Origin of the sequence: Mycobacterium sp. BK086, from assembly GCA_004362315.1 — a bacterium.
Classification (GTDB): domain Bacteria; phylum Actinomycetota; class Actinomycetes; order Mycobacteriales; family Mycobacteriaceae; genus Mycobacterium.
This window is the reverse complement of record SNWL01000009.1, coordinates 114,258-171,248: the sequence shown is the minus strand read 5'-3', so window position 1 is coordinate 171,248 and position 56,991 is coordinate 114,258. Positions and strand designations below refer to the sequence as shown.

The 56,991-nt window shown below is 65.9% G+C and carries 55 protein-coding genes (2 of these 55 running past the window's edge); 27 read left to right on the top strand and 28 right to left on the bottom strand.

What is annotated here, in order from left to right:
* The 10 genes in view from EV580_RS30080 to EV580_RS30035 are tightly spaced (at most 17 nt apart) and all read right to left on the bottom strand, a layout consistent with a single transcriptional unit that may run on beyond the window.
* Positions 1-915 carry the 5' portion of an MCE family protein gene (locus tag EV580_RS30080; protein WP_133696278.1) on the bottom strand. Its footprint begins 513 nt before the window's first position, so only the first 915 of its 1,428 coding nucleotides appear in the window; it begins with the start codon at positions 913-915; its stop codon lies beyond the left edge, outside the window.
* Positions 915-1,997: an MCE family protein gene (locus tag EV580_RS30075; RefSeq protein ID WP_133696812.1), complete on the bottom strand. Its 1,083-nt coding sequence runs from the start codon at positions 1,995-1,997 to the stop codon at positions 915-917. The genes EV580_RS30080 and EV580_RS30075 overlap by 1 nt, the downstream gene beginning before the upstream one ends.
* Entirely contained in the window at positions 1,997-3,022 is a 1,026-nt protein-coding gene (locus tag EV580_RS30070; RefSeq protein WP_133696276.1) for an MCE family protein, read from the bottom strand. Before EV580_RS30070 ends, EV580_RS30075 begins: the two co-directional genes overlap by 1 nt.
* The gene (locus tag EV580_RS30065) at positions 3,019-4,296 is read right to left on the bottom strand and encodes an MCE family protein (protein ID WP_133696274.1); all 1,278 of its coding nucleotides are present in this window, start codon (positions 4,294-4,296) and stop codon (positions 3,019-3,021) included. Before EV580_RS30065 ends, EV580_RS30070 begins: the two co-directional genes overlap by 4 nt.
* A 9-nt stretch (positions 4,297-4,305) precedes the next feature.
* Positions 4,306-5,151, bottom strand: a complete 846-nt coding sequence (locus tag EV580_RS30060; RefSeq protein ID WP_133696273.1) for an MlaE family ABC transporter permease — start codon at positions 5,149-5,151, stop codon at positions 4,306-4,308.
* A 6-nt stretch (positions 5,152-5,157) separates the two neighbouring features.
* Complete coding sequence (locus EV580_RS30055) at positions 5,158-5,964, bottom strand: MlaE family ABC transporter permease (RefSeq protein WP_005145551.1); 807 nt, start codon at positions 5,962-5,964, stop codon at positions 5,158-5,160.
* Positions 5,954-7,123, bottom strand: coding sequence for a thiolase C-terminal domain-containing protein (locus tag EV580_RS30050; protein ID WP_133696271.1), 1,170 nt, complete (start codon positions 7,121-7,123; stop codon positions 5,954-5,956). The genes EV580_RS30055 and EV580_RS30050 overlap by 11 nt, the downstream gene beginning before the upstream one ends.
* Positions 7,120-8,331 (bottom strand): OB-fold domain-containing protein, encoded by a 1,212-nt coding sequence (locus tag EV580_RS30045; protein ID WP_133696269.1) that lies wholly within the window; start codon positions 8,329-8,331, stop codon positions 7,120-7,122. Before EV580_RS30045 ends, EV580_RS30050 begins: the two co-directional genes overlap by 4 nt.
* A gap of 17 nt (positions 8,332-8,348) precedes the next feature.
* Positions 8,349-9,554, bottom strand: a complete 1,206-nt coding sequence (locus EV580_RS30040; RefSeq protein WP_133696268.1) for a CaiB/BaiF CoA transferase family protein — start codon at positions 9,552-9,554, stop codon at positions 8,349-8,351.
* Entirely contained in the window at positions 9,551-11,053 is a 1,503-nt protein-coding gene (locus EV580_RS30035) for an aldehyde dehydrogenase family protein (RefSeq protein WP_133696266.1), read from the bottom strand. The genes EV580_RS30040 and EV580_RS30035 overlap by 4 nt, the downstream gene beginning before the upstream one ends.
* Positions 11,054-11,371: 318 nt before the next feature.
* Between EV580_RS30035 and EV580_RS30030 the strand changes: the two genes are divergently transcribed.
* From EV580_RS30030 to EV580_RS30015, 4 genes are all read left to right on the top strand, one after another.
* Positions 11,372-12,073 (top strand): SDR family NAD(P)-dependent oxidoreductase, encoded by a 702-nt coding sequence (locus EV580_RS30030; RefSeq protein ID WP_133696264.1) that lies wholly within the window; start codon positions 11,372-11,374, stop codon positions 12,071-12,073.
* A 62-nt stretch (positions 12,074-12,135) separates the two neighbouring features.
* Positions 12,136-12,996 carry a mycofactocin-coupled SDR family oxidoreductase gene (locus tag EV580_RS30025; protein ID WP_133696262.1) on the top strand — a complete coding sequence of 287 codons (861 nt, stop codon included), beginning with the start codon at positions 12,136-12,138 and terminating at the stop codon, positions 12,994-12,996.
* A gap of 27 nt (positions 12,997-13,023) precedes the next feature.
* On the top strand, positions 13,024-13,221 hold the full coding sequence (locus tag EV580_RS30020) for a ferredoxin (protein WP_133696261.1): 198 nt from the start codon (positions 13,024-13,026) through the stop codon (positions 13,219-13,221).
* A 41-nt stretch (positions 13,222-13,262) separates the two neighbouring features.
* A complete protein-coding gene (locus tag EV580_RS30015) occupies positions 13,263-14,630 on the top strand; it encodes a cytochrome P450 (protein WP_133696259.1) in 1,368 nt (455 codons plus the stop codon).
* A 61-nt stretch (positions 14,631-14,691) separates the two neighbouring features.
* On the opposite strand, the gene EV580_RS30010 is transcribed toward EV580_RS30015, so the two are convergent.
* The 3 genes from EV580_RS30010 to EV580_RS30000 form a co-directional block, all read right to left on the bottom strand.
* Positions 14,692-18,924: a hypothetical protein gene (locus EV580_RS30010; protein ID WP_133696257.1), complete on the bottom strand. Its 4,233-nt coding sequence runs from the start codon at positions 18,922-18,924 to the stop codon at positions 14,692-14,694.
* A 952-nt stretch (positions 18,925-19,876) separates the two neighbouring features.
* Complete coding sequence (locus EV580_RS30005; protein WP_133696256.1) at positions 19,877-21,055, bottom strand: acyl-CoA dehydrogenase family protein; 1,179 nt, start codon at positions 21,053-21,055, stop codon at positions 19,877-19,879.
* Positions 21,056-22,048, bottom strand: coding sequence for an acyl-CoA dehydrogenase family protein (locus tag EV580_RS30000; RefSeq protein ID WP_133696254.1), 993 nt, complete (start codon positions 22,046-22,048; stop codon positions 21,056-21,058). It abuts the gene before it with no gap.
* A 231-nt stretch (positions 22,049-22,279) separates the two neighbouring features.
* Between EV580_RS30000 and EV580_RS29995 the strand changes: the two genes are divergently transcribed.
* Genes EV580_RS29995 through EV580_RS29980 form a run of 4 tightly spaced genes read left to right on the top strand, consistent with a single transcriptional unit; the run spans position 22,280 to position 25,841 of the window.
* Positions 22,280-23,371, top strand: coding sequence for an amidohydrolase family protein (locus EV580_RS29995; protein ID WP_133696253.1), 1,092 nt, complete (start codon positions 22,280-22,282; stop codon positions 23,369-23,371).
* Positions 23,372-23,392: 21 nt separating this feature from the next.
* A complete protein-coding gene (locus EV580_RS29990) occupies positions 23,393-24,538 on the top strand; it encodes an amidohydrolase family protein (protein ID WP_133696251.1) in 1,146 nt (381 codons plus the stop codon).
* 5 nt (positions 24,539-24,543) lie between these two features.
* A complete protein-coding gene (locus tag EV580_RS29985; RefSeq protein ID WP_133696249.1) occupies positions 24,544-24,936 on the top strand; it encodes a Rieske (2Fe-2S) protein in 393 nt (130 codons plus the stop codon).
* On the top strand, positions 24,933-25,841 hold the full coding sequence (locus EV580_RS29980; protein ID WP_133696247.1) for an alpha/beta fold hydrolase: 909 nt from the start codon (positions 24,933-24,935) through the stop codon (positions 25,839-25,841). Before EV580_RS29985 ends, EV580_RS29980 begins: the two co-directional genes overlap by 4 nt.
* Before the next feature lie 14 nt (positions 25,842-25,855).
* Here the strand turns inward: EV580_RS29980 and EV580_RS29975 are convergent, their stop codons facing one another.
* Complete coding sequence (locus EV580_RS29975) at positions 25,856-26,338, bottom strand: hypothetical protein (RefSeq protein ID WP_133696246.1); 483 nt, start codon at positions 26,336-26,338, stop codon at positions 25,856-25,858.
* Positions 26,339-26,391: 53 nt separating this feature from the next.
* On the opposite strand from EV580_RS29975, the gene EV580_RS29970 reads away from it, so the two are divergent.
* The 9 genes from EV580_RS29970 (at position 26,392) to EV580_RS29930 (ending at position 34,469) form a co-directional block, all read left to right on the top strand.
* On the top strand, positions 26,392-27,699 hold the full coding sequence (locus EV580_RS29970) for an NADH-ubiquinone oxidoreductase-F iron-sulfur binding region domain-containing protein (protein ID WP_133696244.1): 1,308 nt from the start codon (positions 26,392-26,394) through the stop codon (positions 27,697-27,699).
* Positions 27,700-27,707: 8 nt separating this feature from the next.
* Positions 27,708-27,989, top strand: a complete 282-nt coding sequence (locus EV580_RS29965) for a ferredoxin (protein ID WP_183506523.1) — start codon at positions 27,708-27,710, stop codon at positions 27,987-27,989.
* Positions 27,986-29,632 (top strand): thiolase C-terminal domain-containing protein, encoded by a 1,647-nt coding sequence (locus EV580_RS29960; RefSeq protein ID WP_133696241.1) that lies wholly within the window; start codon positions 27,986-27,988, stop codon positions 29,630-29,632. The genes EV580_RS29965 and EV580_RS29960 overlap by 4 nt, the downstream gene beginning before the upstream one ends.
* Before the next feature lie 17 nt (positions 29,633-29,649).
* Complete coding sequence (locus EV580_RS29955; protein WP_133696810.1) at positions 29,650-30,498, top strand: alpha/beta fold hydrolase; 849 nt, start codon at positions 29,650-29,652, stop codon at positions 30,496-30,498.
* Positions 30,498-31,316, top strand: a complete 819-nt coding sequence (locus EV580_RS29950) for an NAD(P)-dependent oxidoreductase (protein ID WP_133696239.1) — start codon at positions 30,498-30,500, stop codon at positions 31,314-31,316. Before EV580_RS29955 ends, EV580_RS29950 begins: the two co-directional genes overlap by 1 nt.
* Entirely contained in the window at positions 31,313-32,122 is an 810-nt protein-coding gene (locus EV580_RS29945) for an NAD(P)-dependent oxidoreductase (protein WP_133696238.1), read from the top strand. Before EV580_RS29950 ends, EV580_RS29945 begins: the two co-directional genes overlap by 4 nt.
* 102 nt (positions 32,123-32,224) lie before the next feature.
* On the top strand, positions 32,225-33,427 hold the full coding sequence (locus tag EV580_RS29940; protein WP_133696236.1) for a cytochrome P450: 1,203 nt from the start codon (positions 32,225-32,227) through the stop codon (positions 33,425-33,427).
* Positions 33,424-33,618: a ferredoxin gene (locus EV580_RS29935; RefSeq protein WP_133696234.1), complete on the top strand. Its 195-nt coding sequence runs from the start codon at positions 33,424-33,426 to the stop codon at positions 33,616-33,618. The genes EV580_RS29940 and EV580_RS29935 overlap by 4 nt, the downstream gene beginning before the upstream one ends.
* Before the next feature lie 80 nt (positions 33,619-33,698).
* The gene (locus EV580_RS29930; protein WP_133696233.1) at positions 33,699-34,469 is read left to right on the top strand and encodes an emopamil-binding protein; all 771 of its coding nucleotides are present in this window, start codon (positions 33,699-33,701) and stop codon (positions 34,467-34,469) included.
* Here EV580_RS29930 and EV580_RS29925 read toward each other — a convergent pair.
* The 7 genes from EV580_RS29925 to EV580_RS29895 all read right to left on the bottom strand — a co-directional run bounded on the left by EV580_RS29925 (position 34,462) and on the right by EV580_RS29895 (position 41,890).
* Complete coding sequence (locus EV580_RS29925; protein WP_133696231.1) at positions 34,462-34,968, bottom strand: hypothetical protein; 507 nt, start codon at positions 34,966-34,968, stop codon at positions 34,462-34,464. The two genes, EV580_RS29930 and EV580_RS29925, sit on opposite strands and share 8 nt — an antisense overlap.
* Positions 34,965-35,573 carry a TetR/AcrR family transcriptional regulator gene (locus tag EV580_RS29920; protein ID WP_133696229.1) on the bottom strand — a complete coding sequence of 203 codons (609 nt, stop codon included), beginning with the start codon at positions 35,571-35,573 and terminating at the stop codon, positions 34,965-34,967. Before EV580_RS29920 ends, EV580_RS29925 begins: the two co-directional genes overlap by 4 nt.
* Positions 35,574-35,743: 170 nt before the next feature.
* Positions 35,744-36,892 (bottom strand): acyl-CoA dehydrogenase family protein, encoded by a 1,149-nt coding sequence (locus tag EV580_RS29915; protein ID WP_133696228.1) that lies wholly within the window; start codon positions 36,890-36,892, stop codon positions 35,744-35,746.
* Positions 36,893-36,901: 9 nt separating this feature from the next.
* Positions 36,902-38,047 carry a thiolase family protein gene (locus tag EV580_RS29910; RefSeq protein WP_133696226.1) on the bottom strand — a complete coding sequence of 382 codons (1,146 nt, stop codon included), beginning with the start codon at positions 38,045-38,047 and terminating at the stop codon, positions 36,902-36,904.
* A 15-nt stretch (positions 38,048-38,062) separates the two neighbouring features.
* Positions 38,063-39,277 carry a CaiB/BaiF CoA transferase family protein gene (locus EV580_RS29905; RefSeq protein ID WP_133696224.1) on the bottom strand — a complete coding sequence of 405 codons (1,215 nt, stop codon included), beginning with the start codon at positions 39,275-39,277 and terminating at the stop codon, positions 38,063-38,065.
* A gap of 34 nt (positions 39,278-39,311) precedes the next feature.
* Positions 39,312-40,490 (bottom strand): acyl-CoA dehydrogenase family protein, encoded by a 1,179-nt coding sequence (locus EV580_RS29900; RefSeq protein ID WP_166654955.1) that lies wholly within the window; start codon positions 40,488-40,490, stop codon positions 39,312-39,314.
* Positions 40,491-40,594: 104 nt separating this feature from the next.
* Positions 40,595-41,890: an amidohydrolase family protein gene (locus EV580_RS29895; protein WP_133696221.1), complete on the bottom strand. Its 1,296-nt coding sequence runs from the start codon at positions 41,888-41,890 to the stop codon at positions 40,595-40,597.
* 236 nt (positions 41,891-42,126) lie between these two features.
* Between EV580_RS29895 and EV580_RS29890 the strand changes: the two genes are divergently transcribed.
* The 8 genes from EV580_RS29890 to EV580_RS29855 all read left to right on the top strand — a co-directional run bounded on the left by EV580_RS29890 (position 42,127) and on the right by EV580_RS29855 (position 48,706).
* Positions 42,127-42,657: a carboxymuconolactone decarboxylase family protein gene (locus tag EV580_RS29890; protein ID WP_133696219.1), complete on the top strand. Its 531-nt coding sequence runs from the start codon at positions 42,127-42,129 to the stop codon at positions 42,655-42,657.
* Positions 42,658-42,661: 4 nt separating this feature from the next.
* A complete protein-coding gene (locus EV580_RS29885) occupies positions 42,662-44,005 on the top strand; it encodes an aromatic ring-hydroxylating oxygenase subunit alpha (RefSeq protein ID WP_133696217.1) in 1,344 nt (447 codons plus the stop codon).
* Positions 43,998-44,327 carry a hypothetical protein gene (locus tag EV580_RS29880; protein WP_133696215.1) on the top strand — a complete coding sequence of 110 codons (330 nt, stop codon included), beginning with the start codon at positions 43,998-44,000 and terminating at the stop codon, positions 44,325-44,327. The genes EV580_RS29885 and EV580_RS29880 overlap by 8 nt, the downstream gene beginning before the upstream one ends.
* Before the next feature lie 2 nt (positions 44,328-44,329).
* On the top strand, positions 44,330-45,547 hold the full coding sequence (locus tag EV580_RS29875) for a metal-dependent hydrolase family protein (protein ID WP_133696213.1): 1,218 nt from the start codon (positions 44,330-44,332) through the stop codon (positions 45,545-45,547).
* On the top strand, positions 45,528-45,962 hold the full coding sequence (locus EV580_RS29870; protein ID WP_133696212.1) for a nuclear transport factor 2 family protein: 435 nt from the start codon (positions 45,528-45,530) through the stop codon (positions 45,960-45,962). Before EV580_RS29875 ends, EV580_RS29870 begins: the two co-directional genes overlap by 20 nt.
* Positions 45,959-47,083, top strand: a complete 1,125-nt coding sequence (locus EV580_RS29865) for an acyl-CoA dehydrogenase family protein (protein ID WP_133696210.1) — start codon at positions 45,959-45,961, stop codon at positions 47,081-47,083. Before EV580_RS29870 ends, EV580_RS29865 begins: the two co-directional genes overlap by 4 nt.
* A 50-nt stretch (positions 47,084-47,133) precedes the next feature.
* Positions 47,134-47,886, top strand: coding sequence for an acyl-CoA dehydrogenase family protein (locus EV580_RS29860; protein ID WP_221218235.1), 753 nt, complete (start codon positions 47,134-47,136; stop codon positions 47,884-47,886).
* Between the two features lie 163 nt (positions 47,887-48,049).
* Positions 48,050-48,706 carry a TetR/AcrR family transcriptional regulator gene (locus tag EV580_RS29855; RefSeq protein WP_133696207.1) on the top strand — a complete coding sequence of 219 codons (657 nt, stop codon included), beginning with the start codon at positions 48,050-48,052 and terminating at the stop codon, positions 48,704-48,706.
* A 3-nt stretch (positions 48,707-48,709) separates the two neighbouring features.
* Here EV580_RS29855 and meaB read toward each other — a convergent pair whose 3' ends face one another.
* Entirely contained in the window at positions 48,710-49,597 is an 888-nt protein-coding gene (gene meaB, locus EV580_RS29850; protein WP_133696205.1) for a methylmalonyl Co-A mutase-associated GTPase MeaB, read from the bottom strand.
* 100 nt (positions 49,598-49,697) lie between these two features.
* On the opposite strand from meaB, the gene EV580_RS29845 reads away from it, so the two are divergent.
* Positions 49,698-50,462, top strand: coding sequence for an SDR family NAD(P)-dependent oxidoreductase (locus EV580_RS29845; protein WP_133696203.1), 765 nt, complete (start codon positions 49,698-49,700; stop codon positions 50,460-50,462).
* Between the two features lie 67 nt (positions 50,463-50,529).
* Here the strand turns inward: EV580_RS29845 and EV580_RS29840 are convergent, their stop codons facing one another.
* The 4 genes from EV580_RS29840 to EV580_RS29825 are packed head-to-tail and all read right to left on the bottom strand — an operon-like array spanning position 50,530 to position 54,647.
* Positions 50,530-51,294 carry an enoyl-CoA hydratase/isomerase family protein gene (locus EV580_RS29840; RefSeq protein ID WP_133696202.1) on the bottom strand — a complete coding sequence of 255 codons (765 nt, stop codon included), beginning with the start codon at positions 51,292-51,294 and terminating at the stop codon, positions 50,530-50,532.
* Positions 51,295-52,383 carry an acyl-CoA dehydrogenase family protein gene (locus EV580_RS29835; RefSeq protein WP_133696200.1) on the bottom strand — a complete coding sequence of 363 codons (1,089 nt, stop codon included), beginning with the start codon at positions 52,381-52,383 and terminating at the stop codon, positions 51,295-51,297.
* A complete protein-coding gene (locus EV580_RS29830) occupies positions 52,370-53,275 on the bottom strand; it encodes an acyl-CoA dehydrogenase family protein (RefSeq protein WP_133696198.1) in 906 nt (301 codons plus the stop codon). The genes EV580_RS29835 and EV580_RS29830 overlap by 14 nt, the downstream gene beginning before the upstream one ends.
* The gene (locus EV580_RS29825; protein ID WP_133696196.1) at positions 53,253-54,647 is read right to left on the bottom strand and encodes a class I adenylate-forming enzyme family protein; all 1,395 of its coding nucleotides are present in this window, start codon (positions 54,645-54,647) and stop codon (positions 53,253-53,255) included. The genes EV580_RS29830 and EV580_RS29825 overlap by 23 nt, the downstream gene beginning before the upstream one ends.
* A gap of 135 nt (positions 54,648-54,782) precedes the next feature.
* On the opposite strand from EV580_RS29825, the gene EV580_RS29820 reads away from it, so the two are divergent.
* Positions 54,783-55,055 carry a 2Fe-2S iron-sulfur cluster-binding protein gene (locus EV580_RS29820; protein WP_133696194.1) on the top strand — a complete coding sequence of 91 codons (273 nt, stop codon included), beginning with the start codon at positions 54,783-54,785 and terminating at the stop codon, positions 55,053-55,055.
* Here EV580_RS29820 and EV580_RS29815 read toward each other — a convergent pair.
* Together EV580_RS29815 and EV580_RS29810 are read right to left on the bottom strand one after the other, a co-directional pair.
* The gene (locus tag EV580_RS29815; RefSeq protein ID WP_133696193.1) at positions 55,043-56,080 is read right to left on the bottom strand and encodes a CaiB/BaiF CoA transferase family protein; all 1,038 of its coding nucleotides are present in this window, start codon (positions 56,078-56,080) and stop codon (positions 55,043-55,045) included. The two genes, EV580_RS29820 and EV580_RS29815, sit on opposite strands and share 13 nt — an antisense overlap.
* Positions 56,077-56,991, bottom strand: partial view of an LLM class F420-dependent oxidoreductase gene (locus tag EV580_RS29810; protein WP_133696191.1) — the 3' portion only. 42 nt of this gene lie beyond the right edge of the window; 915 of the gene's 957 nt are visible here — the last part of the coding sequence; its start codon lies off the right edge, out of view; the stop codon is at positions 56,077-56,079. The genes EV580_RS29815 and EV580_RS29810 overlap by 4 nt, the downstream gene beginning before the upstream one ends.

Below are 56,991 nucleotides of genomic sequence, written 5' to 3'. Positions count from 1 at the left end.
CGGGCTGTAGATGTTGTAGGCGTTGGTCAACGCATTCGGCGCGATGTGGAGGACGTTCTCGATCTCCATCTTGTTCTCGAGCAGGTTCGAGGTGACATTGGTCAGGCGCTGGATCTGCTCGGAGGTCTGATTGCGGCTGCCCGCGACGAATCGCTGAATGTCGACGATCGCCACCGACAGGTTCTTCAGCGCACCGTCGAGGTCGGACCGGTTGCCGTCGATCACGCTGGTGAGCGTCGCCAACCGATTCTGGAACATCACCACCTGCTCATTGCTGTCGCGCAGGGTCGTCACGAAGGTCTGCAGATTCGTGATGATGTCGACGATGTTGCCGCTGCCACCGGCCAGCACACGGGACACCCCGGCGAGCTCGGTGATGGTCTGGCGCAGCTTGTCACCGTTCCCGTCGAGCGCGTTCGCGGCGCTGTCGATGAAGCGGGACACCGATGTCCCCGAAACCCCGCTCTGCGGTCCGAGATCGGTGGCCAGCTTCATCAGCTGCTCTTTGACCTCGTCCCACTCCACCGGTACGGCAGTGCGGTCCAACGGGATCACCGCATCGTCGTCCATCTTGGGCCCGACGTTGTTGCGGTAGGCGGGGGTCAGCTGCACGTAGCGTGCGGCGACGAGGTTCTGCGCGACGATGATCGCCTTGGCGTCCTTGGGGATCGGGACGTCCCTGTCGACGTCGAGCACCAGTTTGGTCTGGGTGCCCTGCGGTTCGATCGCCTTGATGGTGCCGACCTTGACACCGGACACCCGCACATCGTCACCCGGATAGATACCGGTCGCGGTAGTGAAGATCGCGTTGACCGTCCTCGGGCCGAAGAAGATGTTGCGCACGAGCACCGCCACACCCACCACGAGAACCCCGGCCAGCGCCACCGCCAGCAGCTTCACCCAACGTCGGCTCATCAGCGCGAACCTCCCGGAATACCGTTGTAGGGCAGCGGCAATTCGGCACGCGGCCCGGCCGTGTCCGCCGGCTGGCCGGCATTGACACCGCGGCGGAAGCCGAATGCGTAATCCATGAACGGCTGGAGCAGCTGTGCGGGCTGCAGGTTCGGCACGTAAGCGTTGTAGTACGGGCCGTTGGCCAGCGTCTCACCCTCGGACAGGATGAACTTCTTCACGTTCGGCAGCATCTGCGCGATGTTGTCCTTGTTCTTCTCCAGCACGGCGACAACCGAATTGAGCCGCTCCAGGGTCGGAGCCAGCTGCTTTTCGTTGTCGGACACCAGCCCGGAAAGCTGCTGCGCCACCGCAGAGGTGTTGGCCAGCAGATCGACGATCGCCTCACGCCGGTCGTTGAGCACCCCGATCAACTCGTTCGCGTTGAGGATCAAGGTGTTGAGCTGCTGACTGCGCTGGCCCAACACCGTGGTGACGTCGGCGGCGCTCTTGAACAGACCGGCCAGGTTCTCGTTGCGGCTGTTGAGCGATCGGGACAACCGGCTCAGCCCGTCGAACGTCGGTCCCAGTTTCGGAGCGAGCTGGTCGATGGTGGCCGAGAGCGTGTCCAGCGACTGGTTGAGCGAGGCCGTATCGGTGCCTGCCGTGTTGCTGGTGAGGTCGCTGACGGCCTCGGTGAGCGAGTAGGGCGACGACGTGCGGGTCGTCGGAATCACGTCGCTGGAGCGCAGACTCCCGCTGCCTGCCGATTCCAGGGTGAGCACGCGCTCACCCAGCAGCGAACCCGTGCGGATGTGGGCGGAGGTCTGAGACCCGAGCGGGTACTTGCCCGTGGTGGTGAACGTGACCAGCGCGTCGCCGTTGTCGAGCACCACGTCGGTGATCGAACCGACTTTGATTCCGGAGATCGTCACGTCGTTGCCGACGGTGATCCCGCCGGCCTCACTGAACAGCGCCTGGTGGCGGACTGCGGTGGCCAGCTGCACGAGCCGCTCGGGCTGCAGCCCGACGGCGATCACGAGCAGGATCAGGACGGCGCCGATGAAGCCGGCACGGAACAGGTTTGAATCGCGATATTTCAGCATCAGGGCTCTCCGCACCTACCGGATTCTTGTTTGATCATCGGGAAGACCCCGGTTCGTCCCTGCAGGTCGGTGACGCGGATGGAAAGGCCGCAGATGTAGTACATGATCCAGCTGCCATAAGCCCCCAACCGGGCCATCTTGCGGTAGTTGTCCGGGCCGCGTTGCAGGCCCCGATCGAACACGATCTTGTTGTCGTCCAGCAGCGGGGCCAGTCGATTGAGCTGGTCGATATCGCCCTTCAACGGTGCCCGCGCCTCGCCCAGAAGGCTTGCCAGCGAAGCGGTCCCGTTGTCCAGCTGAGTGATCGCCGTGCCGATCGGGTCACGGTCCTGGGACAAACCGGTGATCAGCTTCTCGAGCTTGTCGATGGCGCCGGAGAACTTGTCGCCGTCCTTGGCGAGCGTATCGACGACGACCTTCAGGTTGTCGATCAGCTGCTCGACGGTCTGACTGTTGTCGGCCAACGCATTCGAGAACGACGTGGTCTTTCCCAGCAGCGAGTCGAGGGTATCGCCCTGGCCCTGCAGGATGTTGATCAGCGATGAAGTGAGGGCGTTGACGTCCTGCGGGTTGAGCCCCTGGATCACCGGCCGCAGGCCGCCGAGAAGAAGATCCAGGTCCAGTGCGCCCTGTGTGCGGTCCTTGGGGATCTGAGAACCAGAGGGCAGCACCCGGTTAGAGCCGGGGCCGTCGACGAGTTCCAGGTACCGGTCACCGGTCAGGTTCAAATACCGAACTGCCGCTTGGGTTCCCGTGGTCAAGACGATGTCGCGGTCGGCGTCGAACTTGACCAGGACGCTCTTGTCCGCCTGCAGGTCAACGCTGTTGACCGTGCCGACCCGGACGCCCGCGACGCGCACGGTGTCGCCGTCCTTCAACCGGGATGCGTCGCCGAAGACCGCCGAGTACCCGTTGGTCGACCCGCTGCGGTAGTTGCTGAACGTCAAGAACAGGAAGGCGGTCAGGACCACCATCACGACCGCGAAGACCCCGAATTTGACGAGTGTGCTTGTGGTGCGCATCATCCGGGCTGTCCGATCTGTGCGGTGTTGCGCGGCGGTCCGTCCAACGGGCCGAACAGCAGCTGCTTGAGGCCGTCGGAGTTGAGCAGGATGCCCTGGTTGCCGTACTGCCACGGGTTGATGCCGGTGTCGGTCACCAGATACTTCGACCGGTTGCCGTAGCCGATGTAGGGCAGGCCCATGCACTGCGGACCACCCTTGGCCGCAACCTTGGGCAGGTTCGACGGGTAGCGGTAGCGCTCGATACCGAGCGTGAAGGCGACGTTGACCAGAACACCCGGATCCAGGAGCGGCGGTTGCAGGCGAACGAAGTTCATGCCTTGCAGCGTGCAGTTGATGGCGGGCGCATATTCGTTGAACAGGGCCGTGGTGGGAGCCAGCAGGTGCAGCACCTTGCTCAGCGCCGGCTGGTTGGTGCCGAGCACATCGTTACCCTGGTCGGCAAGGCCAATCATGTTGACCAGGAACGTATCCAGGTTCTGCTGCTCATCGACGATGCTCTGGCTGACCTTGTTGGAGTTCTGCACGGTCTTCACCAGATCCGGCGCGGCGTCGGCATACGCGGCGGCCACCGGCGCGGAGAGTTCGATGTCCCGGGCAAGGTTCGGCAGGCTGGGTTCGAGCTTGGCCAGCAGACTGTCGAAGTCCTTGACGGTCTGGCCGAATTGCTTACCGCGCCCGGCGAATGCCGACGACAGCGCGCCCAGCGTCTCGTTGAGCTGTGTCGGATCGATCTTGTTCAGGATGGCTGTCAGCTGCTGGAACACCGTGTTGATTTCGACGGTGACGTGCTGGCCCTGCAGAACCTGGCCGGAGTACATGGGTTTCGACGACGGCTCCGCCGGCGGTTCGAAGTTGACGTACTTGGCACCGAAGACCGTCGTCGAGGCGATGTCGGCGACCACGTTCGACGGAATCTTGCGCAGCTGTCCGGGATCCATCGCCAGGTGCAGCACGGCCGCGCCGTCGGGCCGGGTCTCGATCGATTCGACCTTGCCGACCTGGACACCGCGCATCTTCACCCGGGCATCGGGGTTCATCACCAGGCCGGCGCGGTCGGAGACCACGGTCACCGGAACGGTTTTGGTGAAGTCCCCACGGAACAGTCCCACAGCGACCGCGACGATCGCGACGAGGATGACGACAGTTGCCAGGCCCGCCACCGGGCGCGCCCAGCCGCGCGCGCCGAAGCTGTGCCCGACTCGGGGCGCCACCGGCGCTGCGGCGGTTTCGGTTTCAGATCGGTCGGCCGGGCCCGGACCGAAGTTTCTCGTCACGTCTTCTCCCTATCCGGACAGGTTGAAGTTGCCGTTGGATCCGTAGATGGCCAGGGAGACCAGCAGGGTGACCGAGACGACCACGATCAGGGAGGTCCGCACCGCGTTACCGACCGCGACCCCGACCCCCGACGGGCCGCCGGTGGCGAAGTAACCGAAGTAGGTGTGGATCAACAAGATCGTGATCGCCATCAACACCGCCTGCAAGAAACTCCACAGCAGGTCGATCGGATTCAAAAACGTATTGAAGTAATGGTCATACAAGCCGCCGGACTGACCGAACAACACCACCGTCGTGAACTGCGACGCCACGAAACTCAAGATCACCGCGATCGAGTACAGCGGGGTGATGGCGACCATGCCCGCAACAATGCGAGTACTGACGAGGTATTCGACCGGCGGGATACCCATCGACTCCAGGGCGTCGATCTCCTCATTGATCCGCATCGCCCCCAACTGCGCGGTCACCCCGGCACCGAACGTGGCGGCCAACCCGATCCCGGCCACCACCGGGGCACTGATGCGCACATTGATGAACGCGGCCAAAAAGCCGGTCAACGCTTCGATTCCGATATTGCCCAGCGAGCTATACCCCTGCACCGCCAGGGTGCCACCGGCAGCCAGCGTCAAAAACCCGACGATCACCACGGTGCCGCCGATCATCGCCAGCGTGCCCGCACCCATCGAGATCTCGGCGATCAGCCGGATGATCTCCTTGCGGAAATGGATGGTCGCGTGCGGAGTCCCCGCGATCGCCCGCCCATAAAAAATCGTGTGATCACCAATCCGGGAGAACGTCCCCAACGGACGCCGGAGTTGGCGAGTCAGCCTCGGATACAACGCTTGTGATGCCATCGATTCCTACCTCGCGCTCATCCGGATACCGATGGCCGTGACGACCACGTTGACCACGAACAGGGCCATGAACGCATACACCACCGTCTCGTTGACCGCGTTACCCACCGCCTTGGCGCCACCACCGGTGATCGTCAACCCCCGATAGCAGGCCACCAGACCCGCGATCAGACCGAACAACGCCGCCTTGACACAGGAGATGATCACCTCGGGCACCCCGGTCAACAACGTGATGCCGGCAGCGAACGCGCCGGGGTTCACATCCTGAACGAACACCGAGAAGACGTAACCACCCAAAATCCCGATGATCACCACCAAGCTATTGAGCAGCAACGCCACCAGACCCGAGGCCAGCATCCGCGGAGTCACCAACCGCTGCACCGGATTAATGCCCAACACTTCCATCGCGTCGATCTCTTCACGAATCGTGCGCGACCCCAAATCCGCACACATCGCCGTCGCCCCCGCACCGGCCACGATCAACACCGTCACCAACGGACCCACCTGCGTGACCGCACCAAACGCAGCACCAGCACCCGAGAGATCCGCAGCACCCAACTCCCGCAACAGGATGTTCAGAGTGAACGACACCAACACCGTGAACGGAATCGCCACCAACAACGTCGGCGCCAACGACACCCGCGCCACAAACCACGACTGCTCCAAAAACTCCCGCCACTGAAACGGCTTGCGGAACACAAACCGCACCGCGTCAGCCGACATCGCGAACAAGCCACCAATGGCCTGCATCGGGCCTGCGGCACTCTTCAGAGAGATGCCCGTCGACCACCGATCCGGTCCCTTACCTGCCATCGGTACCCGGTCCTTCCAGAATCGTCACCGCGGACACTGCCGTCGGCCCACCAATGTTGTGGGCCAGCCCGATTCGGGCACCGTCCACCTGGTTCCTCGCCTCGCCACGGAGTTGCTCGAAGAGCTCCACGCACTGGGCCACTCCGGTGGCACCGGGCGGGTGTCCCTTGGCCTTCAGGCCACCGCTGGGATTCACGGGCAACGCTCCGCCAACACAAGTCACCTCGGCCTCCATCAATTTGTAGGCCTCCGCAGGTTCGGCGAAGCCGAGATCTTCATAGCTGATCAGCTCGATGCCGGTGAAGAAATCATGAACTTCTGCCACATCGATATCAGCGGGCGTCAAATTTGCCATACTGAACGCTCTTTTGGCCGCGCGTACCGTCGCCGGAAATGTGGTCAAGTCGGCCTTGTGCTGATGCATGACCGAGTCCAGGCCAAGACCCACTCCGCGGATCCACACCGGCCGGTCGGTGAAGCGGTCAACCACATCTTCGGCTGCCAGCAAAAGTGCTGCGGCGCCGTCACTTTGGGGGGCGCAGTCATACACACCGAACGGTGTCACCACCGTCGGCGCCCTGAGCACCTCGTCGAGGGTCACCTCGAAACGTAACCGGGCTTTTGGATTGGACACGCCGTTGCGATGGTTCTTCACCGCGACCATCGCCATGTGCTCACGGGTGGCGGGGGTTTCGTGCAAATAACGCGCAACGTGGAGAGCGAATCCGGCCGGCGAGACCAACCCCAGCGGGTAATCCCACGCCATATCGCGGGCCATCGCCTCCCACTCCCAGAGCATTTGCTTGGAAGCGGTTTCGCGCACCTTGTCCGCACCCATCACCAGCGCGACGTCGGCTGCCCCGGACGCGATGCCATAGAGGGCGTTGCGGACCGTGTCATTGCCGGTGGCACAGGAGTTCTCGATCCGGGTGACGGGCAGATCGGGCAAGCCGAGCGAATCCGCCAGGATGCCCGCCGGGAATCCGTCGGGGGTTCCCATCGCGCCGAACCACGCCGCGTCGATCTCAGACTTCTTGACGCCCTTGTCAACACGGGCGGCGCACTCGGCGAATGCCATCGGAAGCAGGTCCTTCATCCCGAGTGCGAAATGCTCCCCGAACGCCGTCATGCCGGCGCCCACGACCGCGACGCGCCTCATGCGGCACCCCACGACCGGACGGACGGTTCCCGGGGGCTGACGGGCTGATACGGCTCGAATGAGTACCCGTAGTCGGGGACACCGGATCTCATCGCGACCCGGCGCAGGGTGAGCCGTCCCCGATCGCCGATCTGTACCGTGCCCGCTTCGACGCCGGTGACCTTCACCAGCGCCCGGACACCGACATCGTCGAGCTCGACGAGGGCCAGCGAGTAGGGCGTGCGCAGCCCCGGCACCGGGATGTGCACGGTGACCTCGGTGTAGACCGTGCCCACGCGGGGCAGCGGCACCATTTCGTAGTCGGTGGTGAGCCGGCCGTTCTCATCGAGGCGGTAGCGGGGCGGAAAGTCCAATTCGTCACTGCCGCTGTGCCGGCCGGCCTCCCAGCGCACCTTCGCTTCGAAGGCCCGCTCATAGGCGGCCAGCGAGATCGGGATCTCCTGGCCCGCAACGGCCTTGGTCTGCGGACGCGGACGAGCTGCCGGCTCACGCCGGTAGACCGCGGCGTCGCCGCCGACCACGGTCACCCCGGACAGGCTGGCCTGCTCGACGGCCACCAGGGGACCGTTGGTGCGCGACTCGGCAAGTGCGGCCAACGCGAACAGTCCGGCACTGGCACCCGCGGTCGGCAGTGCGGGCGGGTCGCCGCCACACAGCTCGGCGACCCGGTCATGATCGACCCCGGCCAGGGCGACCGGAGTGTCGAGCCAGGCCGCCGCCAATGAGGCGACAAGACCGCGTTCGTGAAGCAGTCGCGGGTCGCCGTAGTCGTGCACCGCCCCGCTGGCGTTGCGGGTGCGGACCGGGAGGCTGCGCGCCACCCGCGCGGCCGTGCGTACCTGCAGCCCGCTCTCGGCGGTCAGGATCGCCGCCGCGCCGGCCGGATCCAGATCGCTGCCGATGACCAGGGTGCGGGGGCGGGCCGAGCTGACCGCGTCCAGCGTGGCGGGTGCTCCCCCGAGCCGCTCGTCGACTTCGAGCTCGGGATCCAGCCCGAGCCCGGCGAGCAGCACCGCGGCGTTGCTGCTCTCCAGCAGCGGCAGGTCCCGGCTGACCAGCACGACCCGTTCGACGGCGCCGCCTTCGGACAGCGCCGCCCGTCCGGCTTCAACAGCGAGTGTGATCGCGTCCTCGTCATCGCCGGCAATGCGATGTGCATCACACCCCCACGAGGGTAGGTATGTGCCAATGGCGATGATGTGCGGCATGTGCTCTCCGGCGCGACCTAGGTGACCGCGCCAGCGGTCTTGAGTTCGATGATGCGGTCCCAGTCCAAGCCGAGCTCTTCGAGGATCTCGTCGGTCTGCTCGGCGAATCCCGGCGCGGGCCCGGTCTGCGGCGCGGCCACGTCGAACTGCACCGGATTGGCGACGAGCTCCAATTCGCCCGCCTGCACGATGTATTCGTTGGCACGGATCTGCGCGTCCTGAGCGGCCTGCAGGGTGTCCTGCACCGGCGCCCACGGCCCGGCCAGCGTCGCGAACCGCTCACTCCACTCGAGCAGCGGCCGCTTGGCCATCGCCTCGCGCAGGATGTCCACGGCGGCCGCGGTGTTCTCCGCGATCGATTCCGCGGTCGCGAAGCGCGGGTCATCGGCGAGCTCGTCGAGGTCCATGTGCTTGCACACGTCGGCCCAGAATTTGGTGGGCTGCATCATCACAAAGGAGATGTAACGGTCGTCGGCGGTGGTGTAGAGGCCGACGAGCGGGTTGATCGGCGAACCGTGCACGCCCGGCGGCGGCTGCACCATCTGCTGCTGCAGGTGCTGGGTCAGCGCCACCGTGTGACCCATCGACCACAGGCCGCTGCCGAGCAGCGAGACGTCGACGACGGACGGTTCGCCGGTGCGCTCACGCTGGAACAGCGCGGCCGCGATCCCGCCGGCGAGGTTGGTGCCGGAGATCGTGTCACCGTAGGCCGGCCCCGGCGGGGCGATCATGCCCTCGATACCGGGCGGCGTGATGGTGGCGGCAGTGCCTGCGCGACACCAGAAGGCGGTCATGTCATAGCCGCCCTTGACCGATTCCTCGCCGCGCGGACCGAGCGCGCTGCCACGCGCGTAGATGATCTTGGGGTTCACCGCACGGATGTCGTCGACGTCGATGCCGAACTTCTGCCGGTGTCCGGGCAGGAAACTGGTCAGGAACACATCGGCTTTTTTCGCCAGCTCCAGCAGTACCTCTTTGCCCTCCGGCACCGACATGTCGAGGCCGATGCTGCGCTTGCCACGGTTGGCGTGCTCGATGTTCGGGTTGGGATCGCCTTCGACCCGAAGCGGGCCGGTCTGCCGCAGACCACGCTGCGGGTCGCCGGTCACCGCATGCTCGACCTTGATGACGTCGGCACCCCACTCGCCGAGCACCGCGCCGCACGACGGCACAAAGCCGTACATCGCGACCTCGAGGACGCGAACCCCTTCCAGCGGCCTCACGAAACGACCGCCGCGAGGGTCTTGCGCTCGAGGAATTCCTCCAGGCCGGCCACACCCATCTCGCGGCCGACACCGGACTGCTTGTAGCCGCCGAACGGGCTGTCCGGCCCGAAGTAGTTGCCGCCGTTGATCCCCATCGTGCCGGTACGGATCCGGCGGGCGATCGCCAGCGCGCGGTCGTGGCCGCCGAACACCCCGCCGGACAGGCCGTAGATGGAATTGTTGGCGATCCGGACCGCATCGTCGTCATCGTCGTAGGCGAGGACGGCCAGCACCGGCCCGAACAGCTCCTCCTGGGCGATCTCGCTGTCGGGGGCAACGTTGGTGACCAGCGTGGGCTCGTAGAAGAAGCCCGGCCCCTCGGCCTTCTTGCCACCGGTGACCACGGTGGCGCCCGCTGCGACCGCGCGCTGGACCATGCCGTCGACCTTGTCGCGCTGGGTGTCGTTGATCAGCGGACCCATATAGGTGGACGGGTCCGACGGGTCGCCGTAGCGGACCATGCCCATGAAGTTCTTCACCAGCTCGACGATCTCGTCGTGGTGCTTGCGCGGCACCAGCAGCCGCGTCGTGATCGCGCAGCCCTGCCCGGCGTGCGAGCAGATCATGAACGCGGCCATCATGGCGCAGTTGTTGAAGTCGGCGTCGTCGAGCACGATCATGGCCGACTTGCCGCCGAGCTCCAGGAAGACCTTCTTGATGGTGTCGCTGGCCGCCGCCATGATCTTGCGCCCGGTGGCGGTCGAGCCGGTGAAGGTTACGACGTCGACGTCGGGGCTGGTGGTCAGCGCGGCGCCGACAGCGGCGTCGGCGGAGCTGATCACGTTGACCACACCGGCCGGGATGTCGGTGTATTTCGCGATCACTTCGCCGAGCGCCAGCGTGGTCAGCGGGGTGTCGGGAGCGGCCTTGAGGATGACGGTGCAGCCGGCGGCCAGCGACGGGCCGAGCTTGGCTAGTGCCAGCTGGTTCGGATAGTTGTAAGCGATGATGGCGGCCACCACGCCGGCGGCTTCCTTCTCCACCCAGCGATGGTGGCGCTGGCCGCGGCTCTCGATCTCGCCGAGGTCCTCGCTCATCTCGTAGGTCTTCAGCAGGTTCGCGTAGTACCCGACGATCCTGATGGGGTCGTCGAGCTGGGCGCTCTCGGTCAGGGCTTTGGTCGCGCCCACTTCGGCAATCGTCAGCGCGCGCAGCTCGTCGCTGTGTTCGACCAGCGCGGCGTGCAGCTGCTCCATGCAACGGATGCGCAGTTCGACGTTGGTCGCCCAGTCGGTGTTGTCGAAGGCGTTGCGGGCGGCGGCGATCGCACGCTCGGCGTCGGCGACGCTCGCGTTGGGTGCGTAGCCGACCACCTCACCGTTTGCCGGATTGATCGACGGATAGGTCTGTGCAGCCCCTACGAGCTGGCCGTCGATCAGCATCTGCCGGTCGGACACCTGGCCCCCCGCCGCTTGCTCGGCGCTCGCGATGGTTGCCGTCGCGTCCTGGGCAGGCATCAGCAACTCCTCCAATGGGTGGATAACTCGGTTCTCATCTCCGGCGAATCATACATTCGGCCCATGAGAACTCAAGCCGCGTTGGAGGAACATCCTGTCATCGGACACGCGTCCGATGTGCGTGACTCCGCAACGCATCTCCGCAGTTAGACAGATTGCGCCGAAGTGTCTTGCGAAATGGATCACACCGAGAGTAGCGTTCTCATATCAGAAAGGGAGATTCTTGAGATCCGAGATCCGCTGGTACGGCGACGCTACGGTGCGCGGACGCCGTAGTGAACTGTGTCGTCCTTTCTTCTACGGCAATGGAGACCGTCTGTGAAGACGGCATTGGTGACCGGTGGCGGCTCGGGAATCGGTGCGGCCGTGGCCGCTCGGCTTCGCTCTGACGGCTACCACGTGGCCACGGTCGACCTGAATCCCTCCGATACTGATTTCTCGTACGTCGCCGACGTCTCCGACCGCGCGCAGGTCGACGCCGCGCTGGCCGACGTCCACGCCGCGCTGGGCCCGGTGACCATCCTGGTCAATGCCGCGGGCCGCGACTCCTTTCGCCGGTTCACCGACATCAGCTTCGAAGACTGGAAGAAGATCGTCGACATCAACCTGCACGGCGTCTTCCACACCATTCAGGCCGTTCTGCCCGACATGATCGAGGCCGGCTGGGGCCGCATCGTGAACATCTCGTCGTCGAGCACGCATTCGGGCGCGCCGTACATGTCGGCCTATGTAGCCGCCAAGTCCGGCGTCAACGGGCTGACGAAAAGCCTTGCCCTGGAATACGGCCCGGCCGGCATCACGGTCAACGCCGTCCCACCCGGCTTCGTCGACACCCCGATGCTGCGTAAGGCGGAAGCCCGCGGCAACCTCGGCTCGGTCGACGAGGCCATCAGCCGGACCCCGGTCGGCCGGATCGGCAGGCCCGAAGACATCGCCGCCGCGTGCGCGTTCTTCATCTCCGAGGAGGCCGGCTACATCACCGGCCAGATCCTCGGCGTCAATGGCGGGCGCAACACCTGAGCATGTAGCGGTTCAAGGCTTTAGAGACAACGACATCTGGGCAGTTAGAGAGAGGAACATCTGTGGGACGAGTCCAAGGCAAGGTTGCCTTCATCACCGGCGCAGCGCGGGGGCAGGGCCGCAGCCACGCGCTGAAGCTGGCCGAAGAGGGCGCCGACATCATCGCCGTCGACATCTGCAAGGACTTCGACACCGTTGGCTATCCGATGGCCACCCTCGAGGACCTCGAGGAGACCAAGAATTACGTCGAGAAGACCGGCCAACGCATCGTGACCGCACAGGCCGACGTGCGAGTGGAGGCAGAACTCCGTGCCGCGCTCGAGGCCGGGCTCGCCGAGTTCGGGAAGCTCGACATCGTGGTTGCACAGGCCGGGATCGCTGCCATGAAGGGTCAGCCCCCGATGCAGGCCTGGACCGACGGCATCAACACCAACTTCGTGGGCACGATCAATGCCATTCAGGTCGCGCTACCGCACCTCAAGGAAGGCGCGTCCATCATCGCGACCGCCTCGTCCGCGGCGCTCATGGACGCACACAACAAGCCCAATCCAGGCGGCGACCCCGGCGGTATGGGCTACATGATCTCCAAGCGATTCATCTCGGAGTACGTGCACTACCTGGCCACTGAACTGGCCGTGCGCGGGATTCGCGCCAACGTCATCCACCCGACCAACTGCAACACCGACATGCTGCAGAGCGAACCCATGTACCGCTCGTTCCGGCCGGATCTGGAAAACCCGACGCGCGCCGACGCCGAACCCGTATTCAGCGTTCAGCAGGCGATGCGGGTCAACTACATCGAGCCCGAGGACATCAGCAATGCCGTGCTGTGGCTGGCGTCCGAGGAGTCACGGTTCGTCACCGGCATGCAGTTGCGCGTCGACGCCGGCGGCTACCTCAAGTGGTACGACTACCACGTCTGACGACTGCATCGTAAGGGAAGGGAAACTGTGAAGGTCCGCGTTGATCAGGAGCGGTGCCAGGGGCACACGCTGTGCGCCATGATCGCTCCAGATATGTTCCAGCTCAGTGATATCGACGGCAGCTCGTCACCTGTCACCGAGGTGGTCCCACCCGACCAGGAAGACCTCGTTCGCGAAGCCGTGCAGTCCTGCCCCGAGCAGGCGATCCTCATCGAAGAGGACTGAGACCAGCCTGCCCACCACGAACTATCAAGGGAGACAACGCCTTGAGCATCGATGACGTCACCGACGACACCGATCGGAAGCAGCCGAACTACCACTTCGATCGCCACACGCCGGAGTATCGGGAGCAATTCGGGAAGATCACCGAGGAGATGCAGTCCCGGTGCCCGATGGCGTGGACCGACGTGTACAACGGCCACTGGGTCGCGGCGGGCAGCAAAGAGGTCTTCGAGCTGGCCCGCTGCCCGGTGGTGTCCAACCACCACGATCTCACCGGCGAGACCCCGTATCAGGGCATCACGATTCCAAAAGCCCAGCGGGCCACCGTCGTTCGTGGCGGCATCTTGGAAATGGACGAGCCGGAGCACAGCGACTACCGCGGGGCTCTGAACCCGTACCTGTCCCCTGCCGCCGTCAAACGGTGGGCACCATTCGTCGACGAGATCGTCCGCGCCTCACTCGACGAGAAGATCGAATCGGGGCACATCGACTTCGTCGACGACCTCGCCAACATCGTGCCCGCGGTGCTCACCCTGGCGATGATGGGTATCGAGCTCAAGAAGTGGCCGGTCTACAGCGAGCCCGCCCACCTGTCGGTGTCGACCCCGGAGCATTCACCCGACGCCCCGCGGGTCGCCGAGATGAACCGGCAAATGGGCCTCGACATGGTCACCACCATGATGGAGGTGCGAGAGAATCCGCGGCCCGGTCTGGTGAATGCGTTGCTGCAGTTGCGCATCGACGGTGAGCCCGCCCCCGATCTGGAGATCTTGGGCAACCTGGGGCTGATCATCGGCGGCGGCTTCGACACCACCACCGCACTGACCGCGCACTCGCTGGAGTGGCTGAGTGAGAATCCGCTTGAGCGCGAACGGCTCAGCCGCGAGCGGGACACGCTATTGGCGCCGGCTACCGAAGAGTTCCTGCGCTACTACACCCCGGCGCCGGGTGATGGGCGTACCTTCTCCGGCGACGTCGAATTCGAGGGACACCAGTTCAAGGAGGGTGAGCGTCTCTGGCTGTCGTGGGCGATGGCCAACCGGGATCCCGCGGTGTTCGAGAAGCCCAATGAGGTCATTCTCGATCGAAAGGGCAACCGGCACTTCAGCTTCGGCATCGGCGTGCATCGCTGCGTCGGGTCGAACGTCGCCAGAACGGTATTCAAGGCGATGGTGACCGCTGTGCTCGACCGGATGCCCGACTACGTGTGCGACCCCGAAGGCACTGTGCACTACGAAAGCATCGGCGTCATCCAAGGCATGAAGCATCTGCCCGCGGATTTCACGCCGGGCAAGCGCCTTGGCCCCGGGCTCGACGAGACGCTGGAGCTGCTGCAGAAGGCGTGCGTCGAGCAGGGCCTGGCGCGGCCCATCACCGAACACAAGGAAGCCGCCGTCATCGACTGGCGCTGAACGCCTTTCCGACAAAACGAACGTGGCCCCTCCATTCGGAGGGGCCACGATTCGTTGTGGGCTAGGCCGCGCCCTTCTTGGCGCTGCCGGCCGAGCCACCGGACTTCTTCGACGAGCTGTCGCTCTTGGCCGAGCTGTCGCTCTTGGAATCCGAGGACCCCTTCGACGACGGCGGCTTCGGAAGCGACGGCAGCGACACCTTGGGCGGCGCGGGCAGCGACACCTTGGGCGGCGCAGGCAGCGACAGCTTCGGCGGCGCGGGCAGCGACAGCTTCGGCGGCGCGGGCAGCGACAGCTTGGGCAGCGACGGAGCCGACACCGTCTTGCTCGGAGCAGCCTTGCTCGTGGTTGCCGGTGCCGGAGCGCTGTCCGGGACCTTCAGCGAGACCGTCGGCGCATTGCCGGCGATGCTCGTCACCGAATCGTTGACGCTCTTCACCGTGGCGGCTCCTGCGGCACCGGCCGCGGCCAGGGCCGCAGCCCCTGCTCCGGCGTTGATGCCACCACCGATGTGGATACCACCGAGGTTGAAGCTGATGTTGATCCCCAGGCTCGCGTTGATCGACTTGACCAGGGAGTTCAGCCCTGCCGCGAAGTTCGCACCTGCGGTCGCCAGAGCATTCACCACGGCTTCCGGTGTCGGGAACGCCGCCAGCGCGGCATTGATCGCCGCGTTCAGTGCCGTGCCGCCGACGACCAACCCATTGCGGAGAGCATCGATCAACTGGTTGCCCGCTGCGACACCGGCTTCCAGGCCGGCCTGCAGCACCGCGGCGCCGTTGTTGAACAACTGCTGTCCGGCCGCGAGCACCGTATCGAGCCCGCCGCCGAGCACACCGGTCAGCGCGTCGACAAACGCGGCAGGGCTCGGGAAGTTGGCCAGCGCGGCGTTGAACGCTGCGGCCAACTGCGCGCCACCGTTCGCCAACGCGTTGATGATCGCCTGTGCCCCATCGAGATTCAGGTTGAGCACCGCTTGCAGCGCAAGACCCAGGTTGACGTCGATGTTGCTGAAGGCGTCCACGAGGGCGTTGATGAAGGCCTGCGGGTTCGGGAACGCCGCCAGGGCCGCCTGGAACGCCGCATACAGGGCGCTGGCCGGGTTGCCCAGCGCATCGAGCAGCGCCTGGAAACCGGTGACTCCCGCCGCAATTCCCGCCTGGATCGTGTCCGCCACCTGGCCCGTGAACGTCGTGAAGGCGTTAGCGAGGATTCCCAGCGCGGGGTTGATCGCGCCCAACGCGTTGTTCAGTGCGGCCACGAACGCCTCCGGGCTCGGGAAGTTCGCCAGCGCGGCATTGAAGGCCGCGGCCAACGCCGCCCCACCCGAGACCAGTGCATCGATGAACGCCTGCGGACCATCGATCGCCGCGTTCAGCACGAGCTGCAGTGCGAGCCCAAGGTTGGCGTCGATGTTGCCGAACGCATCCACCAGGGCGTTGATGAACGCCTGCGGGTTCGGGAACGCCGCCAGGGCCGCCTGGAAGGCAGCGAACAACGCACTCGCCGGGTTACCGAGCGCGTCGAGCAGCGCCTGGAAACCGGTGACTCCCGCCGCAATTCCCGCCTGGATGGTGTCAGCGAGCTGGCCGGTGAACGTGGTGAACGCGTTGGCCAGCACCCCGAGCGTCGGGTTGATCGCCGCGAGCGCACCGTTGAGGGCCGCGACGAACTCCGCCGGCGACGGGAAGTTGGCCAGCGCGGCGTTGAAGGCCGCGGCCAAGGCCGCCCCACCGGAGACCAGTGCGTTGATGAACGCCTGCGGACCATCGATCGTCGCGTTGATGATGGCCTGCAGGGCCAGCCCCAGGTTGACGTCGATATTGCTGAACGCCTGAACCAGAGCGTTGAAGAACGCCTGCGGGTTCGGGAAGGCGGCAATGGCCGCCTGGAGCGCCGCGAACAGGGCACTGGCCGGGTTACCGAGCGCATCGAGCAGCGCCTGGAATCCGGTGAGCCCGGCCGCAATTCCCGCCTGGATGGTGTCGGCGAGCTGGCCAGTGAACGTGGTGAAGGCGTTGGCCAGCACCCCGAGCGTCGGGTTGATCGCCGCCAAGGCTCCGACGAACGCATCCACGAAGGCCTGCGGTGACGGGAAGTTGGCCAGCGCGGCGTTGAAGGCCGCGGCCAGTGCCGCCCCACCCTGGATCAGCGCGTTGAGGAACGCCTGCGGTCCGTCGATCGCCGCGTTCAGCACCGCCTGCAAGGCGAGCCCGAGGTTGACGTCGATGCTGCCGAACGCCTGAACCAGCGCGTTGATGAACGCCTGCGGGTTCGGGAAGGCGTTCAGGGCTGCCTGGAAGGCCGCGAACAGGGCGCTGGCCGGATTGCCCAGCGCATTGAGCAGCGCCTGGAAACCGGTGAGCCCAGCCGCAATTCCGGCCTGCAGCGTGTCAGCCAACTGCCCCGTGAAGGTCGTCAGCGCATTGGCCAATACCCCGAGGGTCGGGTTGATGGCCGCGAGCGCACCGTTGAGGGCCGCCACGAATGCCGCCGGCGACGGGAAGTTGGCCAGCGCGGCGTTGAAGGCCGCGGCCAGGGTTGCCCCGCCCGAGACGAGCGCATCGATGAAGCCCTGTAGGCCATCGACACCGAGACTGAGCGCCGCCTGCAAGGCCAGCCCGAGGTTGACGTCGATATTGCTGAACGCCTGAACCAGCGCGTTGAAGAACGCCTCCGGGTTCGGGAACGCCGCCAGCGCAGCCTGGAAAGCCGCGTACAAAGCACTGGCCGGATTGCCCAGCGCATCGAGCAGCGCCTGGAAACCGGTGAGCCCGGCCGCAATTCCGGCCTGGAGCGTGGTAGCGAGCTGACCCGTGAACGTGGTGAACGCGTTGGCGAGGATGCCGAGCGTCGGGTTGAGCGCCGCCAGTGCGCCCGTGAACGCGTCGACGAATGCCTGCGGCGAGGGGAAGTTGGCCAGTGCGGCATTGAAGGCCGCGGCCAGTGCCGCCCCACCTTGGATCAGTGCGTTGAGGAACGCCTGCGGTCCGTTGATGGTCGCGTTGATGACAGCCTGCAGGGCCAGCCCGAGGTTGACGTCGATGTTGCCGAACGCCTGAACCAGCGCGTTGAAGAACGCCTGCGGGTTCGGGAACGCCGCCAGCGCAGCCTGGAAGGCCGCGAACAAAGCGCTCGCCGGATTGCTCAGCGCATTGAGCAGCGCCTGGAAACCGGTGAGCCCGGCCGCAATTCCCGCCTGCAGCGTGTCAGCGAGCTGACCCGTGAAGTTGGTGAAGGCAGTGGCCAGAACGCCGAGGGTCGGATTGATCGCCGCGAGTGCACCGTTGAGGGCCGCAACGAACGCTGCCGGACTGGGGAAGTTGGCCAGTGCGGCATTGAAAGCCGCCGCCAACGCGGCCCCACCGGAGACCAGCGCCTCGAGGAACGCCTGCGGTCCGTCGATGGTCGCGTTGATGACAGCCTGCAGGGCCAGCCCGAGGTTGACGTCGATGTTGCCGAACGCCTGAACCAGCGCGTTGAAGAACGCCTGCGGGTTCGGGAACGCCGCCAGCGCAGCCTGGAAGGCCGCGAACAAAGCGCTCGCCGGATTGCTCAGCGCATTGAGCAGCGCCTGGAAACCGGTGAGCCCGGCCGCAATTCCCGCCTGCAGCGTCTCGTTCAACTGACCCGTGAACGTCGTCAGCGCATTGGCGAGGATGCCGAGGGTCGGGTTGACCGCCGACAACGCAGCGGTCAGAGCGGCGGCGAAGTCCGCCGGGCTCGGGAATGCGGCCACGGCAGCGTTGAACGCGGCAGCGAGCGCGGCGCCGCCGGCCTCGATGGCAGCGGCCAGATCGGCCGCACCCTGGATGCTCACATTGAGCGCAGCCTGCAGCGCCAGTCCGAGGTTGACGTTCACATTGGTGAACGCCTGCACCAGGGCATTGATGAAGACCTGGGGATCTCCGAACTGAGCCACGGCGTTGTCGACCGCTTGGGCGAGCGCGCTGCCGCCGTCGAGTAGACCGTCGACGATGGACTGGACCGCCGTGTTACCCGATCCAATGCCGGAGATGAGCGCGGCCTGCAGCGCGTCACCCAACTGAGTGATCGCGGTGTCGGCGGCGCCGTTGAGGGCGTTGAGCCCGCCCTTCACGCCGTTCCAGCCGTTGTTGATCGCCTGGATGACATCGGAGAGCGAGGACAGTGAGACATCGGCCAGGGCCGAGAGCGCCCGATCTTGCGCTAGATGGAGGTTTGGCGGCGTGACCTGAATGGGCGCCAACGCAATCGCGCTCGCGCCGAATACTGCCACCCCCGCGGTCAGGTATGACCGAACAGCAACGTCCATGACTATCCCTTCAAAATGGCTGTGCCCCGATAGGCGCGAACTTACCTGAGAAGAACCTAAGTAGCCAAGAGATTCCTCTCAGATTTTTTGCGTTGCTAGTCAATTTAAGAAGCGAAATGCTTCCAGTTAGCTGTCGCGAACTTCGCTAAATTTATTTGACGTTCGTGCATACAAATGATTAGCAAATATCGGTGCTGCTGCTGTGCCCATGAGCCGAGCGGGCTGCGACCTGCGTGTGTGCTGCCGACGCCTGGTAGCGCACGTCCCGGCTTTGCGCGCAGGCCATACGCCCGGTCAAGTGATAGCAAGCTGTCCGCTTAACCCGGTGGCCCACAGCCGCCTTCGCCGTGACCGTTGCCCCCGGCAGGCGGCTTCCGGAAAAATTCATGGAGATTCACAGCGGCGACACGCCGCACCGGGCCCGCTCCCACGAGCTCGCCCGGCCGCAGTAGCTCGGGGACTGACATCGCTGACGAGTTTGCGAGCGGTGGTTTGAACCGTGCGCCGGGTGGGAACAGTGGGACCAACGTGTTTCCCAAGCTCACCGAGCGGTAGACCTGGGAGCGCAGCACCGCCAAGGCGGCGAGCGTTATTGGTATTCCCTGATTACGGGGCGCTCTATGTTCGCTGACTGCGTGGATTATCCGGACTTAATTGGGTCCAGTCGCATTAACTAGGTGCGTATTTCTCACAGGATCGCGCTCGCAATCCTAGAAATTCCTGAGAGCCCGTCGATGAGGCCCGGAATCGGTCAGCAAACAATCTGCAGCGGTGCCACCGGTCGGCTTCCGGGACTCCGCGCCCTGCGGGCAGACGGAGATGTACCCAACCGCGAGTCAGAATTAACCCTCGTGCAGAAAGCTGCCGTCACCAGGCGTGAAAAAGCTCTGCTCGCCGCCGTGGGTATGGCGACGAGCAGAGGTGGATCGGGTCGCGCTGGGCGGGATACGGCCTATTTGCCGCGCGGGAGACCCAGAACCTGCTGGGCGATGATGTTGCGCTGGATCTCCGAGGTCCCCCCGGCGATCGTTCCCGAGAAGCTGCGCGCATGACGCTCGAACCAGCTCGCGAAGTAGTGATCCAGGTTCATGTGCGCATACGGTCCCGTGCTGGACGGATGCACCAGGCCATCCGAACCCGCTGCGGCAAGAGCGTATTCGGACGCGCGCAACTCCGCCTCCGAGCCGAACAGCTTGACGACTGACACCGATGCCACGTCGGATTCGCCCCGCGCGGCCTTGGCCAGCCCGGAGGAACCCATCAGGCGCAATGCCTGGTAGTCCATGATCATCGAGGCGTACTGGTCTTTCTCCAGCGGCGTGCGCGGTTCGAAGTCGCCGATCATGTTGGCGATCCGGTCGGCGAATCCCAGCCACATCATCGTGCGCTCGTGGCCCAGGGACCCGTTGGCCACTCCCCAGCCGCCGTTGAGCGGACCGACGAGATTCTCGGCAGGCACCCGCACATCGGTGAAGAACACCTCGTTGAAATCCTTGTCGTCGACCCCGCAGATCGACGCGAACGGCCGGCATACCACCCCGGGCAGGTCGGTCGGGATGATCAGCACGCTGATCCCCTTGTGCTTGGGCGCATCCGGATCGGTCCGTACGAATGTCAGCAGGAAGTCGGCGTCGTGCGCACCGGAGGTCCACACCTTCTGGCCGTTGACCACGAAGTGGTCGCCGTCGCGTACCGCACGCGTGCGCAGGGAGGCCAGATCGGAACCGGCACTCGGCTCGCTCATGCCCAGCGATGCGGTCTTCTCGCCTTTGAGCACGGGCACCGCCCAGCGGTGCTTCTGCTCATCGGAGCCGAACGAGATCAGCGACGCCGCAATGATGTTCACGCCCTGCGGGTTGAAGCTGTGATAGATCCGCCGGTTGCACAGCTCCTCGAGATGGACGAATTGCTGCAAGATCGACGCGTTGCGGCCGCCGAACTCGGGCGGCTGCGCGGGCAGCAGCCAACCGTTGTCGAACAAGAGCCGCTGCCAGCGTCGCGCCCAGTCGGGCATGTGCGACACCGACCGTGGCCGCTCCAGGGTCTCGGCCTCGGTCGGCAGGTTGGCGTCGAGGAACGCACTGAACTCGTCGCGGAAGGCCTCGACGTCGGGATCGAATGAAAGTTGCATCTACAGTTCCCGGTACTCGTCGGCGATGACGGCGCGGTGTTCGGCAGCGCCGCCCAGCATCAGCTCGCCGGCCTTGGCGCGCTTGAGCGCGAATTGGACGTCGTTCTCCCACGTGAAGCCCATGGCTCCGAACAGTTGGAGGCCATGCCGGAACACCACCGACTGGCAGTCACCCGCCGCCGCTTTCGCCATGGCCGCGGCCAACCGCCTGCGCGGGTCGTCGGCGCTGATCGTCAAGGCGGCGAAGTAGGCCAGGGCGCGGGCCCGCTCGATCGCGACGTGCATGTCGACGGCCTTGTGCTGCACGGCCTGGAACGAGCCGATCGGCACCCCGAACTGCTGGCGGTCCCGCACATGCTGCAAGGCCAGATCGAGAATGCGCTGACACGCCCCGACCGTTGTGATCGCCAGGCCGGTCAGTGCGATGTGCCGGGCCCGCTCGGCGTCGGCGTGCACGCGGTCGTCATCGGAGACACGCACACCGGGGAACGTCACATCGGCGACGTGCAGCACCGGGTCGAAAACCTGGATCGGGGTCACGGTCGCGACGGACGCGTCGACGAGGAAGACGCCGCCGTCGGTCACCACGGCCAGCTTCTGCGCGCGGTCGGCGTCCAGGACGTAGCGCGCGGTCCCCGACAGCACCCACCCGTCGGCATCCCGATGTGCGGTGACGCCGTCGAACACCGCCGCGCCCGCCTGCTGCGGGTCGTAGCGGTCGCCGGCCAACGGCGCGAATTGGGTGAGGGTCGCCAGGAACGGGGTCGGGTCCGTCGCGCGGCCGAACTCCTCGAGCACGATCGCGAGTTCGACGGCGTTCTCGGCCTCGGCCAGTTCGGTCCAGCCCGCCTCGACGTAGGACTCCCACAGCGGTCCCGGGTCGACGCCGTCCTCGGCGATCCCGCGGATCAGCGAGGCCGGGCACTGCTTGGCCACCGCGTCGCGCACAGTGTCCTGCCACAACCGCTGATCAGCATCGAATTCCAATAGCACCCGTTGCCTCCTGCCCGGACGGGACCGATGTGAATGGAAATCCAATTCTCCATTCGTGCGCCACCGGTTCTCCCTAGACGGTATCGCACTCTACCGGCTGATTTGCTTGCTGCCTACGGTCGGTTGAGGCAAAGTGGTAATGAGGTTCTACTCTCAATCGCGAGAACAGTATTCTTGCCGTTGAAGAACTTGGATTTACACGCCAGTTCGAGCACCCGGAAGGTGGGTTTGGTGATAGAGCACCGCGACGGGACGACGACTCCCGTGATCGACGCGAGCGTGCACATCTTCTTCGGGTCGACCCCCGAGTTGCGGGGAGTGATGCGGGAGCCGTTCAAGAGTCGTGGCTTCCCCGACTACGAGATGGACTGGTACGGCGCCCCCGGCGGCGAGTACCTCGACGGAACCCGCGGACCCGACCGGCAGTACCCGGGATCCGACCCGGCGTTCGTCGCCCAGCAGCTGTTCACCGATCGTGGGGTCGACGTCGCGGTCCTGCACCCGATGGGCCGGGGCATCATGCCCGACCGGCACCTGGGCACGGCGATCCTGGCCGCCCACAACGAGATGATGGTCTCGCGCTGGCTGGACCACCCCGAGTTCGGCGAGCGCTTCCGCGGCACCATTCGGGTCAACCCCGACGACATCCGCGGCGCATTGCGCGAGATCGACAAGTACAAGGACCACCCCCGCGTCGTGCAGATCGGCATCCCGCTGCAGTCTCGCGAGCTCTACGGCAAGCCGCAGTTCTGGGACTTGTGGCAGGCGGCGGTCGACGCCGGATTACCGGTGGCCGTCCACATCGAAACCGGCGAGGGCATCGCGTTCCCGCCGACCCCGTCCGGGCACACCAGGACCTTCGAGCAGTACCTGGGCTTCATGTCGCTCAATTACATCTATCACCTGATGAACCTGATCGCCGAGGGTGTGTTCGAGCGGTGGCCGGACCTGAAGTTCGTCTTCGCCGACGGTGCCGGCGACATGATGACGCCCTTCATGTGGCGGATGGACTGCTTCGGGCGGCCCCACCTGGAGCAGACGCCGTGGGCGCCGAAGATGCCCAGCGATTACCTGCCCGGACACATTCACTTCATCCACAACAGCCTCGATGGGCCAGGGGATGCCGACTTCGCCGACCAATGGCTGTCCTTCACCGGCAAGGAGGACATGGTGATGTTCGGTTCGAGCTATCCGCACTGGCACTGCGCCGATATCCACGCGCTACCCGCAGCGTGGACACCTGAACAGCGGGAGAAAGTCTGCTGGCGCAATGCCGCGCGGCTCTATGGCATAGACATTCCAGCCGGCGTGACCGCACAGTAGATGTGAGCTAAGGAGACCACGATGACTCTGACCCATAGCCAGGAGCGAGTCGCTCCCGCCGAACGCGTTGCCGTCCGCTGCGTCGACTCAGACGTGCACCCTGTACCCAAGCGCGGGGCGCTGCAGGAGTACATCCCCGAGCCGATTCGCAGCAAGTACTTCAGGAACCACCGGGTCGGCGAGACGATCTACTACGACGCCCCGGACTACGCGCACGCCTACGCGATGCGGGTGGATACCTTCCCCGACGACGGCGAGTTCGCCTGCAGCGACCCCGACCTCGCACTCAAGCAGGCCGTGATGGAGGCGGGCGCCGACATCTGCATCCTCGAGCCCGCACACGCGCCGTGCCGGATACCGGAAGCCACGGCGGCATTGTCCTACGCGCACAACAGCTGGCAGGCCGACCACTGGCTGGACAGCAAGACCAACTGGCACGAACGCTGGCGCGGGTCGATCTGCGTGGCCATCGAGGACCCCGAGGGCGGGGCCCGCGAGATCGAGAAGTGGGCCGAGCACCCTTACATGGCGCAGGTCATGATCAAGGCCGAACCGCGCCCGTCGTGGGGCGACCCCAAGTACGACCCGATCTGGGCGGCGGCCACCAAGGCCGGAAAGCCGGTGAGCTGTCACCTGTCGCGCGGCTTCTTCGAGACGCTGCCGATCCCGCCGGTGGGCTTCCCGAGCTACAACCACGACTTCATGGTCAGCTACTCATTGCTCGCCGCCAATCAGGTGATGAGCATGATCTTCGACGGGCTGTTCGACCGCTTCCCCACCTTGCGGATCGTGTTCGTCGAACATGCCTTCAGCTGGATCCTGCCGCTGATGTGGCGGATGGACGCCATCTACGAGGCCCGCAAGCCCTGGATGGACATCAAGCGCAAGCCCAGCGAGTACGTCAAGGAACACATCAAATTCACCACCCAGCCGCTGGATTACCCCGAGGACAAGACCGAACTCCTTCGGGCCTTCGAGTGGATGGAATGCGAGAAGATCCTGCTGTTCAGCTCGGACTACCCGCACTGGACGTATGACGATCCGCGCTGGCTGGTCAAGCACCTGCCCGAGCACGCGCGGGAAGCGGTGATGTTCCGCAACGGCATCGAGACCTATGGTCTGCCGGATACCGTGCCGGCCCTCGAGGGCCAGACGCGGGTGTTCTGACAGAGATGACCGAACCGAAGAAGCAGCCCCGCCTGGCGCAGGGCCGCGAGCACGTGGTCGCCACCGTCGACGAAATCCCGCCCGGCACACACAAACTGGTGCCGATCGGCCGGCACGGGGTCGGCGTGTACAACGTCAACGGCACGTTCTACGCCATCGCCAACTACTGCCCGCACGAGGGTGGCCCGCTGTGTTCGGGACGCCCGCGCGGGCGCAACATCGTCGACGAGAGTGTTCCCGGCGACGCGGTGATGGTGCGCGACATGGAATTCATCTACTGCCCGTGGCACCAATGGGGGTTCGAGTTGGCAACTGGCACCACGGCGGTCAAGCCCGAATGGAGCATCCGCACCTACCCGGTGCGCGTGGTGGGCGACGACGTGCTGGTGACCGCATGAGCGCCTCGGTGACCGCCGGTCCGCAGCTGCGCGACGGCGAACAGGTCATGGAGATCAACGGCGGCAACGTCGTCTACGAAATCCTGGGAGACACGGGCGATTTCATCGCGCTGACCCCCGGAGGCCGGTACAGCAAGGACATCGAAGGCCTGCGTCCGCTGGCCGAAGAACTGGTCAAGGGCGGCTACCGGGTTCTGCTGTGGGACCGCCCCAACTGCGGCAAGTCCGATCTGCAGTTCTACGGCCAGAGCGAATCCCACATGCGCGCCGAGACGCTGCACGGGTTGATCACCGGCCTGGGTATCGGTCCGTGCATCATCGCCGGCGGTTCCGGCGGTGCCAGGGATTCGATCCTCACGACGATCCTCTACCCCGAGATCGCCACCAAGCTGGTGGTCTGGAACATCGTCGGCGGCGTGTACGGCAGCTTCGTGCTGGGCTCGTACTACCTGGTGCCGAGCATCCTTGCGGTGCGTGGTCTTGGCATCAAAGGCCTTCTGCACGTGGATGAATGGAAGGAGCGCATCGCCGAGAACGCGGCGAACAAGGACCGGATCCTGGCGATGGACGCCGACGAGTTCCTCCGTGTCATCCTGCGCTGGCTCAACGCGTTCGTTCCCAAGCCCGGCCAGGCGATACCCGGTGTCGACGACGAGTTCTTCGGCGATATCAAGGTGCCCACCCTGATCATTCGCGGCGGCGAGAACGACTGGGACCATCCCAAGCGCACGTCGATGGAGGTCAACTGCCTCATCAAGGGTTCGACGCTGATCGACCCGCCGTGGCCCGAGGACGCCTGGGAGCGTGCGGGTGAAGACCGGGCATCCGGGAAGGTCAAGCGGTTCAACATGTTCGACACCTGGGTGCAGGCCGCCCCGGCCATTCTGGACTTCCTGCGCCGATGAGCAGCCGGTTCCACTCACACCAAGCGGATGTGGACCTCGCAATTGGTCGAGGCCTCCAGTGCGGTGTGCACCCGGCTCTCCGGGATCCGAGTCATGTCGTCCTTGCTCAACGTCACGACGATGATGTCGTAGCCGTCGTCGCCAGCGGTCCGGTCGATCTCGCCGCGCAACCCGAACCCGGCCAGCACCCCGTGCGCGTCGTCGTCGGTGCCACGGCTGACATAGGTCACCACGCCGATGACCGGCGCGGTGCCGAATGCCTTGGCACACAGGGTGATCGCGTTGCGTTTGAGCTCCTCGATATCTTCGGGGGCGGTATTGCCGATCAACATCTCGGCTTCGCGCCGACCGCGCGGCATCGCCGCAAGGTTGTTGTCGACCACCGTCACACCGCCCTGATCGGCAAGCGCGCGCAGCGCCGCGACGCCCTCGGCGAGCTGCGCCGGTGTCAGTTCACCGGGCGGGTCGACGTCGACACGAACCACAGCCGTTCTCATGCGCCTCAGCCTAGCGACCGCGTGCCGAGTGCCCGAACCAGAAGAGGTGACCGATGAACGCGCCAGCACCCGCGGGCACGGACTTGACCGTTGCTGCCGCCCCAGGCTGTACGCCCCGACTGCTGCGACTGCCGGCAACGGTGGAGAGCATGAGCGCCTACGTGTCCGCCGGCGGGTACGAGCTGCTCGAGAACGTCGAATCGCTCCTCGCCGAGGTGGAGAACTCCGGTGTGCTGGGCCGCGGCGGTGCCGCGTTCCCGCTGGCCGTCAAGCTGCGCACCGTACGCGCCGCGCACACCCGCGGACATGAGACGGTGGTGCTCGCCAACGGCGAAGAGGGTGAGCCCGCGTCGGTGAAAGACCGTTGGCTGCTTCGTCATCGTCCGCACCTGGTGCTCGACGGCGTACGCCTGGCCGCCCGGATGGTCGGTGCACAGCGGGCCTATGTCTATGTGTCCGACTTCGAGGCGGCGCGCGCCATCGACGCCGCTCTGGGCGAGGTCGGTTTCGATACCTTTGGCGGTCTTGATATTTCGATCGTGACCGTGGAGCCGGGCTACGTAGCGGGCGAAGAAACCGCGGCGGTCCGCGCCGTCAACGGCGGACCGGCCAAACCGACAGACAAGCCCCCGCGGCCCTTCCAACACGGGGTCTCCGGGCATCCCACCCTGGTCAGCAATGTCGAGACGCTGGCCAACCTGCCGTACGTGCAGCGGCACGGCGCAGCGGCCTTCCGTTCGGCAGGCACGCTGGCGTCGCCGGGCACGTTCTTGATGACGATCACCGGCGCGGGCCGGCCGCCGGCCCTCTACGAGGTCCCGCACGGCATGCCCTTCACCGATCTGCTTGCCCTCCATGGTGTTTCACCGGATTCGGTCCAGGGCGCGCTGATGGGCGGTTACTTCGCGGGATTGCTCAACCGCGACGTGCTGGACACCACCCTCGACCACGAGACGTTCCGCGCTCTGGGTTGTGGCCTCGGCTGCGGCGCGATCGCGATCCTGACCGACGACTGTCCGGTGGCCGTGGCGGCCGCGGTGCTGGCCTACTTCGACCGGGAGAACGCCGGCCAGTGCGGGTCGTGCTTCAACGGCACGGCAGCGATGGCGGCTGCCGCCGGTGCGCTGCGCGACGGCGCGGCGACCGCCGAAGACGTCGCCCGCCTGCAGCGCTGGTCGGTCGTGCTTCGCGGCCGGGGCGCCTGCGCCACACTCGACGGCGCGGCCAATGTCGCCGCCAGCCTGCTCAAACATTTCCCCCAGGTCGTCGAACACCATCTGGCCGGTGCCTGCGATCCCTGCGGCTCAGCGGCGTTCAGCGCCCAGCGGCCCTACGAGGTGGAAGCGGTGACCCAGCGATGAGTGACAACATGCGAATCCGGTTGGACCGGACGATCTGCGACGGCTTCGGAGTCTGCGCCAAGCACGCGCCGAAACACTTCTCGCTCGACGACTGGGGCTACGCATCGCTGATCGGCGACGGCACCGTCGAGGAGGCCGATCGGGGCGATGTCCTGCGGGCGTTGTTCGACTGCCCGGTGCACGCCATCGTCGAGATCAGCGACAACGAGTTCGACGGCGAGAAGCGACCGGCCGCGCCTGCGACCGACGAGGATCCGGTCTTCGAGGCCCGCTGGGGATACGCCCAGTGAGCCGCGCTCCCCTCCCCCAGCTCACGACCGAAACCGAGTTCTTCTGGACCTCCGGTGCCGACGGCACGCTGCGGATCCAGGAATGCCAGGGCTGCACATCGCTGATTCACCCGCCGCAACCGGTGTGCCGGTACTGCGGCAGCCACGACCTCAAGGCCCGACCGGTGAGCGGTCAGGCGGTGCTCTCGGCGTTCACCGTCAACGAGCGGTTCAGCATCCCGGGACTGCCCGCGCCCTACGTGGTCGCCCAGGTCGCGATCCAGGAGGATCCGCGAGTTCGGTTGACCACCAACATCATCGACGCCGACCCCGAGGACCTGGAACTCGGCCAGCTCGTCGAGGTGGTCTTCGAACAGAACGACGACGTCTACCTCCCCCTGTTCCGTCCGGTGACGCCCAAGCAGATCGTCGAGATGCCCGCCGACGAGATCGACCCGAAAGACTTCGCCAAACATGTGCGGCCGCCGCTGACCTCCACCAAGTTCGAGGAGCGTTCTGCGATAACGGGTATCGGCGCGTCCCGACTGGGCCGCCGGCTGATGGCCAACCCGCTGGCCTTGACCGTCGAGGCGTGCGAGGCCGCGGTCGCCGACGCGGGTTTGACGTTCGCCGACATCGACGGGCTGTCCACCTACCCGGGTCTCGACATCGCGGGCATGGGCGAAGGCGGGGTGACCGCGCTGGAGGGCGCGCTGGGACTGCGTCCCACCTGGATCAACGGTGGCATGGACACGTTCGGCCCCGGCGGCTCGATCATCGCCGCGATGATGGCCATCGCCACCGGGATGGCCAGGCACGTGCTGTGCTTCCGCACGTTGTGGGAATCGACGTTCCAAGAACTGCTCAAGCAGGGCAAGATGGCGCCGCCCGGCGGGCTACGCACCACCAGCTGGCAGATGCCGTTCGGCGCCACCTCGGCCGCACACACGTTGGCGCTCAACGCCCAGCGTCACTTCGCGCGCTACGGCACGACCCGCGAGACGCTGGGCTGGATCGCGCTCAACCAGCGGGCCAACGCCGCACTGAATCCGACCGCCATCTACCGCGACCCGATGACAATGGACGACTACCTGTCGGCGCGGCCGATCACCACACCGTTCGGCCTCTACGACTGCGACGTCCCCTGCGACGGTGCGGTGGCGGTGATCGTCTCGGCGGTGGAGACCGCCCGCGACCTGCCCAAGAAGCCGGTGCTGTTCGAGGCGGTCGGCACCCAGATCATCGAACGCACCGACTGGGACCAGACGACGCTTACCCACGAACCGCAGGTGCTCGGCCAGTCGGCCCACATGTGGACACGAACATCGTTGCGGCCCAGCGATGTCGACGTCGCCGAGCTCTACGACGGGTTCTCCTTCAACTGTCTGTCGTGGATCGAGGCGCTCGGCTTCTGCGGTATCGGCGAGGCCAAGGACTTCCTCGACGGCGGCACCAACATCGCCCGCGACGGGGTTCTTCCGCTGAACACCCACGGCGGCCAGCTCTCCCATGGCCGCACCCACGGCATGGGCCTGATCCACGAGGCCGTCAGCCAGCTGCGCGGCGAGGCGGGCGACCGCCAGGTCGCCAATGCCACAGTCGCCGTGGCCAGTAGCGGTGGGCTGACCCCGAGCGGGGTGCTGCTGATGCGGGTCGACGAGTGACCACTCCCACCCGCCGGATGGTTCCCGTCGACGGGATCCCGATGTCGGGGCTGTTCGTCGAGGCCGCCGATCCGAAGGCGGTCATCGTCGCACTGCACGGCGGGGCGTCCTCGGCGGCCTACTTCGACTGTCCCGGCCATCCCGATCTGTCGCTGTTACGTGCCGCTGCCGCAGCCGGTTTCAGCGCGGTGGCCCTGGACCGGCCGGGTTACGGCGCGTCAGCGCCGTACTCCGACGCGATGTGGGAACCGGAGCGCCGCGTCGAGCTGGCCTACGGAGCCGCCGACGCGATGCTCGGCGCGCGCGATCGCGGCGCCGGCCTGTTCATCCTGGCGCATTCCAACGGCTGCGAACTCGCACTGCGCATGGCCGTCGCCGAGCGCGGACGCGACCTTCTGGGACTCGAACTGGCGGGCACCGGACTGCGCCAATACCCCGCCGCCCGAGCTCTTCTCAAGCAGGCCACCCCCACCTACCGGCCCGCGGGCATCCGCGAACTGATCTGGGCACCCGAGGAGCTCTACCCCGCCGACGTCGTCAACGCCGTCGGATCCGCCGGAGCCCCACCGCAGGAGGCCGAGGTGTCGACGAACTGGGCCGGCCGCGACTTCCCCGCACTTGCCGGCCACGTCGTCGCGCCGGTCCGGTTCACCGCCGCCGAACACGAAAAGGTGTGGGACTCCACCCCCGAGGCACTGACCGATATCGCCGCGCTGTTCGCCAAGGCGCCGCACGTCGAGATCCACCACCAGGACGGCGCGGGCCACAACCTGAGCCTGGGTGTGGCTGCGGCGCAGTATCATTCGAGCGTTTTCTCATTCGTGGACCAATGCATCACCGCTGATGCGAACCAGGAGGCTGGCTAATGCGCGTCGGATTCATCGGGCTCGGCAGTCAGGGCGCGCCCATGGCACGCCGGATCGTCGAGGGTGGTTACCCCACCACCCTGTGGGCGCGCCGGGCCGCCTCCGTCGAGCCGTTCGCCGACACCGCGGCGACGGTCGCGGGCACCCCGGCCGAGCTGGCCGAGGGCAGTGACCTGGTGTGCCTGTGCGTGGTCGGCGATGCCGACGTACTCGAAGTGGCCACCGGCGAGGGCGGCGTGCTGTCGGGATTGCAGCCCGGCGGCATCATCGCGGTGCACGCCACCGTGCATCCGGACACCTGCCGGAAGCTGGCCGAGATCGCGGGCGCCCAGGGCGTCGCGGTGGTCGACGCACCGGTCAGCGGCGGCGGACCGGCGGCCGAAGAGGGCAAGCTTCTGGTGATGATCGGCGGTGACGACGAAACCGTCGAGAAGGTGCGCCCGGTGTTCGCCACCTACGCCGACCCCATCGTCCACCTCGGTGGTGTCGGCGCCGGGCAGGTCACCAAGCTGCTGAACAACCTGCTGTTCACGGCCAACATCGCGACCGCCAAGACCGCTCTCGACCTCGGCGCCGCGCTGGGTGTGGCACCGGAGAACCTGTCGGAGGTGATCACCCGCGGCTCGGCGAACAGTTTCGCGCTGGGCAGCGTGGCCCGCTTCGGTGGCAGCCTCGACATCCTCAAGCAGGTCGCGGCGGGGCTGCTGCACAAGGACGTGAGCCTGATCGCCGGCATCGCCGAGAACGCGGGCGCACAGCCCGGCGCCGTGCTCGATGCCGCCGACGCCGCATTGAGGTTGATGGACAACCCACGGTGAAAGTCGGCTTCGTCGGTGCGGGCCGGATGGGTGCACCCATGGTGCGCCGGCTGGCCGACGCGGGCCATGACGTCACGGTGCTGGGCCGCACTCCCGAAAAGCTCGTCGCCGCACAGGAGTTGGGCGCGAAGTCGACCGGGAGCCTTGCCGACCTGGCCCGCGACGCGGACGCCGTGGTGGTCTGCGTGTTCACCGACGAGCAGGTGCGCCAGATCTGCCTGACCGACGACCTGCTGGGCACCATGCGCGAGGGCGCGGTTCTGGTGCTGCACACCACGGGCAGCCCGCGCACCGCGGAAGCCATCGCGGAGAAGGCCGGGGCGCGTGGGGTCGACGTGCTCGACGCGCCGGTCAGCGGCGGGCCGCACGATATCGCGGCAGGGACGGTGACGCTGTACGTCGGCGGCGACGAGGACGCCGTAAACCGGGTACGGCCGCTGTTGTCCAGCTATGGCGATCCGGTGTTACACGTCGGGCCGCTCGGTTTCGGCCAGCGGGTCAAGCTGATCAACAACACTCTGTTCGCCGCGCAGATCGGGATCGCGGCCGAGGCGGTGCGGCTGGCCGGCCGCCTCGGTGTCGATGAGTCCGTCCTCTTGAGCGCCCTTCCCCACGGCAGCGGCGCCAGCCGGGCCGTCGACTCGATCGCCCGGGTCGGGTCGGCCGCCGGATTCATCAGCGCCGTCGGCGAATTCATCGGCAAGGACGTGGCCGTCGTCCGGGCGACGGTGGCCGATCTGGGCAGCGATCTCGGCCTGCTCGACGAGGTGGTCGACGCCGCCCTTTCCCCGGAAACGATTAGGTGATTTAGCCATTTTCAGCTCTCCCGCGCGCCCCACTGTTAGCGTTACAATCAACCAGCCTTCCGTAACGCTTATAGCCCAGCTCTCGCCTCGGAGGAGAACGCAATGACCCAGGCCGAACTCGTCTTCGATCCGTTCTCGCAGGAGTACTTCGCCAACCCGTTCGACATCTACGAACGGATGCGCGCCGAGGCTCCGCTCTACTACGACACACGCGAGGACTTCTACGCCCTCTCGCGCCATGAGGACGTGTCGGCCGCGCTCAAGGATCACGACAGTTTCTCGTCGTCCCGGGGCTGCGATCTGGCGATGGTGAAGGGCGACGAGCCGCCGCAGAAGTCGATCATCTTCATGGATCCGCCCGAGCATCGCCACATGCGCAGCCTGCTCAACAAGGCCTTCACCCCGCGCGCGGTGCAGTCGCAGAAGGAAGTGGTCCACGAACTCGTCGACAAGTATCTGGCGGCGGCCAATCCGGATGCGTTCGACGTCGTCCAGGATTTCTCCGGTCCGTTCCCGGTCGAGGTCATCACCCGGATGGCCGGCGTTCCCGAGGAATACCGTCAGCAGGTCCGGCACTGGATCGATACGAGTCTGAGCCGCGAGCCCGGGCAGATCGGGTACAGCGAGGCCGGCATGCAGGCCAACGTCGACACCGCGATCTACTACTACGGCCTGGTTCAGGAACGGCGGGAGAACCCGCAGGACGACATGATCAGCCGCCTGATCGCCGCCGAGATCCCCGACGACGACGGCAACCTCCGCCGCCTCGACGACATCGAGATCTGCGGTTTCGCAACACTTCTCGGCGGTGCCGGCGCCGAGACCGTCACCAAACTGATGGGTACGGCGGCGGTCAACTTCGCCCGCTTCCCCGAACAGTGGCAGAAACTGCTCGACGACCGCGACAAGATCCCCGCCGCCGTGGAGGAGCTGCTGCGCTTCGAGGGCCCGGTGCAGTACAACGTGCGGTTCACGCTGCGTGACACCGAGGTTCCCAGCGGCAAGATCCCGGCGGGCAAGCCGGTGTTCCTGCTGATGGCGTCGGCGAATCGCGACTCGGCCGCGTTCACCGACGCCGACACCTTCGACATCGACCGCGACCGCACCGAGGCGCAGAACCTCGGGCTGGGCTACGGCATCCACAGCTGCCTGGGTGCTGCCCTGGCTCGCATGGAAAGTGCCATCGCACTGGAGAAACTGCTCGATTTCATGCCGCGCTACGAAGTGCAGTGGGACGGCTTGCGGCGCGTCCAGATGCAGAATGTCGCGGGCTTCTCCCACGTCCCGGTTAGGGTGCTGCGATGAAGAAGATCGAGGTGGACTTCGGCCTGTGTGAGGCCAACGCGATCTGCATGGGGATCATCCCCGAGGTGTTCGATCTCGACGACCAGGACTACCTGCACGTCCTCACCGACGAGGTCACCCCGGAGAACGAAGAGAAGGTCCGGGAAGCGGTGCGCCAGTGCCCCCGGCAGGCCATCTCCATCAAGGAATAACGCTTCGCCCGGCGATGGATGCCGGGTAAGCTTCGCCACGATATCAAGTAGTTGATACTTGCCGTGGGAGGCCGACCGCGATGACGACAGTGCAGGAACGCGAGCCCGACTTCGCGCAACCGTGGGCACCACACCGCAAGCGGATCTACCTCGGCACCGCACTGTTCACCGGCTTCATGTTCGTGGCGCTGACGATCTGCGTCAGCGCGGGCGTCATTGCGCCGACGTTCACCGTCGATGTGATCGCGAACCTGATCTTCGGCATCCCGGTGATCCTGCTGCCGTTCGTCATCCTGTGGGATGCGCCGGGCGAGAAGCGAACCCGGCTAGACAAGGCCGCCGAGCTGACTTTGTTCTACCTGCCCTACACCGCAGGCAGCCAGATCGGCTACGAGCTGGTGTTCCTGATCGGGCATCCGCTCGGATTGTGGGCGCCGACAACAGATCCCGGCTGGAAGTGGCTGTGGTGGCAGTACGGCCTTGCCGACGCCCGATACGTCAGCGGCAACCCGTGGACTTTCGCCCTGGAGGTCGTCGGAGTGATCACGGGTGTGACGGTGTTCGTCGTCTGGACCCGGCTGATCCGGCCGGACCTTGCGCTGGAATCCCGAATCCGTTGTCTCTGGCTGGCATTCGCCGGCTGCGCGATCCTGATGAGCAGTACGGCCGTGTATTTTCTGGCCGAGGTGGGCGCGGGATTCTCCGACATCGGACAGGGCGCATTCGGCCTGTGGTTCAAGTTCATCGGCGAGAACGTGCCGTTCATCGTCCTACCGCCGCTGGTGCTGTACTCGATCCACCTGCAGATCGACTACCTCACCCGCAAGGCCGCACGGACTTCGATCAGCTAGCCGGGACCAGGTCGGCGCCGATCGGCGCGCAGTTCATCGCACCGCTGCGGAAAGTCTCGGTGGGCGCCACCGCGATATCGCTGACCGCAGCGGCCGCCAGCGCCTGCGCCTTGAACACGCGCGCGGCCGAACTCAGCCGGTGCTCAACGGAATCCACGTTGCGGTCGAACTCGGCCGGCTGCGCCTCGCCCCACAGCGCGACCTCGGTCATGCCGTAGTCCAGTGCTCGCAGTACACCCTCGCGGACGCGGGCGTCGGTGTCGACGAGGTCGGCGGCGACAGCCAGTGCCTGCGGGTGCGGTTGGTCGTCCCCGGCCTCCAGCACCGACTCGAAGTCGACGGTCTGGGCGCCCAGGATCGACAGCGGACGGGTGTCACCGGGTTCGGCGAGCAGCACGTTGACGTCCCAGCCGGCCATCACGCGATCGAAGATCCAGCCGCCGGCGTGCTGAACGGCTTCGGCGACACTCGGCGCGACGATGTCGAGCCGGTACCTCATGATCCGGCGTGGCGTGTCAGCTGGGTCGCCAGCGACCTGGAGTACTCCCGGAACACGTCGGTCAGCGGAATCGACGGGTCGAGTAGCCATGAGGTCTCCATTCCGTTCACAAATGCCAGGATTTCGATGGCCTTGCGGGCCGCGTTCACGTCGGTTCGATAGCGGCCGTCGGCCTGACCGCTGCGGATCCGCTCGGCGATGATCTCGACCGCCTGCCGGTAGCGGTCCACCAGTCGGTCGTGCAGTGGGGCGTCGGGCGCGATGTTCTCGACCATCAGGACCGCGAAGGTCCCCACGAGCTGCGGTGACCGGTCGAACCGGTCGGCGGCATTGGCGATGCCCTCAACGAGATCGCCGAACAGATAGTCGGCGTGCTCGCTGTCGTCGGCATCGCGGGCGTCGAGCACCGCGTGCAGCAGTTGTTCCTTGGATTCGAAGTGATGCAGCAGCCCGGCCGCGGTGACGCCGGCCTCCCTCGCGATCTGAGCCAGGGTGGTGTTTCGCCAGCCGTTGCGCGCCAACAGCCGCTGTGCGACGTCGAGAATGCGCTGCTTGCGATCCTCACCCTTGGCCAGAAGGGTTGCGTAGGGCCGGGTCGCGGTCACTGCACTCCCTTCCTCAGACCAACCTAGTGAACACACAGTAGGTTGGTTTGGGCCGGTGTGACAAGGGTCTCAGCGGAAAAAGTTCTGAAGTGATCGGACCGCTTACGACGAGATCCACTTGAGGGCTGTGAATCGGGGCGAAATGCAGCCCTGAGGTCGCTCTCGGCGGGCTAGAGCCCCAGCGATTTCGCGATGATCACCTTCATGACCTCGCTGGTGCCGGCGTAGATCCGGGCCACCCGCGCATCGGTGTAGAGCCGGGCGATCGGATACTCCATCATGTAGCCGTAGCCGCCGAACAGCTGCAGGCAGCGATCGATCACCCGCTGCTGCATCTCGGTGCAGAAGAGTTTGACCCGGGCCGCGTCGGCACCGCTGAGCTCACCCTCGACGTGCAGGCTCACCGCCCGGTCGAGCATCGCCTGGGCGGCCTCCACCTCCGTCGAGCAGGCGGCGAGTTCGAACTTGGTGTTCTGGAACGAGGCAACGGGGCTGCCAAATGCCTTGCGGTTCTTGGTGTAGTCGATCGCGGCCGCGATCGCCGAGCGAGCTTGGGCCACCGAGCCGACCGCGACGGTGAGCCGCTCCTGGGCCAGGTTGTGCCCGAGATAGCTGAAGGCCTGACCCTCCTCCCCCAGCACATTGGTGGCCGGCACCCGGACGTCGACGAAGGACAGCTCCGCGGTGTCCTGCACCTTGCAGCCCATCTTCTCCAGCTCGCGTCCCCTGGTGAAGCCCGCCATACCGTCCTCGACGACCAGCAGGGTCAGCCCCGCGCGGCGGTTGTCCGGATCGGTGGAGGTGCGCGCCACCACGACCACCAGGTCGGCCTGCATGCCGCCGGTGATGAACGTCTTGGCCCCGTTGACGATGTAGTCGTCACCGTCACGCACCGCCGTCGTCCGGACCCCGGCCAGGTCCGACCCGGTGCCGGGCTCGGTCATCGCGACCGCGGTGAGCAGGGTGCCCGCGGCCAGACCCGGGAACCACCGGGCCCGCTGTTCGTCGTTCGCATAGTGCAGGAAGTACGGCAGGATCACCTCGAGCTGGGTGCGCACCGTCGACAGCGTCACCAGCGCCCGGGCCGCTTCCTCCTGCAGCACCACGTTGTAGCGATAGTCGTCCTGTCCGCCGCCGCCGTACTCCTCGGGCAGGGTGATGCCCATGATCCCGGTCTCGCCGAGTTTGGCGAACGTCTCGCGCGGCATCCGGCCCGCCTTCTCCCACTGCGGGTAGGCGGGCACGATCTCCTTCTCGATGAAGTCGCGGGCGAGCTCGCGGAAAGCCTCGTGGTCTTCGGTGAACAGATCGCGGCGCATCAGATCCCTTTAGTTGATCAGTTCGACGACGGTGGCGTTGGCGGTGCCGCCGCCCTCGCACATCGTCTGCAGTCCGTAGCGAATTCCGTTGTCGCGCATGTGGTACAGCATCCGGGTCATGAGCACCGCACCCGAGCCGCCGAGCGGGTGGCCCAGCGCGATCGCCCCGCCCAGCGGGTTGATCCGGTCGGCCTTCGCGCCGAGCTCGACCTGCCAGGCCATCGGCACCGGCGCGAACGCCTCGTTGACCTCGAACACCCCGATGTCGTCGACCCCGAGACCGGTCTTGCTCAGCACCTTCTGCGTCGCGGGGATGGGACCGGTGAGCATCATCACCGGATTGTCACCGGCGACCGCGCCGTGGACGTAGCGGGCCAGCGGCCGCCAGCCTTGCGCGGCAGCATATTCGGCGGAGGTGACCAGCAGCGCGGCTGCGCCGTCGGAGATCTGCGAGGAGTTGCCGGCGTGGATGACGCCGTCCTCGGTGAAGGCCGGCTTGAGCCCGGCCAGTTTCTCGACGGTGGTCCCCCGCCGGATGCCCTCGTCGGCGTTGACGACGCCGCCCTCGGTGGCCACCGGGACGATCTGGTCGTCGAACGCGCCGCGATCCTGTGCGGCAGCGGCGAGTTCGTGGCTGCGGGCCGAGAACTCGTCGAGATCGGTGCGGCCCAAGCCCCACTTCTGCGCGATCATCTCCGCCGAAATGCCCTGGTTGAACGAGAAGTCGTCATAGCGCTCGAGCACCTTGGGGCCATACGGCATACCGGTGGCGCGCGCCGACCCGAGCGGCACTCGGCTCATCACCTCGACACCGCCGGCGACCACCACGTCCTGCTGGCCGGACATGACGGCCTGCGCTGCGAAATCCAATGCCTGCTGGCTGGATCCGCACGCCCGGTTGACGGTCGTGCCCGGAATGGACTCCGGCCAGCCCGCCGCCAGGACGGAGAACCGGCCGATATTGCTGGACTGGTCTCCCACCTGCGACACGCAGCCCCACACCACATCGTCGACCGTCGCCGGGTCGAGGCCGGTGCGCTCGGCGAGCGCGTTCAGCACCAATCCGGACAGGTCGGCGGCGTGCATGCCGGACAGTCCGCCGTTTCGCTTGCCGACCGGGGTCCGCACGGCCTCCACGATCACCGTTTCACGCATGGCTGCTCCTCATTGTCAGGCGACGACGCCTTGCGCGCGCAGTCGGTCGATCTCGCCCTCGGACAAGCCCAATTCGGCCAGCAGGGCGTCGGTGTGCTGCCCGAGGCCGGGTACCGGTCCCATCGGCTGTTCATATCCGTCGATGATCGGCGGCGGCAGGATCGCCTCGATCGGCCCTGCCGTGGTCTGCACCGTCCGCCAGCGGTCACGATCGGACAGCTGCGGGTGCGCCAGCACATCGCTGGGCAGATTGTAGCGGGCGTTGCCGATGCCCGCGGTGTCGGCGGTCTTCTGGATGTGCGCGAGATCGTGCTGAGCACACCAGGTTTGGATTGCCTCGTTGAGAACGTCACGGTGAGCACAGCGATCGGAGTTGGTGGCATACCGGGGATCGTCGGCCAGGTCGGGTCGCTCGATGATCTCGCGCGCCAACCGTTGCCACTCGCGGTCGTTGGTGGTGCCCAGCACCACCGTCTGGTCATCGGCCGTGGCAAAGGAGCCATAGGGCGCGACGGCCGGCGAGTTCATCCCCAGCGGCTGCTGGTCGATTCCGGAGTGCTGGGCGTAGGTCAGCGGATAGCCCATCAGGTCCATCATCGTGTCGAACAGGCTCACGTTCACCGCTGCGCCCCGGCGTTCGCGGCCCTCCCGGGAGATCAACAGCGCCATGATCGACAGCGCCGAGTACAGACCGGTGGAGATGTCGGCGATCGGCGGCCCGGGCTTTGCCGGCATGCCGGGATAGCCTGTGACCGAACATGATCCGGATTCCGACTGCGCCAGCAGGTCATAGGCGCGCTTGTTCGACAGCGGCCCGCCTGCGCCGTAGCCGTCGATCTCGACGGCGATCACGTCGGGATGCCGCTCACGCAGCTGGTCGGGCGAGATACCCAGCCGGGCGGTCGATCCCGGAGCCAGGTTCGACACCAGCGCGTCCGCGCCGTCGAGCAACCGGTGCAGGATCTCGAGACCCTCGTCCGCCTTGAGGTTCAGCGCGATGGATTCCTTGTTGCGGTTGGCCCACACGAAATGGGCAGCAAGGCCACCGGGTCCGTTGACGACGTCGTCGTAGTGGCGGGCGAAATCACCGCCGGCCGGGTTCTCGACCTTGATGACCCGGGCGCCGAAGTCGGCAAGGACACGCGAGCACATCGGCGCCGCCACCGCCTGTTCCAGGGCCACGACGGTGATACCGGCCAGCGGGGCTGCCGGTCCTTGCGCAGAAGTCATCAGATCACCATACGGTCGGCGCAGATACTGGCCACTAATAGCTCTTGGGCAGGCCGAGAACGTTGGCGCTGAGGAAGTTCAGGATCATCTCCTGGCTGACGGGTGCGATCTTCATCAGGCGCGATTCCCGGAAGAACCGCGAGATGTTGTACTCCTCGGAATAGCCCATGCCGCCGTGGGTCTGCAACGCGCGATCGGCCGCCCCGAACCCTGCGTCCGCGCACAGGTACTTGGCCATATTCGCTTCCCGGCCGCAGGACTTGCCGTTGTCGTAGAGCCAGGTCGCCTTGCGCAGGATCAGCTCGGCGGCATCCAGGCGCGCCAGTGAGTCCGCCAGCGGGAACTGGATGCCCTGGTTCATCCCGATCGGCCGGTCGAACACGATGCGCTCATTGGCGTATTTCACCGCCCGGTCCAGTGCCACCCGCCCGATGCCCAGCGCTTCCGCGGCGATCAGCATCCGCTCGGGGTTCAGCCCGTGCAGGATGTAGGAGAACCCCTTGCCCTCTTCGCCGATCCGGTCGGACACCGGGATCCGCAGATCGTCGATGAAGACCTCGTTGGAGCTGACGGCGTTGCGCCCCATTTTCTTGATGGGCCGGATGTCGACGTGGTCGCGGTCGATGTCGGTGAGGAACAGCGAGAGACCTTCTGTCGGCTTGCCTCCCCGCTTTTCCACGTCCTCGCGGCTCTCGGTCCGCGTGAGCAGCAGGATCTTCTCGGATTCCAGCGCCTTGGAAATCCACACCTTGCGGCCGTTGACGACGTAATGGTCGCCATCACGTTTTGCGAACGTCGTGATGCGCGAAGTATCCAGTCCCGCACCGGGTTCGGTGACACCGAAGCAGACATGCAGGTCGCCGTTGACGATCCGGGGCAATGTCGCGGCCTTCATCTCCTCGGAGCCGAACACGACAACCGGCTGCATCCCGAAGATCGACATGTGGATGGAGCTCGCGGCGTTCATGGCACCGCCGGATCGCGCGACCTCCTCGGCCAGGATCGTCGCCTCGGTGATGCCCAAGCCGTGGCCGCCGTACTCCTCCGGGATGGTCATGCCGAGCCAGCCGCCCTTGGCAATGGTGTCGTAGAACTCCTGGGGGAATTCGTGCGCCTGGTCCTTCTCCATCCAGTACTGGTCATCGAAGCGTGATGCCAGCTCGCGCACCGACTTTCGGATCAGTTCCTGATCTTCGGTCAGCTCAAAGCTCATACCTGAAGACACACCCACACTCCTCTACTCCCAATCGGCACGCAGCCGAGCGCGCCGGTGCGATCAACGTTGTGCGCACCGGCGCCGTCGTTCCGCGGACCCGGTCAGTCCGTGTTGCCACTCATCTCTTTGGCATTCGCCGCGAAATCGGCGAAGTTGGCGCCCGTCTTCTCCTTCTTCGACAGTGCCTGGATCGAGACGTCGTGCCCTTCGGCGGCCTTACGCAGCGCGCCGATGGTGGCCTGTTCCTTCGAGATGTGGGTGAAGGGGTCCCAGTGGTACCAGCGCATCGCGTTCTCGTAGGTCATCTTGTTGATGTCGTCGTCGGGCACGTTGTGTTCACGCAGCACCTCGTCGAGCTGCTCAGGCGCGCCGGGCCACATCGAATCCGAGTGCGGGTAGTCGGCTTCCCAGCAGATGTTGTCGATGCCGACGTCGTTACGTAGTTGCACGCCAACGTGATCGGAGATGAAGCAGGTCAGGAAGTGGTCGCGGAACACCTCGGAGGGCTTCTTGCCCTTGAAGTCCTGCCCGGTCCAGGTCGAGTGCATCTCGAAGGTGCGGTCGGCGCGCTCCAGGAAGTACGGAATCCAGCCGGTGCCGCCCTCACTCAGGGCGATCTTCAAATCGGGGTATTCCTTGATCGGGCGCGACCACAACAGATCGGCGGCGGCCTGCACGATGTTCATCGGCTGCAGCGTGATCATCACGTCCATCGGCGCATCCGGCGCGGTGATGGCGAGGCGGCCCGAGGACCCGATGTGCACGTTGAGCACGGTGTCGGTATCCACCAGGGCGTCCCACATCGGCTTCCAGTGGTCGAAGTCGTGGAAGCTCGGATAGCCCATGGCTGCCGGGTTCTCGCTGAACGTCAGCGAGTGCACGCCGCGGGCGGCGTTGCGTCGGATCTCGGCGGCACAGGCCACCGGGTCCCAGATCACCGGCAAGGTCATCGGGATGAACCGGGCCGGATAGGCGCCGCACCACTCCTCGACATGCCAGTCGTTGTAGGCCTGCACCAGCGCCAGCGAGAACTCCGGATCCTCGGTCGCGAACAGCCGGCCCGCGAAACCGGGGAACGACGGGAAGCACATCGAGCCGAGGATGCCGCCGGCGTTCATGTCCTTGACCCGCTCGTCGACGTTGTAGCAACCGGGCCGGATTTCATCGAGACCCTGGGGCTCCAGGCCGTACTCCTCCTTGGGCCGGCCGGCCACCGCGTTGAGGGCGACGTTGGGGATCGTGATGTCGCGGAAGCGCCACATGTCCGAGCCGTCGGGGTTGTGCACCAGCCGGGGCGCGTCGTCGGCGTACTTCTTCGGCAGATGGTTCTTGAACATGTCGGGCGGCTCGACAATGTGGTCGTCCACGCTGATCAGGATCATGTCCTCTTTGCGCACTGCGGTTCCTTCCGTCGGGCCCTCTCTAATGAAAACTAGCTTCTCATTCCGCGAGAATCAACATCCGGTAATCGTCTTACCGGTGCGTCCCGGCCGTAGGCTGGCACCCGGACACGCCCACCCGACCTCGGTTTTTCCGCCCTGCTCACGTGCGGGGATTGACCTTCCGGCAAGATCGTGGAAATCTGTTATCCGGATATGAGAATGAGATTCTCCACCTTGAGAGGAGGCTACCGGTGCGCCTGACGCCGCTACCTGCGGAACAGTGGGACGACGACGTGCAGCAGGCTCTGAAGGGCATGCTGCCGCGCGACCGGCAGAACCCCGAGGGCGCAGGCACGGCGCTGTCCACGCTCGTCCGGCATCCGGACCTCACCAAGGCCTATCTCGGCTTCAACGTGTACCTGCTGTTCCGCTCGACGCTTCCGGCCCGGCTGCGCGAGGTGGCGGTATTGCGGGTCGCGCATCGGCGGAACTGCGCCTACGAGTGGGCGCATCATGTCGAGATGGCCAAGGCGGAGGGACTGACCGACGCCGACGTCGACGCCATCCGGGGCGGCGGAGCCAACGACGAGCTCGACCGGCTGGTGGTCAAGGCCACCGACGAGCTCGAAACCCAGTCGAATCTCACCGACGAAACCTGGGCAGCGCTCGGCGAGCATCTCGGCGAGCGTCAGCGCATGGATTTCGTCTTCACCGTCGGCGCCTACGGCATGTTGGCCATGGCGTTCAACACTTTCGGCGTACAGCTCGAGAACGAAAGGTAAGTACGTGGCATTTTTCAAGAAGCCGGATGTCGGTAGCTGGACAGAGAACTGGCCCGAACTCGGCACCGCTCCGGTCAACTACGAGGACTCGATCGACCCCGAGCACTGGAAGCTGGAGCAGCAGGCCATCTTCCGAAAGACTTGGCTGCAGATGGGCCGAGTGGAGTTGGTTCCGAAGAAGGGCAACTACATCACCCGTGAGCTGCCGTCGGTCGGCCCGGGCACGTCGATCATCATCGTCAACGACGGTGAGCAGATCCGCGCGTTCTACAACTTGTGCCGTCATCGCGGAAACAAGCTGGTGTGGAACGACTATCCCGGCGAAGAGGTTTCGGGCAGCTGCCGGCAGTTCGTCTGCAAGTACCACGCCTGGCGCTACTCGCTGCAGGGTGACCTGACCTTCATCCAGCAGGAGCAGGAGTTCTTCGACGTCGACAAGGCCGACTACCCGCTCAAGCCGGTGCGGTGTGAGGTGTGGGAAGGCTTCATCTTCGTCAACTTCGACGACAGCGCGGTCTCGCTCGAGGAGTACTTGGGCGAATTCGCCGAGGGCCTGAAGGGCTATCCGTTCCACGAGATGACCGAGCACTACAGCTACCGCTCAGAGGTCGGAGCGAACTGGAAGCTGTTCATCGACGCCTTCGTCGAGTTCTACCACGCGCCGATTCTGCACATGAAGCAGGCGGAAAAAGAGGAGGCCGAGAAGCTGGCCAAGTTCGGCTTCGAGGCTCTGCACTACGACATCAAGGGCGATCACTCGATGATCTCGTCCTGGGGCGGCATGAGCCCGCCCAAGGATCTGAAGATGGTCAAGCCGATCGAGCGGATCCTGCACAGCGGCCTGTTCGGCCCGTGGGATCGCCCCGATATCAAGGGCATCCTGCCCGACGAGCTGCCACCCGCGATCAACCCCGGCCGGCACGCGACATGGGGCCAGGACTCGTTCGAGTTCTTCCCCAACTTCACGCTTCTGTTCTGGGCGCCCGGCTGGTATCTGACGTACAACTACTGGCCCACCGCGGTGGACAAGCACATCTTCGAGGCCGACCTGTACTTCGTGCCGCCGAAGAACCTGCGCGAGCGGCTGTCCCAGGAATTGGCCGCGGTGACGTTCAAGGAGTACGCATTCCAGGACGCCAACACGCTGGAGGCCACGCAGACCCAGATCGGCACCCGGGCTGTGCTCGACTTCCCGCTGTGCGACCAGGAGATCCTGTTGCGCCACCTGCACCACACCGCGCACAAGTACGTGGACAGGTACAAGGAGTCATTGGCCAACGGGAACGGAAACGGGTCAGCCGCTGCGCTGGGCGCCAAGGCTGAAGAAAAGGATCCTGCAAATGTCTAAGCTGCCAGAGGAATTCGCCGACCTGGAGCGCTTCGCCGACTGGTGCCTGCCGACCGAGGAAGAGCGCTACCAGAAGCGCCTGAGCTCGTCCATGGAGGAGATGCAGGAGCTGTACGACGCCGGTATGGAACGGCTGGAAGACATCATGGTGTACGTCGACGCCCGCTTCCCGCTCAAAGGCATGCCCGAAGACGCCAAGGCTCTGGTACATCTAGGACAGTCGATCGTCCAGGTGAGCTTTCCGATCGAGGTGTGGAAGCAGCCCCGTGTGCTCGACAGTGGTGCCGCATATATCGGATTGATCAAGGAGCCGGTGGTCTGAGCGTGCTAACCCTGAAGGCTGCCGGGTACGTCGACGTCGACGCGGGCGAGATTGTCCGCCCCGGCATCGTGAAGGTGGACGGCGAGCTTATCGTCGGTGTCGGTGGCGAACCCGAAGGCGAGATCGTCGACCTCGGCGATGCGATCCTGCTGCCGGGCCTGATGGACATGGAGGTCAACCTCCTCATGGGTGGCCGGGGTGAAAACCCCGGCCTTTCCCAGGTTCAGGACGATCCGCCGACCCGGGTTCTGCGTGCGGTGGGCAATGCCCGCCGCACGCTGCGCGCCGGTTTCACCACGGTGCGCAACCTCGGTCTGTTCGTGAAAACCGGCGGCTATCTGCTCGATGTCGCACTGGGCAAGGCGATCGACAAGGGCTGGATCGAAGGCCCGCGGATCATCCCGGCCGGCCACGCCATCACCCCGACCGGCGGCCACCTGGACCCCACGATGTTCGCCGCGTTCATGCCCGGCGTGCTGGAGCTGACCATCGAGGAGGGTATCGCCAACGGGGTCGACGAGATCCGCAAGGCGGTGCGCTACCAGATCAAGCACGGCGCGCAGCTGATCAAGGTGTGCTGCTCCGGCGGTGTCATGTCGCTGACCGGTGAAGCAGGCGCGCAACACTATTCGGACGAAGAGCTACGTGTCATCGTCGACGAGGCGCACCGGCGCGGATTGCGAGTGGCCGCACACACCCATGGCGCGGAAGCCGTCAAACATGCGGTGGCGTGCGGGATCGACTGCATCGAACATGGCTTCCTGATGGACGACGAGGCGATCCAGATGCTGGTCGACAACGACCGCTTCCTGGTGACCACCCGCCGCCTGGCCCAGGCCATGGACGTCTCGCACGCACCTAAGGTGTTGCAGGACAAGGCAGCCGAGATGTTCCCGAAGGCAGAGACGTCGATCAAGGCCGCCTACGAAGCCGGGGTGAAGATCGCGGTCGGCACCGATGCGCCCGCCATCCCGCACGGGAAGAATGCCGACGAGCTGGTCACCCTGGTGGAATGGGGAATGCCACCGGCAGCGGTGCTGAGGGCAGCGACGGTCGTCGGCGCCGACTTGATCAACGCCACCGACCGGGGCCGGATCGCCGAAGGTTTACTGGCCGATATCATCGCCGTGCCCGGTGATCCGTTGTCTGACATCACCGTGACCCAGGACGTTCGATTCGTCATGAAAGGCGGGAAAGTCTATGTCCACAAGACGGACTGACGACATCGTCGAGATCCAGCAGTTGTTGGCCCGCTATGCGGTGACCATCACCCAGCTCGACGTCGAGAATCTGGTCAAGGTCTTCACCGAGGACGGCACCTACAGCGCCTTCGGCGAAACATACTCGCTGGGGCGGTTTCCCGAGCTCGTCGACGCCGCACCCAAGGGGTTGTTCATGACCGGCGAGTCGCTGGTCGAATTCGACGAGAACGACCAGGACAAGGCCACCGGAACCCAGCCGCTGTGCTTCATCGAGCACTCCGCCCACGACATGCGGATCGGCTACTACCGCGACACCTACCTCCGCACCGACAAGGGCTGGCGGCTGAATACCCGTGCGATGACGTTCATTCGGCGCACCGGTGTGCACGATTCGGGCCGTCCGCATGCCATCGGCCGGCCGGCTGGCGGATGACCGACGATCTGCACGACCCGGCCGCCTTTCGGACGGCGCTGCGGGCGTGGCTCGACGAGAATGACCTCACGCCACCCGACGACCACTCGTTGGGCGGCCACATGCGGCAGTTCGCGCGGGTCATGCGGGCGCTGTACGACGGCGGCTGGGGTCGCTACGGCTGGCCCGAGAGCGCCGGTGGTCTTGGCGGCCCAGATATGTTGCGGGCCATCGTCGGCGAGGAGATCGTCGGACGGCGGCTTGCCGAGCCCGGTCCGTACTCGATGATCGAAGTGCTGGCCCCCACGATGATCGACTACGCCACACCGGAATTGGCCGCCGAGATGCTGCCGAAGATGCTGTCGGGCGAAGAGCAGTGGTGCCAAGGGTTTTCCGAGCCGGGCTCGGGCAGCGACCTGGCGTCCCTGACCACGCGCGCCGTCCAGCAGGGTGATCAGTGGATCGTAAACGGCCAGAAGGTGTGGACCAGCTTCGCGCAGTTTTCGCACAGGTGCATCCTGCTGACCCGCACCGGCGACGCGGACACTCCCAACCATCAGGCGATTACCGCGTTCTTCGTCGACACCGATACCCCGGGCATCACGATCCGGCCGCTGCACACCATGCACGGCGTCGACGAGTTCTGCGAGGTGTACTTCGACAATGTCGCCGTCGACGCCAGCCGGATGCTCGGCCGGCCCGGCGACGGCTGGCGGCTGGCGATGGACCTGCTGCCCTACGAGCGTTCGACATGTTTCTGGCAGCGAATCGCTTACCTGTACTCACGATTCGACGCGCTCGTGCGTGAAGTCTCCGCCCAGGGTGAGGGTGTGGACGGCGATATGGGTGAGGCATTTCTCGCGCTGCACACACTGCGCTGCCGGTCGCGGGCGACGCAGCATCGATTGGCCGACGGGGAGAAGCTGGGTCCCGACACCTCGATCGACAAGGTGCTGCTGGCGGGCGCCGAACAGCGGCTCTACGACACCGTGCACGACCTGTTGCCCGGCTCGATCGAGCTCGAGGACACCGAATGGCGCACCGAATACCTGTACTCGCGCGCGGCGACCATCTACGGCGGCACCGCCGAGGTACAGCGCAACATCATCGCCCGGCGCCTGCTTGATCTTGGGAAGGAGTGATCGTGGATCCCGAATCCGTTGAACTTCTCGAGAGCGGCCTGCGCAAGACCATGCTGTCCTCGTCCGGCCCAGCTCTCGACGCGGCATTGATGGAATTGGGCTGGGCGGACATGCTGGCCGACATCCCCGAGGTCGCGGTGCCGCTGGTGTTCCGCTTGCTCGGCGAAACAGGCTCGCATGCTTCGGTTCTCGTCGACGTGGTACTGAATGCGACGGGAAACACCATCGGTGACACCGTAGAGCTGCCGCTTCCGTATGCCGGCAACACCTGGGTGGTGTGGGACCGCACCACCAGCGAGCCCAGTGACACCACGCTCGGCGGACTGCCGCTGCGCCGGGAGGACGAAGGCTATCCGATCCGGGTTGCCGAGGCGCGCTTGGCGGTGGGCTGGTGGCTGGTCGGGTCGGCGCGCGCGATGCTGACCCTGGCCCGCCAACACGCGCTGGACCGCGTGCAGTTCGGGCGGCCGGTCGCAGGATTCCAAGCGGTACGGCACCGGCTGGCCGAAACGCTGGTGGCCATCGAGGGCGCAGAAGCGACGCTGAGCACGCCCGGGGCGGACAACCCGGACCTGACCGCATTGCTGGCCAAGGCCGCAGCCGGCAAGGCCGCGCTGACCGCGGCCAAGCACTGCCAGCAGGTCTTGGGCGGGATCGGCTTCACTGCCGAGCACGAGTTCCATCACCACATGAAGCGCGCCCTGGTACTCGACGGGCTGTTGGGCAGCTCGCGGGAGCTGACCCGCAAAGCCGGAGCCGGATTGCGGGCCAGGGGCTCGGCTCCGCGGCTGGTGAATCTGTGACGTACGCCATGGCGGCGAATGCGCTGGTCACCATTTAGACTGTGCGGAACAAAAATTTTGGTGCGGTTTGGATTGAGAACGTAATTCTCGCGGCTGAGAGTAGTACTCTACTTACCGTGAGCTACATCCGAACCGCTGACACGCGCTCGTACAGAGCCCTGCAGTGAACAGCCCGAGCGAAGAACCTGCCTGGAAGCAGCGCGCTGTCGAGCGGTCCATCCGGACCGCCAAGGTGCGCGCCGGGCAGCGCGTGCAGCGATTCCTGGATGCCGCACAGGCCATCATCACCGAAAAGGGCAGCACCGACTTCACCGTGCAGGAAGTGGTGGACCGGTCTCGCCAGTCGTTGCGCAGCTTCTACCTCCAGTTCGACGGCAAGCATGAGCTGCTGCTGGCGCTGTTCGAGGATGCACTGAGCCGGGCCGCCGATCAGATCAGAGCCGCGACGTCGGCGCAGAAGGATCCGCTGGATCGCCTCAAGGTTGCCGTCACGCTTTTGTTCGAGCTGTCCCGCCCGGACCCCACGGCGCGCCGACCCCTGTTCACCGACTTCGCTCCGCAGCTGCTGATCTCGCACCCCAATGAGGTCAAGGTCGCCCACGCACCGCTGGTCGCGCTCTTCTCCGAGCTGATGATCGAGGCCGCGGCGGCCGGCGAACTGCGCGAGGACGCCAATCCCCGCCGGATGGCGGCCATGACCATGCAGACGATCATGTTCATCGCTCAGTCGAGCTCGGTGGAGGACGAGGAGAACATCCACACGCCGATCAGCGGCGACGAGGTGTGGACCTTCTGCTCCCAGGGTTTCGCCCGCAAGTAGCATTCACTGCGGTTCGACTGCCGGCGAAATGCGTTGTGCGATGAGCGTTTCCGCGGCGCTGTAGGGATCGCAATCACCCTCGGCGACGGCCTGGGCCAGTGCGTCGAGATCCGGGTGATTGTGTAACCGGCTCTGCGCCAACGACAGCACCTGCGCCCGCGCCCGGGCAGCTCGCCGGGCTGGTGTGTCGGCACGTCGATGCGCCTCGATCGCCTCGATCAGCTCCCCCACCCCTTGGCCCTGGGCGGCAACGAGAGTCAGGACAGGAACGTGCGTCTCGAACTTGAGGTCGCGCACCGTCTGTGCCGCGCCGTCGCGATCGGCCTTGTTCACCACCACCAGATCGGCGACCTCGAGCAGACCCGCCTTGGCGGCCTGGACGGCGTCACCGGCACCCGGGTTGAGGATCACGATCGTGGGATCGGCGACCGCGGCGATCTCGATCTCGGACTGACCGACGCCGACGCTCTCCAGGAGCACGACGTCGTAGGCGAGCGCGCCGAGCAGCCGGATCGCCGCAGGCACGGCGGCGGCAAGGCCACCGAGATGACCGCGGGTGGCCACCGACCGGATCAGCACATCGGGATCGTTGATGTGCTGGGCCATCCGGATCCGGTCACCGAGCAGGGCTCCACCGCTGTACGGGGACGACGGGTCCACCGCGAGTACCGCGACCCGTTGTCCGCGTTCGCGATACGCCGCCGCGAGCACCGCGATCGTCGTCGACTTGCCGGCACCGGGCGGGCCCGTCACGCCGACCACCGGCACCGCGGCCGGGCCGACCTGGGCGAGCACTTCGTCCCGGCGGGCGCTTTCGACGAGGCTCAGCAGCCGCCCGACCGCGCGGGTGTTCCCGCCGCGGGCCGCGGTGATCAGCTCGACGACATCCATAGAGGGCAACGCTACGTCCCTACGTGATTGACCAATTCCGGTCGGTATGAGAATACTATTCTCTCAAGTAGAGAGCGTCAGTTGCAAGAAGGGTAACGCTATGCAGATCAGTGGGAGTTCGGCCGTCGTCTTCGGTGGCGCGGGCGGTCTTGGCGAGGCAACCGTGCGCAAGCTGCACGGGGCGGGCGTCAAGGTCGTGATCGCCGACCTGTCCGACGAGAAGGGCGAGGCACTCGCCGGCGAGCTCGGTATCCCCTACGTCCGCACCGACGTGACCAATGACGACGACGTGCTGGCCGCCATCGCCGCCGCCGAGGCCCTCGGACCGCTGCGGGTGTCGGTGGATACCCACGGCGGCCCGGCCGGCGGCGGCCGCCTGGTCGGCAAGGACGGCTCCCCGATGGAGATGGAGGCGTTCACCAAGACCATCACGTTCTACCTGACCGCGGTGTTCAACGTCATGCGGCATGTCGCCGCCGCGATGGCACGCCAGGAGCCCGACGAGAACGGCGCCCGTGGCGTGATCATCAACACCGCCTCGATCGCCGCGTACGAGGGCCAGATCGGCCAGTTGCCCTACTCGGCCGCCAAGGGTGGCGTCGTGGCGATGACACTGGTTGCCGCACGCGACCTTTCGCCGCTGGGCATCCGGGTGATGTCGATTGCCCCGGGCACCATCAACACCCCCGCCTACGGCAAGGCCGCCGACCAACTGGAGGCCTACTGGGGCCCGCAGGTGCCGTTCCCCAAGCGGATGGGACGCTCGGTCGAGTACGGCGCGCTGGCCCTGTCGATCGCCGAAAACGATTACCTCAACGGCGAAACCATCCGGCTGGACGGCGCGCTGCGCTTCCCGCCGAAGTAGCGGGCGCCGACAGTAACGCCACGGCGGAAATTCCGGGGGAATTCCGCCGTGGCGTTACTGTCGCGGGCTACTTCTTGGCGATCAGGCCGTCGACGATCGTGTTGAACTCGGCGGTCCCGAACGAGACGTACTCGGCCAGGTTGGCGTAGTCCAGCGAGGCCAGCACCGACTTCTCCAGCTGGATGTTCATCAGGCGCTTGGTGGCCTCGACCGCCTGCTGCGGCAGTTCGATGATCTTCTTCGCACACGCGATCGCTTCCGAGACCGGATCGGCGACAACGTGATTGGCCAGTCCCAGCTCCACCGCACGCTGCGCCTTGATCCGCACGCCGGTCAAGGCGAACTCCTTGGCCTGCAGCAGGCTGATCTGCGATCCCCACACCAGCGGTCCGCCGTCTGCGGCGACCAGGCCGATCGACACGTGCGGGTCGGAGAAGAACGCGTTCTCGGCGATGTAGACGACATCGGACAACGCGGCCAGGCTGCAGCCCAGCCCCACAGCGGGGCCGTTGACGGCGGCGACCAAGGGGATCCGGCAGCGGACCATGCCGATGACCAGATCGCGGCCGTGCTTGATGGTCTTCTTGCGCAGCGCCTCGTTCGTGCGGATCTCGTCGAGGTAATTGAAGTCGCCACCGGCCGAGAATGCCCGTCCCGCACCGGTGATGACGGCAGCACGCGCATCCGCGTCCTCGCTGAGCGCGTCGAACAGACGCGACAACCCGCTGTGCAGATTGTCGTTGACCGCGTTGAGTTCATCGGGGCGATTGAGCGTGATGATGCGCAGCGGACCGTCGGCCGTGACGTCGATTTCGTCTGGCATTCCGTACATTTAGACTCCTAGTCCCAAGATGCGTCCCGCAATGATGTTCTTCTGAATCTGTGACGTGCCGCCCATGACACTCTGGGCACGGCTGTACAGGTAGGCGCCGAACAGCTCTTCGTCGTCGGTGCCCACGGTGGCCAGTGCGGCATGGCCGACGGACTGCTCGGTCCAGGTCATCAACAGTTTGTCCAGCGAGCCGTCCGGGCCGTGCTTGATGCCGTCAAGCTGCTCGGAGAGTCGCCTACGCACGTGCAGGCGCAACATCTCGGTCTGCACCCAGGCCCAGGACAGCTCGTCGGGGGCCGGGCCGTCGACCCGGGACGCCATCTGGCGCACGAGTTTTCCGTATCGCGCCGAGAAGCCCAGCGTCGACGGCTCGCGCTCGTGGCTCACCACCGTCATGGCCAGTTTCCAGCCGTCGCCGGGCGCGCCGACCATGTTCGCGGCCGGAACGCGGGCGCCGTCGAACTCGACCTGGCCGAACTCCTTGGTGACGCCGCTGATCATCTTCAGTGGCCGCTGCACGATCCCCGGCTGATGCATCGTGACGATGAACGCCGAAATGCCCTTGTGTTTGGGCACATCCTTGTCGGTGCGGGCCAGCACCAGGCACCAGTCGGCGCAATCGGAGTAGCTGGTCCAGATCTTGTGGCCGTTGATCACGTACTCGTCGCCGTCGCGGGTCGCGGTCGTGGTCAGTGAGGCCAGGTCCGAGCCGGCGCCGGGCTCTGAAAAGCCCTGGCACCAGCGCTCGGTGCCGTTGATCATGCCCGGCAGGAAGCGCTGCGCCAGTTCTTCGCTGCCATGGTGGCGCAGGCCGACCACCAGATAGCCCAGGCTCGGCCGGGCCGGTGCGCCGGCCTTGGCGATCTCCTCGTCGACGATCACGTCGAAAACGGTCGGTAAGCCCTGGCCACCATACTCTTTCGGCCACGAGGTGCCGAAGAAGCCGGCTTCATAGAGGGCCTGGTGCCACTCACCCGCTTTGGCCCAGTACGCATCGCCCGATGTCGGGAATTTGCCCTTCTGTTCTTTCAGCCAGCCGCTCAACCGCTCCCGGAAGGCGGCCTCGTCCGGCGAATCACGAAAGTCCAATGGTCAACTCCTCCAACTTGACTGGCCAGGCCTCCGTGGCCACCAGCACCCGACGCAGATAGATGTGGGCAAGGCACTCCCAGGTGTTGCCGATACCGCCGTGCACCTGGATGGACATCTCGCACACCGCCAGCGCGGACCGTGCGCAATAGATCTTGGCCACCTTCGCCGCCTCGACGGCCTCGACACCGGGCAGTTCGTCGACCGCCCACGCGGCATGGCGAAGCACGCTGACCGACCCCTCGATGAGCGCCAGGCCCTCGGCGAGCAGGTGCGCTACGGCCTGATACGAGCCGATGGCCGAGCCGTACTGCTCGCGCACCTTCGCGTATTCGGTTGCCAGCGTGTGAGTTCCACGCGCCGCACCCACCAGATCGGCCGTCGTCACCGCCAGCGCGAGCGCATACCAGCGCTGCGCGTCCTCGGCGGTCAGCTCCCCCATCGTTTCGGGGTTACCGGAAACCGCCGCGGTGACCCTGGTCAGATCGGCGGCATCGCGGGCGTCACCGACACCGACCGACTCCACGGTGGTTCCCGCCAGTCGCAGCGCCGCCCCGACACCGTCAGCGTCGATGACCGCATCGCCGACGGCGATGCTTGCCGGAAGCGGGTCGGTGCCGAGCAGGCGGTACAGGTCGTCGGCGAGCACCGGACCGAGGAACGGGACGTCGACCAAACCGCGGGCGAATTCCTCGGCGACCAAGGCGACTTCGACACCGCTGGCGCCGTCGGAGCGCAACGACCGCCAGCCCGTCGCATTCACGGTCTTGGCCAGCCGCGCCCGCCGTGACTCGTCGTCCAGGTCCGCAACGGACCCGGGGCCGAAGTCGTCGGCCAGCTTGGCCGCAGCGTCGCGCAGCTGTTGCTGCTCACTGGTCAGACGTACATCCATACTGCTCCTTGAGAACTCGCCGCAGCGCCTTACCCGATGGCAGGCGTGGGATTTCGGGCACGAACACGATGTCACGGGGGCGCTTGTAGGACGCCAACTTCTCGGCGATCAGCGCGTCCAGCTCCTCGGCACCGACCGGCTCGGCCGTGGCCACCGCAGCGATCACCGCCTCGCCGTCTTTCTCGTCGGGCACCCCGAAGACCGCACAGTCGGCCACCGCGGGATGCCCATGCAGAACCGACTCGATCTCGACCGGGGCGACCTGGAACCCCCGCACCTTGATCATTTCCTTGAGCCGGTCGGTGATTCGCAGCCAACCGTCGTCGAGGTAACCGATGTCGCCGGTGCGATACCAGTCGTCAGTGAACGCACCGGCGGTGGCGTCGGTGGGCAGATACCCGGCCATCGCCGAGTCGGAGTACACCTGGATCTCCCCGGTCTCGCCCGCCCCGACCGGCTCGCCCGTCTCCGTGGACACGATGCGCACCTGGGGAATCGGCCGGCCGACGGTGTCCAGCCGGGCCTCGTTGCGCGGGCAGCACGCGATGACCGGCACCTCGCTGGTGCCGTACGCCGAGATCCAGCCGACGCCGGTGCGCCGCGTCACCTCGTCCGCGACGCTGGCGGTGACCGGTGTGGCGCACCACATGATGTAGCGCAGCGACGACAGGTCGAACGACTCCAGCTTTGGATGTGAGGCGATCGCCAGTGCGATTGGGGCAACGGCCATTTCGACGGTGATGCGGTCGTCCTGGATGGTGTGCAGCATTGTGTCGATGTCGAACCTGCGGTGCAGCCGCATCCAGGCGCCGGCGTCGAGCACGGTGAGGATATTGAGCAGGCCGAGGATGTGCGACGGTGGTGTGACGATCTGCATGCGGTCCACGGCAGTCAGGCCCAGCGCTTGGCGCCAATGCCGCACTCCCGCGCTCAGCGAGCGATGAGTGTGCCGCACCGCCTTGGGCATTCCCGTGGTGCCCGAGCTGAAGACCAGTACCGCGTCGGCGTCAGGATCCGGCTCCCACGGTGCCGGATCCAGCGGCAGGATCGGCTCGTCGAGGCTCAGCATCGGCATCGCATCCGCCAGCACCGGGTTGTCGCCGACGGCGTGATCGGCTGCCGCAATCTCCAGGGCGTGGCCGACATCGGCGGACTTCCAGCTGGGGCTGATCAACACCGCCGAAGCGCCCAGGCGCCAGATGGCCAGCACCGCGAAGACGAACTCCGGCCGGTTCGATGACATCACCGCGACCCGCTGTCCGGCCTGCACCCCGCGGCGCGCCAGAGTGTCGGCCAACCCGGCGGAACATGCATCGACCTGCGATCGTGTGTAGATGCGGTCCTCAAAGGCAAGCACTCGCACGTCGCTCACGGCGCGGTCCGCTCGCACATGGTCAGTGACAATCCCATCGACAGGTCGGTAAGCCGAGAACATACTATCGCCAGTAGAGAATTGTATTCTCATCTGGGTAGAATGATAGTGCTCAAAACGCGAGGAGAGAAGTAGATGGCCACGGCGACCATCACGCTGGACGGCAAGACCGTGACGGTGCCCGTCAATGAGGGCGACACCATCCTGGAAAGCGCCCGCCGGGCCGGCATGAGCCCGCCCTACAGCTGCGAGGCCGGCAACTGCGGCACGTGTATCGCGACTGTCACCGACGGCTCGGTGAAGATGCGGGTCAACGAGGTGCTCGACGAGGGCGAGGTCGACGACGGGCTCGTGCTCACCTGCCAGGGCGTGCCCGAAACCGACGTGACGCTGAGCTACGACGACTGAAATTCGTCGAGGGCCGGTGGCGGCCGGTAGTCGGGTTGATACCCCACCACCCGCACCGGACTACCGACCAGTCGGTACTCCCCCGCCGTCACGGTGACTTCCGGCGTCGCCTCGAGGGCGTCGGGTAGCGATCGCACGGCGGCAGCCGGAATACCCAAGGGACGCAACCGGGCCTCCCAGCCCACCGCGGTATCGGCGGACAGCGCGGCAGTCACGATCGCGAGCACCTCGTCGCGGTTCGCCGACCGTTCAGCCATCGTCGGGAAGCCCTCGATACCGGCCTCGGCGGCGAAGGTCTTCCAGAATCCGTCGTGGGTGACGAACAGCGCCAGGTACCCGTCCGCGGTCGGAAACAGTTGGGCCGGAACATAAAACGAATGGGCGCCGAACGGATGCCGGCGCGGATGTACCCCGTCGTTGAGGTACGCCGAGGCCCGGTAGTTCAGCTGCGAGAACATCACGTCGCGCAGTGACACGTCGACCTGCCCGCCCTCGCCGGAGACGATCATCGCGAGAAGTCCCAGCGCAGCGGTCAATCCGGTGGAGTTGTCGGCTGACGAGTAGCCCGGCAGGGTGGGCGGGGCCTCGGGGTCGCCGGTCATCGCGGCCACTCCGGTCGCCGCCTGGATCACGTAGTCGAACGCCGGATCGTCGCCGCCGTCGAGCCCGTACCCGGTCAGAGCGACGCACACGATCTTGTCGTTGTGCGCTCGCAGCGCATCGTAGGTCAGGCCGAAGCGCTTGATCACCGAGGGCTTCATATTGACCAGCAGCGCATCGGATTCCGCGACCAGCTCGGCCAGCCGCCGCTGTCCGGCGTCGGATGCCAGGTCCAGGCACACGCTGCGCTTGTTGCGGTTCAGGCTGGCGAAGTAGCTGTCGGAGACCTGACGGGAGATCTCCCCACCGGGCGGCTCGATCTTGATCACCTGCGCGCCGAGGTCGGCGAGCAGCATCGTGGCGTACGGACCGGCCAGCATGGTGCCGACTTCGAGGATACGAACGCCCGCGAGCGGAGCCTTCATCGCACTTGGTCGACGAGCTGGGAAATCACCTCGCGGGTCCGGTATTTCGACGCCACCAGCTCATCGCGGGTCTCGCCGATCGGCAGCAACCGCACCGACAGATCGGTCACACCCGCGTCGGCGAACTGTTTGAACCGCTTGAGGATTGACTCTTCATCGCCGGCCGCGCAGAGGTCACCGACATCGCGGGCGTCACCGCGATCCAACAGCTTCTGATAATTGGGCGACGTCTCGGCCTCGGCCAGAATGCGATTGGCCCGTTCCTTGGCCGCGTCGATCTCGGAATTGGCGCACAAGGTGACCGGGATACCGGCGACGATGCGCGGCGCGGGCTTGCCGGCCTCGGCGGCCGCCTTGTTGATCTTGGGAGCGATGTGCTCGCCGATGGCCTTCTCGTCGGCCATCCAGAGCGTGGTGCCGTCGGCATGCTCACCGGCGATCTGCAGCATCACCGGGCCCAGTGCGGCCACCAGTACCGGCATCTTCGTCTCGGCCCCAAGTGCGGTCGGGTTGTGGACGGTGAAGCTGTCGTTCTCGACGTCGACCGGACCGGGCCCGGAGATCGCCGCGTTGAAGACCTGCAGATAGTCACGGGTGTAGGCAGCCGGCTTGTCGTAGGGAAGGCCGAGCATGTCCCGGATGATCCAGTGATGCGACGGGCCGACGCCGAGCGCCAGCCGCCCGTTGGAGATGGCATGCACCGAAAGGGCTTGGCGGGCAAGCGCAATAGGATGCTGTGCCTGCAGCGGTACCACGGCGGTACCGAGTTCGATGCGCGTGCTGTGCGACGCCATCAAGGCGACCATGCTCAGCAGATCGAAGTCATCGGGCACCTGCGGCATCCACGCGGTGCACAGTCCCGCCGCATCGGCCCACTCGATATCGGCGATCAGCTTCTTCACCTTGCGGGC

What these genes read in the sequence shown, in the direction of transcription:
- EV580_RS29935 (WP_133696234.1), top strand. Translation starts at nt 33,424, where the DNA reads ATGAAGAAGATCGAGGTGGACTTCGGCCTGTGTGAGGCCAACGCGATC.
- EV580_RS30060 (WP_133696273.1), bottom strand. Translation starts at nt 5,151, where the DNA reads ATGGCATCACAAGCGTTGTATCCGAGGCTGACTCGCCAACTCCGGCGT.
- EV580_RS30070 (WP_133696276.1), bottom strand. Translation starts at nt 3,022, where the DNA reads ATGATGCGCACCACAAGCACACTCGTCAAATTCGGGGTCTTCGCGGTC.
- EV580_RS29830 (WP_133696198.1), bottom strand. Translation starts at nt 53,275, where the DNA reads ATGGATGTACGTCTGACCAGTGAGCAGCAACAGCTGCGCGACGCTGCG.
- EV580_RS29955 (WP_133696810.1), top strand. Translation starts at nt 29,650, where the DNA reads ATGGTTCCCGTCGACGGGATCCCGATGTCGGGGCTGTTCGTCGAGGCC.
- EV580_RS29910 (WP_133696226.1), bottom strand. Translation starts at nt 38,047, where the DNA reads ATGCGTGAAACGGTGATCGTGGAGGCCGTGCGGACCCCGGTCGGCAAG.
- EV580_RS29970 (WP_133696244.1), top strand. Translation starts at nt 26,392, where the DNA reads ATGAACGCGCCAGCACCCGCGGGCACGGACTTGACCGTTGCTGCCGCC.
- EV580_RS29925 (WP_133696231.1), bottom strand. Translation starts at nt 34,968, where the DNA reads ATGAGGTACCGGCTCGACATCGTCGCGCCGAGTGTCGCCGAAGCCGTT.
- EV580_RS30055 (WP_005145551.1), bottom strand. Translation starts at nt 5,964, where the DNA reads ATGGCAGGTAAGGGACCGGATCGGTGGTCGACGGGCATCTCTCTGAAG.
- meaB (WP_133696205.1), bottom strand. Translation starts at nt 49,597, where the DNA reads ATGGATGTCGTCGAGCTGATCACCGCGGCCCGCGGCGGGAACACCCGC.
- EV580_RS29915 (WP_133696228.1), bottom strand. Translation starts at nt 36,892, where the DNA reads ATGCGCCGCGATCTGTTCACCGAAGACCACGAGGCTTTCCGCGAGCTC.
- EV580_RS29840 (WP_133696202.1), bottom strand. Translation starts at nt 51,294, where the DNA reads ATGTACGGAATGCCAGACGAAATCGACGTCACGGCCGACGGTCCGCTG.
- EV580_RS29820 (WP_133696194.1), top strand. Translation starts at nt 54,783, where the DNA reads ATGGCCACGGCGACCATCACGCTGGACGGCAAGACCGTGACGGTGCCC.
- EV580_RS29975 (WP_133696246.1), bottom strand. Translation starts at nt 26,338, where the DNA reads ATGAGAACGGCTGTGGTTCGTGTCGACGTCGACCCGCCCGGTGAACTG.
- EV580_RS30050 (WP_133696271.1), bottom strand. Translation starts at nt 7,123, where the DNA reads ATGAGGCGCGTCGCGGTCGTGGGCGCCGGCATGACGGCGTTCGGGGAG.
- EV580_RS29870 (WP_133696212.1), top strand. Translation starts at nt 45,528, where the DNA reads ATGTCCACAAGACGGACTGACGACATCGTCGAGATCCAGCAGTTGTTG.
- EV580_RS29845 (WP_133696203.1), top strand. Translation starts at nt 49,698, where the DNA reads ATGCAGATCAGTGGGAGTTCGGCCGTCGTCTTCGGTGGCGCGGGCGGT.
- EV580_RS29940 (WP_133696236.1), top strand. Translation starts at nt 32,225, where the DNA reads ATGACCCAGGCCGAACTCGTCTTCGATCCGTTCTCGCAGGAGTACTTC.
- EV580_RS29905 (WP_133696224.1), bottom strand. Translation starts at nt 39,277, where the DNA reads ATGACTTCTGCGCAAGGACCGGCAGCCCCGCTGGCCGGTATCACCGTC.
- EV580_RS29815 (WP_133696193.1), bottom strand. Translation starts at nt 56,080, where the DNA reads ATGAAGGCTCCGCTCGCGGGCGTTCGTATCCTCGAAGTCGGCACCATG.
- EV580_RS29980 (WP_133696247.1), top strand. Translation starts at nt 24,933, where the DNA reads ATGAGCGCCTCGGTGACCGCCGGTCCGCAGCTGCGCGACGGCGAACAG.
- EV580_RS29865 (WP_133696210.1), top strand. Translation starts at nt 45,959, where the DNA reads ATGACCGACGATCTGCACGACCCGGCCGCCTTTCGGACGGCGCTGCGG.
- EV580_RS29990 (WP_133696251.1), top strand. Translation starts at nt 23,393, where the DNA reads ATGACTCTGACCCATAGCCAGGAGCGAGTCGCTCCCGCCGAACGCGTT.
- EV580_RS30035 (WP_133696266.1), bottom strand. Translation starts at nt 11,053, where the DNA reads ATGCCTGCCCAGGACGCGACGGCAACCATCGCGAGCGCCGAGCAAGCG.
- EV580_RS29860 (WP_221218235.1), top strand. Translation starts at nt 47,134, where the DNA reads ATGCTGTCCTCGTCCGGCCCAGCTCTCGACGCGGCATTGATGGAATTG.
- EV580_RS29880 (WP_133696215.1), top strand. Translation starts at nt 43,998, where the DNA reads ATGTCTAAGCTGCCAGAGGAATTCGCCGACCTGGAGCGCTTCGCCGAC.
- EV580_RS30005 (WP_133696256.1), bottom strand. Translation starts at nt 21,055, where the DNA reads ATGCAACTTTCATTCGATCCCGACGTCGAGGCCTTCCGCGACGAGTTC.
- EV580_RS30010 (WP_133696257.1), bottom strand. Translation starts at nt 18,924, where the DNA reads ATGGACGTTGCTGTTCGGTCATACCTGACCGCGGGGGTGGCAGTATTC.
- EV580_RS30075 (WP_133696812.1), bottom strand. Translation starts at nt 1,997, where the DNA reads ATGCTGAAATATCGCGATTCAAACCTGTTCCGTGCCGGCTTCATCGGC.
- EV580_RS29965 (WP_183506523.1), top strand. Translation starts at nt 27,708, where the DNA reads ATGCGAATCCGGTTGGACCGGACGATCTGCGACGGCTTCGGAGTCTGC.
- EV580_RS29985 (WP_133696249.1), top strand. Translation starts at nt 24,544, where the DNA reads ATGACCGAACCGAAGAAGCAGCCCCGCCTGGCGCAGGGCCGCGAGCAC.
- EV580_RS30045 (WP_133696269.1), bottom strand. Translation starts at nt 8,331, where the DNA reads ATGCCGCACATCATCGCCATTGGCACATACCTACCCTCGTGGGGGTGT.
- EV580_RS29900 (WP_166654955.1), bottom strand. Translation starts at nt 40,490, where the DNA reads ATGAGCTTTGAGCTGACCGAAGATCAGGAACTGATCCGAAAGTCGGTG.
- EV580_RS29930 (WP_133696233.1), top strand. Translation starts at nt 33,699, where the DNA reads ATGACGACAGTGCAGGAACGCGAGCCCGACTTCGCGCAACCGTGGGCA.
- EV580_RS29950 (WP_133696239.1), top strand. Translation starts at nt 30,498, where the DNA reads ATGCGCGTCGGATTCATCGGGCTCGGCAGTCAGGGCGCGCCCATGGCA.